The organism is Rhodanobacter sp. sgz306013 (genome assembly GCF_057031145.1).
The window spans coordinates 903948-960440 of the sequence record NZ_JBXCIJ010000001.1 but is presented as its reverse complement, the minus strand read 5'-3'; the positions used below and the strand labels follow the sequence as shown (position 1 = coordinate 960440).

Here is a 56493-nt window from a genome sequence, read left to right as displayed (position 1 = left end):
CTCTACTGGGAGGAGTACAACGCACTGGCCACCGGGCGCCCCGCGATGCTGACGATGGCGGAGGTGACCGCGAACTGGCGACGGGTACTCGCGGCGAGTTTCGCCACAGTGGGTTGCTTCAAGATCAGCGTGCCGTTCAAGGTGGAGCATGCCGTCTACCAGGACAGCGTGAGCGATCTCGTCGTCGCGGACATGACGGCGTAGCCATGAAGATCGTCATCCTGACCAACGCTTATCCCTATCTCCCCGGCGAGCAGTTCATCGAGGACGAGATCGGCTATTGGGCTACGCACGACGGCGTCGACGTGACCTTGTTGCCGGCGCTGGCCGCGGGCGCGCCGCGCCCGGTGCCCGCAGGTATCGCGGTCGACCTCGGCATGGCGCGCCCCGCCAGGGCCTGGCGGCTGTGGTTCACGCTGCGGGCGCTGGGCTCGCCGATCTTCCGGCGCGAACTGGGGTACCTGCGGCGCGCTGGGAAGACGAATCCCCGCACCATCACGCGAGCCCTGCTGCACGTGTCCAAGACGCTCGAACAGGCCGCGCAATTGCAACGATACGCCGGCATCCACGGCCGTATCGATGTGGCCTATTGCTACTGGAACGAGACGCAGGCCTGCGCCGCCCTGCTCGCCAGGAAGTCCGGCGCAGTGCGCAAGGTCGTCTCGCGCGTGCATGGCTACGACCTCTACGAGGCTCGTCGCAGGCATGGTTACATGCCGCTCAAGCGGCAGTTCGTCGACGGCTACGACGCAATCTTCGCGCTCTCGCGGGAGGCGCGGGATTATCTTCGGCAGACCTACAACGCGCCGCCGGAAAACATCCGCATCAGCCCGCTGGGCGTTCCGCTGGCCGGCACGCTCGCGCGCCCCAGCCCCGCCGGATGCCTGCACTTGGTGTCGGTTTCCTCCTGCGTGCCGGTGAAGCGGCTGGACCGGATCGTCGACGCCCTGGAACTGCTCGCCCGCCGCCATCCGGATATCTGCGTGGGCTGGACGCACATCGGAGCCGGGCCGCTGCTGGAGGAGAGCCGCGCGCTGGCGCGGCAGAAGCTGACGGGGCTGGCGAACGTCGCCTGTACCTTCGCCGGCGAACTGCCCAACCACGCCGTCAAGGCGTACTACCGCGGCGTACCGGTGGACGTGCTGGTCAACGCCAGCGAATCCGAAGGCGTGCCGGTCTCCATCATGGAGGCCATGAGCGCGGGCGTACCGGCGGTCGCTCCCGATGTTGGCGGCATCGCCAGCCTGGTGTCCGATCGCTGTGGCGCACTGCTGAGCGCAACCCCGGACGCCCGGGAGATCGCGGACGCCATCGAACGGGTCGCCTTCGCCGACGGGCGGGACAGCCTGCGCGAGCAGGCACGGCAGGCGATCGAGTCCGGCTTCGACGCCGCCCGGAATTACCGCGACTTCGTCGCCAGCGTCATCGCCATCGGTGCAGCGTGCGGCCGGGAACCGGCCCGCACCGTGCCCCGCGCGGCCTATCCGCTCCGGCAGGCGACACGACGGTGAACATGACTAAGGCCCAACCAGACAGGTCGACGGGTGAACATACGAACCGTGCTTGCATTTGCCCTTGGCCCCATCGTCACCGCCGGACTCGGACTGGTGACGGTGCCGGTGATCGCCTGGGTCTTCCCGCCCGCCGACGTGGGACGGTTGAACATCGTGCAGATCGCGGTGTCGTTCGGCGTGCTGCTGTTCAACCTGGGGCTCGACCGCGCCTACGTGCGGGAGTACCACGAATGGAGCGACCGGAGTGCGCTGCTGAAAGCCTGCTTCACGCCGGGCTTCGCGCTGCTGCTGCTTGCGATGCTGGTCACGCTGCCGATCGACCGGCGCCTTGCCGGCTGGCTGTTCGGCCTTGGACACGTCGCGTACTACTGGATGCTCCTGGCCTGCGTGGTTGCGAGTTTCATCTCCCGCTTCCTCTCGCTCATCCTGCGCATGCAGGATCGCGGCATCGCGTTCTCCGCGAGCCAGATCCTGCCCAAGGTGATCCTGCTGCTGGCCGTCACCGTACTGGCGCTGCCGGCCTTCTCGCGGACCTTCGGGGAACTCGGGCTGGCGTACCTCGCTTCCCTGCTTTCCGTCCTGCTCATCTACAGCTGGAGCACCTGGCGCGAATGGGTCCCTGCCCTGCGCGCCCCGGTTTCCCGCCCGCAGATCCGCGGCCTGCTCGACTACGGCATACCGCTGATCTTTGCCGGCGTGGCCTTCTGGGGGCTGGACGCCACCAGCACGCTGGCCCTGCGTTCGCTGTCGACCTTGCCGGAGCTGGCGATCTACTCCGTCTCCATGAGTTTCGCCGGCGTGGGCGTGGTGTTCCAGACGATCTTCTCCGTGCTGTGGGCGCCGATGGTCTACAAATGGGTGGCCCAGGGCGCGGACATGCGGCGGGTCGACCATGTCGCCCAGCAGGCGCTGGCCGTGGTCTGCGCGATCTGGGTCCTGAGCGGAGCCTTGTCGTGGCTGACCGGCTTCGTGCTGCCCGCGCACTACGTCCAGGTGAAATACCTGATGCTGTGCTGCATCGGCGAGCCGCTGCTGTACACCCTCTCCGAGGTGACCTGCGTCGGCATCGGGATCACGCGCCGCTCGATGCTGTCGCTGTGGTCGACCATCGCGGGGCTGGTCGTCAATGTCGGACTCAGCGTGTGGCTGGTACCCGGCCATGGCGCCGCCGGGGCCGTGGTGGCCAACGCCATCGCCTTTCTCGTCTTCTTCGTGGCACGCACCGAAGCTTCGGCCCATGTCTGGCGACCGTTCCCGCGCGCCCGGTTGTACGCGTTCGTCACGGCCGGCGTAGGCCTTTCCATCGCCACGCTGGTGTTCGGCCCACAGGCTCCGTTCCATTTCAGCGTGGTCTGGCTGGCGCTGCTGCCGGTCGTCGCCTGGTGCTTCCGCGACGAATGGAGCGGCATGCACCGCGCCCTGCTCGACGCGCTGAAATCACGGCGCGGCTACCCGGAGCCCGACGGGGGGCCTGGTGCGCTGCCATGAGCGAGACCATGCCACGCGCCACTTCAAAGCACCCGAGGCCGCGGCGATGACGAAGATCAACCTGTTCGTCTTCGCGGCGCACCACCTGTCCGGCAACATCGCCGCGCAGCGCTTCAAGGGCCTGCTCAAGTACCTGGATCCGGAGAAATACCGGATCTTCGTGCTCACCCGCGAACCGGCGACTGGGGCGGTCGCGCCGGTGCCGACGCCAGGGATCACCGTCCTGCCACTACCGGGCCATTGCGTGGGAAGCGAGTCCCACGCCACGGCATCGCTGCTGCCCATCGTCGCGGCGTTCCTGCGCCCGCTGCCATTCCTGCTCGCCGGGGATGCGGAACGCGAGCAGCCGTGGCTGGTCCGGGCGCTGGCCGTGGCCGACCGGCTGTGTGCGGAGAGACTGGCCGCTGGCGAACGCTGCGCGGCCATCGGCACGTATTCGCCGATCGACGCCCTGGTCGCCGCCGCAAGCCTGGCAAGCCGGCGCCGCATCGGCTGCCTGCAGGATTTCCGCGACGGGCTGGTGTTCGAGCCGCTGGGCAAGCCCGGCCGACTGCGGGCCTGGATGCGCCGGCTGATCGAGCGGCGCGTAGTGGCCGCCGCGGGCCTGGTCACCTCGGTGAGCCCCCCACTCGTCGCCGATTTCCGGCGGCGCTATCCGCGCAAGGCCGTCGCAACGCTGCCCAACGGCTACGATCCGGCCGACTTCGCGACAACCGGCAACGCCGCAGCCGACGATCCACGGGCGGCTGCCATCCTCGCCCGGTGGGTTCCGGCCGGCGCGCAACTGATAGGGCATTTCGGGCGCGTCGGCGCCAGCGACAGCTCGGCGTCGCGCAGTCTCGATTTCCTCGTCGATGCGTTGAACGCATCCCCCGCGACGATGGCGAACAAGCATGTGATGTTCGTCGGCGAATTGACACAACAGGAACGGGCCACGCTCGAACGCGCCCGGTTTTCTGTCAGCGTGCTCGGCCCGGTCGAACGCTCGCTGGCGCTGCAACTGATGCAGCGCTGCGACAAGCTGCTGCTGCTGACCGGTTCGCGCGCCAGCTGCGCCACCGGCAAGCTGTTCGAGTACCTGGCCGCGGGGGCAGACATCGTCTGCGTTTCCGGTGTGCCCAACGCGGCCACCGCGATCCTGGCCGAGACAGGCGCTGGACGCAGTCTGCTGACCAGCGACGGCGCCGCGGCCGGCGATGCCCTGAGGGCCGCGCTGGCACCCCGCGCCGTCGACGCGCAGCGTGACATCGGTCCCTACAGCAAGCTGGCGCAGGCCGGCATGCTCGACCGCTGGATCACCGACATGGTGCGGCCATGACGCACGGCCACGATCCGTCGTCGGCCGCTCCTGCGGAACTGCTGCTACCGCCGCCGGCACTGCTGGGCGCGGGCAAGTACCGCATCACCGTGGGCCACTTGTTCCTCGGCACGGCCTTCCTGCTGCTGTTCCTGTCCGTGGTCATCCCGAACTCGCTGCAGGTTCCCACCGCGGCGGTGATGGGCGTGGCGTTCCTGCTGGCGCTGCCCGGGCTGCGCATCGGCGCCGGCTTCAGGAACCTGCTGGGCATGTACATCTGCACCGTGATCGTGACCACCGCCTACATGATCGTGGGCGGCATGCACGACGCGCCGCGGGTCGCCCTCGCCCAGGTGCTGGCGATCTACATCGTGTCGCCGCTGCTGTGGACGATCATCGCGGAGGCCTTGCTGCGATGGCTGGGGACCGACCGGCTGATCGGCTGGTTCGTCCTGCTCAGCCTGCTCTGCGCCGTCAGCGTCGCGCTGTTCTTCTACCTGTACTTCCGGCACGGCGCGGCGGCCGTGGCCTTCTTCTTCCAGGGCGCCAACATCAACCAGAACGAGGGGTTCTCCGGCGCCACGATGCACGTGTACGGTTCGCTCATCTTCCTGTGCGGCGGCTTTTTCAGTTCGCCCGAACTCATCCGCAGCCGCTTGCTGCGTCTGGTTCTGCTGGCGGCGCTGCTGGTCTGCGCGCTCACCTCGGGCCGCTCAGCGCTGATCCTCGCGGTGCCGATGGGCTGGCTGCTGGGCCTGATGCTGACTTCGCGCACGACCGAGCACCCGCACGGCTCGATGTTCACCGGCGTCATCCGCTACGGCCTGCCGGTGCTGGTCGCCACGGCGGCGGCGTTGTTCCTGCTTCAGGCCTATACGCAGATCAGCCTGGGCGCGGTGCTGGACGTCGTCACGAACAAGCTGGCCTCGGGCGGCGGCGAAGCGCGGGTGCAGATGGGGCATTCGCTGCTCGCCGGCGTCCTCGACAACGGCGGCCTGGGCTCGGGCCACGGCGTCGGCGTCAAGTACGTCAGCGACCCCATCCACCCCTGGCGCTACGAGCTGGTGTGGCTGGCCACGCTCTACCGGGTGGGGATACTGGGCACGATCATCTACGCGCTGCCGTTCCTGCTCTACATCCTCGCGGCGCTCCGGCTCGCATACCGGCGCCGGCTGCCGGCGCGGCACAAGTTCATGTTCAGCGGCCTGGTCTGTGCCCTGCTGGCGACCAATACGAATCCCTACATTGAGGCGTTTGCCTTCCAGTGGATGTACGTCATTCCGCTGGTCGCGCTGTTCATCGAGTACCCGGACTGCCTCAGGAAGTCACCGGCATGAAACGTCTCAGGGTGCTGCTGTTTTCCAGGTATACAAGGCTGGGCCCGAGCACCCGCTTGCGCAGCCTGCAGTACCTGCCCCTGTTGCAAGATCGCGGGATCGACGTCGAGGTGCATCCGCTGTTTCCCGACGCCTATCTCGAGAACCTGTACGGCAATCGCTCTGCGGCCGCCCGCTGCATCGCGTGGCAATCCTGCGCCCGGCGCCTCGTGCAGGTCCTGCATCGTGGCGCGCACGATGTCGTCTGGATCGAGGGCGAACTCTTTCCCTACCTGCCGCACTGGATGGAGTCGCTGCTGGCGCGCTCCTCCAGGCCCTACGTCGTGGACTACGACGACGCCTTGTTCCACAAGTACGACCTGTCGTCCAGGCCGCTGGTGAGGCGCCTGCTGGGTCGCAAGATCGACCGCGTCATGCGCGGGTCGGCCTGCGTGGTCGCCGGCAACCGCTACCTTGCCGAACGCGCCGAACGCGCCGGCGCGGCACGGATCGAGATCATTCCGACCGTGGTGGACGAGAAGCGCTACGCCGTGGTGGACCACACGGACAGCAAGGCGCCGGTGATCGGCTGGATCGGATCGCCGGCCACCGAGGAGTACCTGCTGGACAACCGCGGCGTGCTGGAGCAGGTCTGCACCAGGCACGGTGCGCGCCTGCTGCTGGTCGGGCCGCGGACGGAGGTTGCCGGGGAGTTCGGCAGCGTGGTGCCGGAGGTGGTGGGATGGTCTGAGGATAGCGAGGCCGCCGCGATCGCCCGGATGGACATCGGTATCATGCCCTTGCGCGACGGCCCATGGGAGCGCGGCAAGTGCGGTTACAAGATCATCCAGTACATGGCCTGCGGCCTGCCAGTGGTCGCCTCGACGGTGGGCGCGAACCTAGACATCGTGCGGCACGGCGAAAACGGCTTTCTGGCTGAGGGACCGGCCGCGTGGCAGGACGACCTGGAGCAGCTGATCCGGGACCGCGACCTGCGCACGCGCATGGGACTGGCGGGCCGCGCACGCGTCGAGCACGAATTCAATGTGGGCGTGCAGGCCTCCCGGCTCGCGGACGTGCTGTACGGCGCGGGGCGGCGCTGATGTGCGGCCTGGCGGGGCTCTGGCAATGGCGTGGCGGTGCGCGTGAGGCGCTGCTGAAACAGGTGCAGGCCATGTCCGCCCAGCTGATCCATCGCGGCCCCGACGACGGCGGCGCGTGGTGCGACGAATCGGCGGGCATCGCCTTGGCGCAGCGGCGCCTGTCCATCCTCGATCTCTCGCCGGCCGGCCACCAACCCATGCCCTCGGCATGCGGGCGCTACGTCCTCGTGTTCAACGGCGAGATCTACAACCACCTCCACCTGCGCCAGCAGCTCCTCGCTGAAGGCGCGGCGCCGGCGTGGCGCGGGCATTCGGACACCGAGACCCTGCTCGCCTGTTTCGTCGCCTGGGGCGTCGAGCAGACCCTGCGCGCCTGCGCGGGCATGTTCGCGCTTGCGCTGTGGGACCGTCGACAGCGCACGCTCACGCTCGCCCGCGACCGCATGGGCGAGAAACCGCTGTACTACGCATGGCAGGACGGCATCCTGCTGTTCGGCTCGGAACTCAAGGCGTTGAAGGCGCATGCGGCGTTCCGCGCCGAGGTTGATCGCGACGCGCTCGCGCTGCTGCTGCGCCACGACTGTGTTCCCGCGCCCTATTCCATCTATCGCGACGTGCTCAAGCTGCGTCCCGGTCACCTGCTGTGCATCACCGCGGATGCGCCGCGCCACGCGCAAGCCGTGGCGTATTGGCGCTACAACGACGCCGTCAGCGCGGGACTCGGCAACCCGCTGCATGGCTCGGACGCCGAAGCCATCGATGCGCTGGAGGAACAATTGGGTGCCAGCGTCAGTGCACAGATGCTGGCCGACGTGCCACTGGGCGCCTTCCTCAGCGGCGGCATCGACAGCAGCACGATCGTGGCCTTGATGCAGGTGCGCAGCCGTCGCCCGGTCAAGACCTTCACCATGGGGTTCGGCGAGACCGGTTACGACGAGGCAGCACACGCCAAGGCCGTGGCCAGGCATCTCGGAACCGAGCACACCGAACTCTACGTGCGGCCCGAGGATGCCCTCGCCGTCATCCCGAAGCTCCCGTCGATCTTCTGCGAACCGTTCAGCGACAGCTCCCAGATTCCCACCTTCCTGGTCAGCCAGCTGACCCGCCGCGAAGTGACGGTGGCGCTGAGCGGCGACGGCGGCGACGAGCTGTTCGGCGGCTACAACCGCTATCTGGGAGCCCGCACGACCTGGGAACGGATGCGTCGCCTGCCGCCGTTCGCGCGGCTGGCCGGCGCCGGCATCCTACGCTCCGTGCCGCCGGACGCATGGAACCGCTGGTTCGAACGCGTCAAGCCGCTGCTGCCGAAGCGCTGGCACTTGGCCACGCCCGGCGACAAGGCACAGAAGCTGGCCGAGGTGCTGCCGCTGGCCAGCGGCCACGACTTCTTCCTGCACCTCGCCAGCCAATGGAAGCACCCGGGCAGCATCGTCATCGGCGCCCGTGAACCCGCGACCCTGCTGACCGACTCCGATGCGTGGCCGCACACCGGGAACCTGGCGCAATGGATGATGGCGATGGATGCGCAGAGCTACCTGCCCGACGACATCCTGGTGAAGGTCGACCGGGCCGCCATGGCCAATAGCCTGGAAACCCGCGTGCCGATGCTCGACCACCGCGTGGTCGAACTGGCATGGCGCCTGCCGCTGCACCAGAAGATACGCGACGGCGAAGGCAAGTGGCTGCTGCGTCAGGTGTTGTACCGGCACGTGCCCCGCGACCTGGTCGAGCGCCCCAAGATGGGTTTCGCCATCCCACTGGACAACTGGCTGCGGGGGCCGCTGCGCGATTGGGCGGAAAGTCTGCTCGACGAGCGCCGCCTGCGCCAGGAAGGCTTCTTCCACCCCGCGCCGATCCGGCGGAAGTGGCGCGAGCATCTGGACGGCCGGCGCAACTGGCAGCACTCCTTGTGGAGCGTGCTCATGTTCCAGGCCTGGCTGGACGAGAAACGGAGGATATCCGCATGACCCTGCCGCACGCCGGCCCCGCCGCCGCCCGATCCGCCCGCAGGCAGCACTGCACCGCCGCAGCCACGCACGGGGCACGCCCATGAAAGCGGTGCTTTTCGCCAACACGGATTGGTACCTCTACAACTTCCGCCGCGCGCTGGCGACCTCCCTGCAGCGGCAAGGCTACGACGTCCTGCTGATCTCCCCCGCCGGCCCCTACGGCGACAAGCTGCGCACCCTGGGCCTCCGCTGGGAGCCCTTGCCGATGGCGCGCCGCAGCCTGAATCCGCTGCGGGAAGCGGCACTGCTGTGGCATCTCGTCCGCTTGTTGCGGCGGGAACGGCCGGTGCTGGTGCACGGCTTCACCATCAAGTGCGCTGTGTATGGTTCGCTGGCGGCGCGGCTGGCCGGCGTGCCCGCCCGGGTGAATGCCGTGGCCGGCATGGGTTACGTGTTCACCAGCCCGCAACTGAAGGCGCGGATGTTGCGCCCGGTGGTGCGTAGCCTGTTGCGGCTCGCACTCGGCGGCAGCGGTGCGCGCCTGATCCTGCAGAACGCGGACGATGTGGCGCTATTCCGGCAGGCCGGGCTCGTGGATCCGGAGCACATCCGGCTGATTCGCGGCTCCGGGGTGAACTGCGCACAGTTCGCCGCGGGAGCTCACGCGCGCCCCCCGGGCGATGGACGCATGCGCGTGCTGCTGGCCAGCCGGCTGCTGTGGGACAAGGGCCTTGCCGAGTTCGTCGCCGCACTCCGCCAGCTTCGCCAACAGGGCCGTACAGTCCACGCCCTGCTCGCCGGGACACCGGATCCCGGCAACCCCGCTGCCGTTCCGGAAGCGGCGATACGGGAATGGGTTGCGGAAGGACTGGTCACCTGGCTCGGCCACGTCGACGAGATGGCCGGCCTGCTCGGTTCGGTCGACGCAGTGGTGCTGCCAAGCCACCGGGAAGGCTTGCCGCGGACGCTGGTCGAGGCGGCGGCCTGCGGACTGCCCCTGATCACCACCGACGTTCCCGGCTGCCGCGAGGTGGTGTCCGATGGCGTCGACGGCCTGCTGGTTCCGAAGGGCGACAGCACGGCGCTGGCGCTGGCCATCCGGCGACTGCAGGAAAACCCGCAGCTCGCGCGCCGGCTGGGTGCGGCGGCCCGCCTCAAGGCGCGATCCCAGTTCGACGAACACATCGTCATCGAGCGCACCCTGGAGGTCTACGCGGAACTGTGCGAACCGCCGGCAGTGCCCACCGGGTCGCTCCTGTAGACGTCCGTTTCCCGTGTCATGCGCATCCCGGCACGACACGACCCATGCGTCGTTCGGAGAACCGCATCCGCCCGCGAAGGAATCACAGACGGGTTTCGCCGGAACCGCGGCAGCCGTTCCCGGAGCCACGCACGATAGGAGGCCTTGCCATGCGATCCTCACCGCAACTGACGAACGTCCTGGACTTCCTTCCCACTGCGGAACACGCCGCCATCCGTTCGGGCAACAGCTCGTACGATTGCACCGGCGGCATCCAGGCAGCCATCGACCGGTCCGGAAACCGGGTATACGTGCCCGCCGGAGTGTATCCCGTGAAACAGCTCAACCTCAGGTCGGACATCGAGCTGTACGGCGATGGACAGGCCAGCGAGCTGAGGGCGCACGACGACACGCTGGCCTGTGAATTCATGCTCGTCACCCACGTGCGCGACGGAGGCACGCCCGACGTCGCGGACAACATGCGGAACATCCACCTGCACGACCTCAAGCTCAATGGGCGCGTGGCCGAGTTCGGCTACCAGCAGTTCTTCTACCTGCTGGCCGTCAACGCCACCTCGGACCTGACGGTGGAGCGGGTGACGTTCCACGGCTTTCGCGGGGACGGCATGTACGTGGGTTCGGGGACCCTCCGCGGCACCGAGCGCCACAACCAGCGCATCGTCGTACGCGACTGCGTGTTCGATGGCGCGACAAAGGACAACCGCAACGGCCTGTCCATCATCGACTGCGACCATCTCACGGTCGCGCACTGCATCTTCCGGAACATCGGCAACGCGAAACTCTCCCACTCGGTGGGCGGCATCGATTTCGAGCCCGACCACAACTGGAGCGTGTATCGCAATGTCTCCATCACCCACTGCAAGTTCATCGACATCGACACGGTGAACACGGCGGGCATCACGTTCTTCAATGGCCACCAGACGGGAAACAACATTCACGACTGGGTCGTGGCGGACTGCCAGTTCTCGAACTGCTACTGGGGCATCGACTCCGCGACGCGGCCCAAGACTGCAGCGGACGCCGCCGACAACCTCTCCGTGCTGAACTGCCACTTCCTGAACTCGGTCCGCGTCGACATCGCGGTCAACGGATTGAGCGGCACGCAGATCAGCGGCTGCACCTTCCAGCGCTCTCCGCCGGGCTCCGGCCCGGGCGGCGACGCCATCAGGCTGGGTTCCTTCGCCTATGGAACCAGCGAGAATGCCATCGACACGGTGATCACCGGCAACACCTTCATCGGCATACGACCGCAAATGGGCGCGATCGGCGTGCTGGGCGCCAACGGGGTGGTGTGCGCGGGCAATGTGTTCGTCGACATCCACGGCTCCTGCATCAATTTCGCCGAACGCAACACCCCCGACCACACCAGGCTCATGGAGGCGGTGATCATCTCCGGCAACAAGATCAGCCGCAGCATGCACGCGGAAGCGGGTGCCGCCGCCATGTCCTTCCTCAGCACGAGCGAGCAGATGCGCATCACCCGCGGCCACCTCATGCTGGACCGATCCATCGAATACGCCAACGACCTCGACGAAGGCATCAAGCGCGTTGCGGCGGGTGCAACGATCCAGCTCGTGGGACTGAGGTGACCGGCGGCATCCCGGCAAATACCTGCCGCCACCACCTACCGAAGCGCAGCCCCTGATTCAGTCGGGCTCGGGATGCCAGCGGGTGGCAGGCGAGATCAACGGTGATTGGGTTGTTTCGCCGCGCGGTATGTCTCGGTCTGGTGACCGCCCGTGCCGTCACTGTTCTCCCCTCCCCTCACCACAAGATCCGCCGGAATGGCCGGTCGGCCCGAACCCGGTGAAATGAGCTTTGCGCCGATGCCGCTATGCAGGCCCGATCCACTTTGCCGGCGTGCATCCTGTCGCTGCCATGCACGCATGACCGTCGTCATGTATATGCCGAGGATCAGGCAAAACACCGCGAGGTTCGCCCCCGCCGAGTGGGCCACGCCGCTGACGATCGCGCCGATGGATGCGAGGCCGACGGCGAGCACTACCAGCGCGACCAGGGTGGCCCGGGGCCCCAGGCCGGCTCCCTGCAGGATGTGGTGGATATGCCCGCGATCCGGCTTGAACGGCGACTGGCCCGCACGCATGCGTCGAAACATCACCGCGAGCGTGTCGAACACTGGCAGCGCCACGCACCACAACACATCGACGGGCGACAAGTGCGTTTCGGGCAGCTGGCTCAGATAGATGAGTACCCAGGCCAGCAGATAGCCGATCAGCGTGCTTCCTGCATCGCCAAGGAAAACCTTGCCGCCCACGAAGCCGAGGTTGACGAGCAGGTAGGGGAGCGTGGCCGCGGCCAGCAAGGCCAGCAGCATGATCACCCCCCGCAGCGGCATGGGCGACGCAAACAGCACAACGGCAACGATGCTGACCAGCGTGAGGCTGCCGGCCAGGCCGTCGATGCCATCCATCATGTTGAACGCATTCACCAGACCGATGACCGCAAGCACCGTCATCGGCACGCCAAGCCATCCAAGCACCACATCGTGGCCGAAGATGTGTCCAAGCGTGTGGATGTAGACGCCGGTGCTCGCGATCACGGCCAGTATGGCGATGGTCTGGATCAGCAGGCGATCCCGCACGCTGAGGCCGAAGCGATCGTCCAGCGCGCCGAGCAAGGCAAGCACGGCGGCCGTTCCGAGCAGGCTGCGTTCGAACCCGTCAAAGGCGCCATAGCACGCGGCTCCCGCAATCACCCCCGTGAAGATCGCCAGGCCGCCCACCAGCGGTACCTCGCCAAGATGCTGCTTGCGTTGATCTGGGCGATCAACCAGACCCAGCGCCAGAGCGAATCGACGCATGACGACGATACCTGCTGCCGATGTGCATGCGGCAACCAATGCATCGAGGAGCAATCGCAGTTCCTGCATGGGACCTTCGCCTCCTAGCCTGCTCGAGCGGGTCCCCCAAGGTCCGAACGAGTTCAATTGCGGGTGGTTCAGCCGACGGGCGGCGAAAACCTTGCTGACCTGTGCACACGAACCGTGGATGCATCAGACCGGTACTTCCTCCTGTCTGGATCAACCTTGATTCCATCAATGCTGCAGCGATGAGTGACCGACGAGAGCACATCGATCTAACGCCAGGCTTTTGAAGCTATCACCTTTGGATGTCGATTCCGGTACACGGCCGGTGTGTTATTCAGCCAATGCGCGTTTATATGAGTGCCACATGAATCCCATGTCGGGCAGTGTCCGATGAAATCCGTGGCTGCATGATTCAGGCAACCCAAATACAAACGCCGTCACCCGGACAATGCGGCCCCGGAGCATCCTGGAATGACGCGACGGTGTTTTCGCGTTGTACCGGTCCACAATGGAATGATCGGAGTGGCGGGCATTCCCGCGCACAACTACCCCGACGTGACCTTCCGAATAGCGCGTCGACTCGCGTCCCTTGCAACATGACGGACATGCGCCCAGCGAAGCGCAAACGATCGCCGCCGAGAATCAAGCGGCGGCAATCGATCTGCTGCGGCAACCAGGACCATGCCAGCAACGCGGTACGCGTCGATGGCATGGATTCGAACCGGTTCGCGCCGGCGCGATCGGATTCACGGTCGCTCAGTGGGTTGCGCTGTAATTCGCTGCAGTCGCGCTGGTGACCAGGGATGCCGAAGGCAGCAGCTGGCTCAGGAAACGGTTCCAGCGGGTGATTCCGGCCGCGCCGACGAACACCACGTCACCCGGCTTCAACCTGAAATCGTCTCCCAGCGCGAACGCGGACGGGGAACGTGCGTCCAGCTGGAAAACCTTGGCCGGGGTATTTTTCAGATTGTTCGCACCACGTATCACGTACACCGCCCTGCCGTCGGAGGTGACCGGATTCAGGCCGCCGACGCGGCCCAGCGCCTGGGTCAGCGAGATGGAGGGGAGCGTCCTGAAGGTAACCGCCTGGGGACGCATCACCTCGCCCATCACGTACACCTCCTCGGAGTCGTTGTAGGGAAGCATCAGGCGATCACCCGGCTTCAGGTAGATGTCCTTCGCCAGTCCCCGGCTGTCGTACAACGCGGCAAGGTCCAGGTGATAGTTCTGGCCGTCGCGACTCAGCACCAGGTCGGACAGGTTGGCCTGATCGGCATTGACGGTTGCCGTCCCCAGCGCCTGTGCCAAAGTCAACGGAACCGAGGTGATCGGCAGCGGGTCGGTCTTCATGAAAGCGCCCTGGAGCAGCACATGCTGGCTGTTGTAGCCGACGATGCTGACGTCCACCTGCGGCCGCTCGACGTACTTCGCGATCTTGTCGGCAATGGTCTGGCGTACCTGCTCGATCGTCAGTCCCGCCACCTTGATGCTGCCCACATAGGGGTAGAACAGGGTGCCGTCCGAGCGCACCAGACGCCCGTTGGCCGCCGTCTGCTGTTGCGTGCCGGCCGGCGACGTCAGCTCCGGGTGATCCCAGACCGTGATGTAGAGTGAATCCCCCGGGCCGACGTGGTAAGGCCCCGGCTGATAGGACAGCAGTTCCTGCGGCACCGTCGCGGTCAGCATAGGCGTAGGATTCTCTGCCAGCAGTTGCGGGGTAATCGTCACCAGCTGGATCTGGCTGCTGTCGCTTGGCGTACCGCGGACCAGGCCTTTCCCGGACATTTCCTGGCCCGGCGACCACACGCAGCCGCTGGCAAGCAGCGCGAACCCAAGAACGGCAAAGGCGCAGGTCTTTTTCATGATCAAAGGTCCTCGAAGGATTCGTACAGCAATTGCCCGAAACCGCCCGCTGGCGGCATGCCCGACCCCTGATTTCGCGCTTTTTCCGGCCGCACGGAACCGCCCCGAAAAGCGGAAGATCCGCCTTGCGAGAATGACCCATTGAACCGGGTAGTTCGATAATCGCGGCAAAAATCAACCGCAAGAGCTAATGGACCTAATGTGATGCCACATGCAGCGTGAAATAACCATCACGATTCATAACAACGTTTATTGAACGTACACGTGACCGTTTCATCGACCTCGAAAGCCGGCCTTCAAACCCAATGTGTCCAGGCGGAAATCCACGCACGCGGCTCCAGCGCCATGCTTGTCGTTGCTCTGCCGGCATTCGGGTTTCAAGACGGAATCTCTCCGCTGGCCGGCCTTCCAGCGCCACGCCCAGACAGCACCGGACGAGATTTCCACCGCCCGGCGACCAAGTCGTGTCGCTGACAATTTTTGTCCTTCACTGACTCGCCGCGCCGCCACACGCCTGGCATCCCTGACGCGAGGCCGGTGCAGGCCATGTCCCTGGCGGCAGGCATGTCGCATGCATGCGCGGGTGACGCCCGCAACAAGCGATCGGCCATGCTGGAACTTGCGGCATCCATCGCAGATTCGCATCGCGGACCGCGGCGTGTCGTCCCTGGCCATGCGGGCGTCCCCGTTTGGCACGATACTGGCTTGCACAAAGGACCCCGTCCACCAGTCCGGCCGACCGCTACGGATGCAAACAAGCATGGAAAACAACGAGAAAAAGCCATTCTGGGAGAAGAACTCCCGGGGATTCTGGCTCATTGTTTGCTTGGCGGTCAGCGCGTTGGCCGGCTGGGTGATGTTTCACTTGGATATCCTCCATTGACTCCAGGATTCCGGCCGCACAATTAAGTCCGGGCCGGATTTCGTCTGGACGCCAGGCGTCGACGCCGTGGCTTGATATCGTCGAAGCGCGCACCGCCGTCGCAAGCATGCGGAACGAGTATCTGCGTAGTGCGCACTGCAGCTTCAAGACTGCAGGTTCAAACAAGTGGGGTGTCATACAACGACACTGCACATTAACTCGAGATGACTCTGCCTCGTCGCGCAGGAACATGCGCGACCCGTGCGCGATATACCTTTGCAGGGTCGGTGTTGCATCCGCGCAAGCGCAAGCATGACCTTCCGTCCGCGCGCCGACGCACACAGCATGCACTGCATGACGCCCGTCCAAGACATCTCGGGATGACCGTATGCGGAATCCGGAAGACAGCAAGATCGCCATCATCGGCTTGGGTTACGTCGGCCTGCCGCTGGCGGTGGAATTCGGCAAGCACCACGACACGCTCGGCTTCGACATCAACCGGACGCGCATCGAAGAATTGCGCGCCGGCGAGGACCGGACGCTGGAAGTGGATGCCGACGAACTGGCCGCCGCGAAGCGGCTGAGGTTCTCCGCCACGCCGGACGAGCTGCGCACGTGCGACGTCTACATCGTCACCGTGCCCACACCGATCGATGCCGCCAAGCGGCCCGACCTCACTCCGCTGGTGAAGGCCAGCCAGATGCTGGGCAAGGTGCTGAAGCGCGGCGACATCGTGGTGTACGAGTCCACGGTCTACCCCGGCTGCACCGAAGAGGTCTGCGTGCCGTTGCTGGAACAGGGCTCCGGCCTGGTGTTCAACCGCGACTTCTACGCCGGCTACAGCCCCGAGCGGATCAATCCCGGCGACAAGCAGCACCGCGTCACCGGCATCCTCAAGGTCACCTCCGGCTCCACGCCCGAGGTCGCCGATTTCGTCAACCGCCTGTACGGCTCGATCATCACCGCCGGCACGCACCAGGCCAGCTCCATCAAGGTGGCCGAGGCGGCCAAGGTGATCGAGAACACCCAGCGCGACCTCAACATCGCCCTGGTCAACGACCTCGCCATCCTGTTCAACAAGCTCGGCATCGACACCCTGGAGGTGCTGCAGGCCGCCGGCACCAAGTGGAACTTCCTGCCGTTCCGCCCCGGCCTGGTCGGTGGCCACTGCATCAGCGTGGACCCCTACTACCTCACCCACAAGGCGCAGGAAGTGGGCCACCACCCCGACGTGATCCTCGCCGGCCGGCGCACCAACGACGGCATGGGCCCGTACATCGCCGACGAGGTGATCCGGCTGATGGTGCGCAAGGGCATCAACCCGGTGAACGCCCGCGTGCTGCTGCTGGGCCTGGCGTTCAAGGAGAACTGCCCGGACCTGCGCAACACCCGCGTGGTCGACATCGTGCACGCGCTGCGCGGCTACAACGCACAGGTCGACGTGCACGATTCGTGGGTGGATGCCGCCGAGGCCGAGCACGAATACGGCCTCGCCCCGCTGGCCGAGCCGGCCACCGGCGCCTACGACGCGGTGATCGTGGCCGTCGGGCACCACCAGTTCGTCGCGCTGGGCGCCGCGGGCGTGCGCGCCTACGGCAAACCGCAATCCGTCGTCTACGACGTGAAATACGTGCTGCCCCGCGAGGCAGTGGACGGTCGCCTTTGAGCGGGACTTCATGCATGGCGTTGCCGTTATGGAGTGCCGGCTACAAGAGGATCGCGGAGCACAGTCGACGGCGGCACGCTCCCTTGAAGCTGATACGCTTTGACTGGCGTGAAGCGGGCTGGAGATGGAATGAACACCGGCACATTCACCATATCCATCGACTTCGAACTGTATTGGGGCGTGCGTGACACGCGCAGCCTCGATGCTTTTCGCGAGCGCCTGGACGGTGCCAAGCAGGCCATCCCGCGCATGCTGAAGCTGTTCGAACAGCATCGCATCCACGCCACCTGGGCGACAGTAGGCTTCCTGTTCTGCCGCGACCGCGACGCCGCGCTGGCGGCGGCTCCGTCCAAGCGACCCGGCTACGCGAACGACTCACTGTGTCCCTACCGTTACCTGGAGCAATCGTCGGATCTCGACGGGCGCTACCACTTCGCACCTGACCTGGTCGAACTGATCGCCGCGACAGCGGGCCAGGAATTGGCCAGCCACACCTTCTCGCACTACTACTGCCGCGAAGCGGGACAGACAGCTGCGGCGTTCAGGGCCGACCTCTCCGCAGCAGTACGCGTTGCGGCTGCGCAGGGAATCACCCTGCGCAGCCTGGTGTTTCCGCGCAACCAGTGGAACCCCGACTATCTGGAGGTACTCGCCGAGCACGGCATCTCGGCCTACCGCGGCAATGAGCACGGCTGGCTCTATGCCGCCACCGACCGCGTCGGACAGAACGCGCTGCGTCGCATGGGCCGCTTGCTGGACAGTTACGTCAATCTCAGCGGCCACCACACATACACGCTGGAAAGCTGCGCCGGCAGACGGCCGCTCAACTTCCCCGCCAGCCGCTTCCTGCGCCCGCATGACCCGCGGCTGGCCCCGCTGGACGGTCTGCGGCTGCGCCGGATTACAGGTGCCATGCGCCATGCCGCCAGGCGCCACGAGATCTTCCACCTGTGGTGGCACCCCCACAATTTCGGCGTCGACACCGATCAGAACATGGATTTCCTGGAGCGTGTGGTTAAGGAGTTCGAACGCCTGCGACAGCAGGACGGTATGCGTTCGCTGAGCATGGCCGAACTCACCGACGCGCTGGCGGCATGATGAACCGGCGGACTCCACGCATCGTCATGCTGTGCGGCGATGGGCCAACTTCCTGGTTCATGTACAACGCACTGGCGTGCGAGGTGGAAATTCTCGCTGTAGTAGTGGAGCGCAAACCGTCGGCCCGGGGCATGATCCGGCATCGCCTGCGCCGGCTGGGCTGGCCCACCGTCGTCGGCCAGCTGGCTTTCATCGCATTCAACCGGCTCCTGGCGCGGCTCCAGCGCCGCCGCAGCAACGAGCTGATCGTCCGTTACGGCCTGCAGGCCACTTTGCCAGCGGCAGACATCACCCTCCGGGTCGACAGCGTCAACACGGCAACGGTGCGCCGCATGCTGAGGAAGCTGGAGCCCGACGCCGTGGTGGTGAACGGCACGCGGATCGTTTCGCGCGCCGTGATCGAATGCATCCGGCGCCCGTTCATCAATACCCACGCCGGCATCACGCCACGCTACCGCGGCGTGCATGGCGGTTACTGGGCATTGGTCAACGACGATGCCGAGCATTGCGGCGTTACCGTCCACCTCGTCGACCCCGGCGTGGATACCGGCGGCGTGCTGTACCAGCAGCGTATCCACGTCGAGGACGACGACGGCTTCAACACCTATCCGCTGCACCAGCTCGCCGCCGGAATCCCGCTGATGAAGCAAGCCCTGCACGACGTCGTCGCCGGCAACCTGGCCACCCGCGAAGGCGTCGCGCCTTCCAGACTCTGGTATCACCCTACCCTCGGCCAGTACCTGCGGTACCGCTTCTCCAGGTCGGTCAAATAGAGCCTGGCCAGCCACAGAACCTACCCGAAGGCACTTCCGGCTACCTGCTCGGCAGAAGCAGGGGCACAACCGATGCTCCGGAGGAGCTGGGCCACAGGGAGGGGCACACTCTTCGCGATCTGGGGTATCGAAGGGGCGACCTTGGCTCTTGGCTCCAAGCCCCCAAAAATGCCCCCAGCAGAGGCCGGATTGTGGTGGACACCTTTGGATGTAACTGGACAAGAAAAATGGCCGGAAGCCTTGATGTTGCTGGGCTTACCGGCCTTTATTGGACGCCGCTGCACGGCGAATTGGTGGGTGGCGTCTATCCAACAATCGCCGGAAAGCCTTACTGCGCAAAGGTTTCGTGAATTGGCACACCGAAAATACCCGCAAACGTACCCATTCCCGCGCGCGACACCTGTCAGCGCGCCACGTGAGGCATCGACCCGCGCAACGCTTCTTCGCGCGTCCGTCCCTCGGCGCAGTCGACGGCCTCACCCGTCTGGCGGCGCCCCGTGGGGTTCGTTTCGCGAATCCGCCTCGCGCGCGCGATGTGGGCGGTTTGGTCGACATGCTGGGTCTAGCGCCTCACCCAGCAAACCTAAATCCAAAGGCTAACCGCCCTTAAGATCGTCGAAGCCAGGTGCTCCAAACCTACCCAGCAACCGGGCTAAATAGCCGAACTCGCGGGCTGCCAGTTCGGCATCGCGGGCGGCGTATCGGTCAAAGGTGCGCTGGCGCATCCATTTCGGTTTGAACGGCTGGCCGAAAAGGTCGCTGTACTTGTCGCCCAACTTGTGGCGGATCGCCCAGCGTTGATCCATGATGCGTTCCGCGCCACTCACGCGCTGGCTGGCGTAGGTGGGGCGCGGCTTGATCGCGTCGCGGTGGCAGAACTGCGCGACACCGGGCCACTTGTAGAGCTTCACGGCGCGCCGATGCGTGTACGGGCAGCGGGCATACCAGCGATGGCCGCCGTAGTGGCAAGGGATCGCTTCCAGGGCAATGCGGCAGGTCACCGGCTGGCACTTGCCCGTATCGCGGTCGCGGTGCGTGTAGTCCAGCACCAGCAAGCCTTCCGCGTCGGTGAGCGTAGCGTGGTAGTTCACGCTAGCGACTTTCTCGCTATCGCCGTTCGTCCACTGCCAACTGCCGCGTGTCTCGCCGTTCGGCATCAGCGCCCCCAGCTTGAGCATGCGCCGGACGTCCAGACGAATCGCCGATTCGATATGCGGGCGCCAGCCGGAACCGCTCATGGCAATTTGGCCTTGCGCTTGGGTTTGGCAGGCGCCGCCAGCTCGCTGTTCAGTTGCTTGTACAGCCCAAACAGGTACGCCACGCGCGCGGCGTCATCCTTGCCGCTCCGGTAGCCATAGGCGGCGTCTACGGCCTTGTCCAGCTCGCGGTGGGCATCGCGCAGATCGTCGGGCATCGCGTCGGGGTCATACAGGTCGGCCAGCGTGGAACCGGGATGCGCACCGCGTCCCGCCAGCACGGCATCGGCGGCCTGTGCCACGGCGCGGCGTTTTTCCTCGGTCACAACCTGCGGCCACGGAAAGTTGTTGTAGACGATGTGGACGGAATACTGGTAATCGCTTTTTAGTCTACCGGTGACGTAGCGAACCCATGCCATGTGCATGGTGCTAGACAAAATACCCATGTGGAACAGCGTCGCATCCGGCACGATGCGCAGCTTGTTGCTCGCCAACGCATCCGGCTTGAAGTAACCGATTGGGATGAAGCGACGACGTTCGGACGATACTTCAGGGATTACCAAAAAATCCCGATCCGGCATGAACTCGACATGGAAGCGGCGCGGCATCTCCGCCAGCTTCCGAGTTTGCGCACTTTTGCTGTCAGATCGAAACTTACGCACCGCGGCAACGCGCTCCATCGCTAGCGGTAACGCCTTTAGCACAACAGGTTCGACATCTCCCAGCCAGAGGCACCAGCGTTCGTAACCGTTCAAAAACTCGTCCGCGCCCAGCCAACGGCGAAAATACGGTGCCGCGCCCGGCTCATGCGCAATGAACGCATCGTGTTCGTCGGGCGTGAACAAGTAATTGCCGTCGTCAATGGGTTTGTTGCCGATGCCCATACTCGGTGCTTCCGCGCACAACGGCGTGCCGCGTCGCTGCAACACCACGTCCGGCGCATCGGCCAGGTACGGGTTGATGTTCTTTGCGGCCTCCGCCGTCGGCTCGCCCTTGATGCCGTCCGGGTACAAATACAGCGTGCGCTTGTCGGGCTCGCGCAAGCCGAAGCCGATGATGACGCAATGCACGGCGGCCACGCCCTTGCCTTCGTTGCTCCATTGGAAGGTGCGATGCGCAAAGCGGATATGCACGCCGTGCCCCAGCAGCCACGGCCACAGCACGCCCACCTGTTCGCCTTGCGTGATGCTGTTGGTGGAGACGAAAGCCACGTCGATGCGCGGATGCCCCTTGATGTAGTCCGCCGCCTTGACGTACCACGCGGCCACCAGATCCAGCAGCCCGCCATTGGCAAGCGGCGCGAACACGCCCGCCACGTCGGCGCGCTGTGTATCGCTCATGTACTTGGCACCCACGAATGGCGGATTGCCCAGCACGTAACTGCATTGTTCCGGCGCCAGCACGTCGCGCCAGTCGATGCGCAGAGCGTTGTCACAAACGATGGTGGGCGCCGTCACCAGGGGCACCGTGGGGCGTGTGGTGCCGAAGCGTTCGGCAGCCTCCAGGTTCATCTGGTGATCGGTGATCCATAGCGCCACGCGAGCAATATGCGCAGCAGCATCGTCGATCTCGATGCCGTAGAACTGGTGCACGTTGACCCGACACAAGGTGGACACGTCCAGCACGCCGCGTTGTTCACCCCACAGCTCGGCGATCAGCGCCATTTCCAGCCGGCGCAGCTCGCGGTAGGCGATGACCAGGAAGTTGCCGCAGCCGCAGGCGGGATCGAAGAAGGTGAGCGTGGGCAGCCGGTCATACAGCGTGCGCAGGCTGGCCTTGGTGCGCTTGGGCGCATGCAGCTCGGCCCAAAGGTCATCCATGCACAGCGGGTTGAGCAATCTCAGGATGTTGCGCTCGCTGGTGTAGTGGGCGCCCAGCTCGCGCCGTGTGGCCTGCCGTTTGTCGGTGGGGTGTTGCTGTTCCAACACGCCCTGGAACATGGCGCCAAAGATCGCCGGGGATATGCCGCTCCAATCCAGCTCCGAACACAACAGCAGCAGGCGGCGCAGGTCGTGGTTGAAGGCCGGAATGCGCGCCCGCTCGGCGAACAGGCTGCCGTTGATGTACTCGAACGCCGCCAGGTCTTCGTCCAGCGTGGACTGCCGCGCGTCGTGCGGCGTGTCCAGCACCTGGAACAGCTCAGACAGCAGTGCGCCAAGGTCTTTGCCATCCTCGCGGCTACGCTGCACCAGCCGGGTGAACTGGCCGTTGCTGCCAAAGATGCCGGTGTCGTCGGCAAAGAAGCAAAACAGCAGCCGGGTCAAGAACACTTCAAGGTCATGGCCGACAAAGCGCGCGTCCAGCAACGCCTGGTGCAGCTGCGACACCTGATAGGCCGCCTTGCGGTCGGCCTTGGATTCCTCGGCGATCTCCGCCTCATCGTCGATCAGGAAGGCGAACCAGTCGGCGCGTTTTGGCAGCTCATTCAACGTGCATTCGTGGCTGGCACCGCTGCGCAGGTCGGTGAGGCGGAAGCGCGCGAAGTCAGACGTGACGATGTAGCGCGGGCGCTCGGCTTCCTTCAGCGCCAGAAAGTAGTCGCTGGCCTGCGCAAAGGCGGCGTCCAGGTCTTTGCCCCGGCTCTTGTGCTCCACGATCAGCAGGCCAGGGATGAAGCTGTCGATGAAGCCGCGCCCACCGTCCAGCTTGGCGACCGCCTTTTCGTAGATGGTGGCGGACTCGGGACGGATGCCGAAGCATTCGTAGAAGCGCGCCCAGAACAGCTTGGCGTCTGCATTCTCGCGCGTGGCGTGCTGCCACTCCTTGGCGAAGGCGGTAAGCCTGCGGCGAGTCTCGTTCCGTGTCATTGCAGCCATGCGGTCGTGTCCCCCTTGGTGACGGGTCGATTATGCGGGCTGGTGCGATGGCTGGCGACAGGTGCAGTGCGCGCAGCAGGCCCTTGCAACGCGTCCACGGCCAGAGCAAAGCCAACCCCACCTGGTAGATATAAAAAGGAACACGCCTGCCGTGTCAGAACTACGCCGAAAAATGGCCGGACTGACACGCCCACCGTGTCGGCGATGGATTTACTGACACGCATACCGTGTCGGCTTGGCACGCCCGTCGTGTCGGCCTGACACGGCTACCGGGCTGGGCGATGCGTTTTGCTTCGCTGGCTTCGGTATCGGTGGCTGCGGCACCTTCCACAGGCCCGAAGCAACCGCCGTGGCAGACACGTCCAGCTTGCCGTGGCATTCGTCGATGGGGCGCCAAGTGAACGCATACAGGCAGCAACGGTTCATGCCGCCCTGTCGGGTCTTTTCGATCAAGCCATAGTGTTGCAACTCGGCCAGCGCCCGTGTGAGCGTGTCGCGCGAGCGCCAGCCGCGCAGTTGCAGGATGCTCCACGTTGCGCACAGGTCGCCGTTGTTATGCCCGCGCAACTGGCTGCCCAAGTCGTTCAACAGCTTCACGGCATGGGCGGACAAAGCGCAGTAGTTCGGCGAGTCCAGCACCGCGTGCGGCAAGCCGAACCAGCCGCCAGTCTCCTTGCGCCCTGTCGTTTTCTCGCGTGAGCGTGCCATGGCGTGCCCTACTCGGCATCGCCAGCCATGACACGCTGGAACTCGGCCAGGTCGGCGCGGTGATAGCGCACCAGCCGGGCGCCGATCTTGCGATAGCGCGGGCCTTTGCGCAGGGCACGCCAGTTGCGCAGGGTGCGGACGGCGCAGTTTAAGGCGGCTGCGGCTTCCTGCTCGGTCAGCAGATCGCCGGGTTCGATCTTGGTTGTAGGTTGCGGAGCAAGTGCATTGGTGGACATCACGGATTCCTCGCGTTAACTGCGGGATGCAGTGATGTTTGATTATTTGCACAGCGGGCACGTTGAATAGCGGGGAGGGTTTAGAAAACCAGCCCCACCGAATCGCGGAACCTGCCCCACCCCAAGGAACAAACCTACCCCACCCCTACCGGGTCGGCTAGTCACCTGGTGTCTTGGGGGCGCCGCCCACTTGTTGCCAGTTCGCCACAGTGGCAACGCGATCCCGTGCGTTCGCAGATAGCTCGGGCTTGTTTGCTTCCAGCCACGAGGCCAGCGCCTGCTTTGCACTCTTGCCAGCCGTAGCCTTGGGGCTATCGCGCACGGCGTCAAACGCTTCGATTGCGGCGCGTAGTTCATCCGGGAAGCGACTCAGGTCTGACGTTCCCTGTCGCAACTCACTGGAATTGACATGCCAACGGTGCGGGAGTCCGCATCTATGCGCCCACTGCACTAGGTCGGCGATAGGAATTTTCGTCTCGCTGCACAACTCGTCGCTCGCAGGATCGCAAGCCACAAGCCATTGGTCATAACCATTGGCTTGCCAAGCCAGTGGAAAAGCCGAATGCACGCGACCACCCTGTACAGCACGAATCAGTGCGACTTCGTAGGCATCAGCCTTTGCAGCCTTTCCCCTGTCGGAGTCAATGCGATTCGTCGACGGCTTGGGATTCAGCCCCGCTAGTAACCGGGCAGCCTCTTGGATGCTCAAGGGATCGACAATTTGCCAAATCCTCCAGTAATCCAGCGCTGTCGCATCGGCTTTCGGTAATTCAGCATCCGCCCAATCAAACACCGGGTCACCCGTCATCGCGCACACCTCTGCGCCCTTCAAAGGGTGCCGCGCCAGCCGGGGAAGGTGCCCGGTTTTCGGATGGCCGTCCTAGACGCGGCATAACTGTTTGCTCGATTGTGCATGCGCCCGTCGCAGGGCATGCGACTAACTGGCCTTGCGCTTGAACGGCACCACGTCACCGCCCGCGCGCAGGGCGTCCAGGTAATCCGACCAGCCTTGCATCATCTTCCGCCGCTCGGGCAGGTGCGCCGTACGGTTGTAGGCACGTCCGTTCGGATCTTTCACGGCATGGGCCAACTGGTGCTCGATGAAGTCCACGCGGTAGCCCAGCACTTCGTCCAGAATCGTGCGGGCGGTGGCGCGGAAGCCGTGCGCCGTCATGGTGTCGGTGCCGTAGCCCATGCGGCGCAGAGCCGCATTGATCGCGTTGTTCGACATGGGGCGACGCGGTGAGCGGCCACCCGGAAAGACGTATTGCCCGCGCCCGGTCAATGGCTGCAGCTCGCGCAGGATCGCCACGGCCTGATCGCAGAGAGGCACCAGGTGAGGCTGGCGCATCTTCATCTTGCCCGCTGGGATATTCCACTCGCCCGCGTCCAGGTCGAACTCCGACCATTCGGCATGCCGCAGCTCACCAGGACGGACAAACAGCAAGGCCGACAGCTTCAACGCCGCTCGCGTAGTCGGGTCACCGGTGTAGCCCTCGATAGCACGCAGCAGGCCACCAAGCACGGCCGGATCGGTGATCGCGGCGTGGTGGCGCTCTGCCGGCGATGCGATGGCGCCTTTCAGGTCGGCCACGGGGTTCCGGTCAGCTCGTCCCGTAGCGATGGCGTAGCGCATAACCTGGCCACAGGTCTGCAGCACCCGATGCGCCGATTCCAGTGCGCCGCGCTCCTCCATCCGCCGCCCTACCCTCAGGAACTCGGGTGCGGACAGCTCAGCCACAGGTCGGCCACCGATGTACGGATAGACGTCGTTCGCCATCCATGCCTCGACCTTGACCCGGTAGTGCTCCACCCACGTCTGCTTACCCAGCCACTCGCGAGCGACCACCTCGAAGCTATTGGCCGCTCGCTCCTCCCCTGCCGCTTTCTCAGCCTTCCGGTGCTCGCCGGGGTCTATACCCGCCGCCAGCAGGGCGCGGGCCTCCTCTCGTTTCTCACGCGCTAGGCGCAGGGATGTTTCCGGGTACGCACCAAGCGCCAGCATGTTTTCCGTACCCGTAACGGGCCGGCGGTAACGCCAGCGCCACAACTTGCTGCCGTCCGGGTTTACCAGCAGGAACATGCCGCGCCCGTCGGGCAGTTTGTAAGGCTTCGCTTCCGGCTTGGCATTTGCTACGGCGGAAGGGGCTAATGGCTCGGCGCGCTTTGGCATCGGGGCTGCTCCAGTTTTTCGGGTACGCGCTCCGTCGCCCGGCTCACTACCCGTACCCATACCCGCAAACTTGGGGGATATACGGGTACACCACGGGGACATTGCGGGGCAAGCGTACAACAAAAAACCGCGCCAGAGCGCGGTTTCAGGGGGATCAAAGGGCATCCCGTGACGCTATATTGGTGGAGGTGGCGGGAGTCGAACCCGCGTCCGAAGGCGCTTGACGCCCGGTACTACATGCTTAGCTCACCGTTGGATCTCGTCCCGCGACAGCACGATGTGCGAAGCGCATCGAAGGACCAGCCTGCTTGATTTGACCCTGGCCGACAGGCGGCGGCTTCGGGCGATCCCGTGATAATGACCCTACACCGACGAGCACGAGCACAAGTGGGTTCGGGGCTAGGCCTTAAGCGGCCAGAGCGTAGTTGTCGTCGTTGGCAACTATGAGTTTGCGGCTGGATTAACGAGGAAAGCTGCCCCCTCGGCATGCACCAAGCCATCTCACTACCCCCGTCGAAGCCAGTACACCCCCGGGGAAACGGTATGGCCGTACAAGTATATGGGGTCGCGGCGTGCGGCATCAATGTGGGCGCAATGCCGGCGGCGCTGCGAAGCACACCAGGCAGCTGGCTGGTTCCGTACAGGCCCTGCCTCGCAGCCAACTGAACCGCAGCCCGCTTTTCACTTTCCAGTTACGGCATCTTTCAACCGCTGTTCCGGGTGCGATGGTCACATTCGTGCTGCCAGGCTCGACCCGGCGGTCCGCCAGTTCGTGACCGTCGGACCTTGAACCTGCCCCGGCCCCTTCACCAAGGAGTGCATCATGAGCAAGCGCCTGCTTCCCCTGTTGATCGGACTGTCGATTGGCGGTGCTGTCCTTGCGCAGACCCAACCCTCGCCGATGGCCGCGTCATCCACGACCAGGGTCACCACAACCACCACCACGAGCACCTGGTCCACGCAGCCGCCGAACGGCGCAAAGACCGAGGATGCCATCAAGGCCGCCATCGCCGCCGCCGGCTACAAGGAAGTGAAAGGCCTGGCATTCAAGGACGGCGTGTGGCGCGGCAAGGCGCGCGGCGGCAACAAGAAGTGGGTCAAGCTTGCCGTCGGTCCGGTTTCCGGCAAGGTCTACCCGACCGACGCGCCGTCCGGGCTCAACAAGGACGAGGTCAACGCCAAGCTGACCGCTGCCGGCTACCAGAACGTCAAGGATGTGAAATTCGACCACGGCCTGTGGCGTGCGGAGGCGAAGTCCCCGCAAGGCCACAGCGTGGACCTGCTGGCCGACCCTGACGATAGCAGCGTGGTCGCCCAGTCGCGCGACTGACCCGGCTTCCGGATGCCCGGGCTAGCCAGGCGCCGCCATGGCGCCGGCGCGGCGCAGCCTGCATGCCGCACAAGAAGGCCCCGCCATACGGGGCCTTCTTGTGCGTTGAAAACGACGCCGCGGCGATCGGGCGATGGCGCCTCACATCTCCACGCAATCGAAGCGACGGTCCGTTTCCACCTCGGCGTCGTAATCCACGTCGCCGCGGTCGAAGCCGAACAGCTTGAGGAACTCGTGCTTGTAGCCGGCGTAGTCGGTGACCTGCTTGAGCGTCTCGGTCGTGACGGTGGGCCACAGCGCCTTGCAGGCATCCTGCACGTCGGTGCGCAACTCCCAGTCGTCGAGGCGCACTCGCCCTTCGTCGTCGGTCGGCAGGGCGGCACCGTCGGCTCGGTAGAGACGGTCATGGAACAGCCGGTTGATCTGCTCGATGCAGCCTTCGTGGATGCCCTTGTCCTTCATGATCCTGAAGGCGATGGAGACGTACAGCGGGATCACCGGGATCGCCGCACTCGCTTGGGTGACCACCGACTTCATCACGCCCACGCGCGCATCCAGGCCTTCGGCGGCGTGGCGGCCGCGCAGCGCCTTCGCCGTGTTGTCCAGGTGCTGCTTGGCCTGGCCCAGGGTGCCGTGCCAGTACATCGGCCAAGTGATCTCGGTACCGATATAGCTGTAGGCGATGGTCTTGGCGTTCTTCGCCAGCACGCCCGCGGCGGAGAGCGCGTCGATCCACAGCGCCCAGTCCTCGCCACCCATCACGGTGACGGTGTCCTTGATCTCCTGCTCGGTGGCCGGCTCGATGGTGGCCTCGATCACGGCGTCCTTGTTGGTGTCGACCGAGGTGTTGGTGAACGGCTGGCCGATGGTCTTGAGCGCCGAGCGCACCACCTCGCCGGTGTCCGGCAACTTGCGCACGGGGGAGGCCAGCGAGTAGACCACGAGGTCGATCTGGCCACCCATCTCCGCCTTGATGATCTCGATCGCACGCTCGCGCGTCCCGTTCGCGAAGGCGTCGCCGTTGATGGACTTGGCGTAGAGGCCCGCCTGCTTGGCCAGCTTGTCGAACGCGGCGGCGTTGTACCAGCCGGCGGTGCCAGGCTTGTCCTCGCTGCTGGGCTTCTCGAAGAACACGCCCAGGGTGGCCGCGCCGTAGCCGAACGCGGCGGTGATCCGCGAAGCGAGGCCATAGCCGGTGGAGGCGCCGATCACCAACACGCGCCTGGGTCCCTTGCCGTCGTCGTGGATCGCGGCCTTGGTGGTGGCGATCTGCTCGGCCACGTTGAGCTCGCAGCCGACCGGGTGGGCCGTGACACAGATGAAGCCGCGCACTTTGGGTTTGATGATCACTTGGGGACGCTCCACGGGGAATTCGCAAGGCGGCATCTTAGCGAAGCCGGGCGAACATGCGCTGCGGTAGGGTGGTGCATTGCCACATCTTCCCGTCCCCGCAGGGGAGAGTAAGGGGCAATCAGCCCGCCTGCAGCGCCTGCACCAGCGCGCGCACCTGCTCCACGTCGCTGCGCAGCTCGCCGCCCTGCATGTCGACGAGCTGCGGTGGGCGATGACGCATGGCCGAGGCGAGCTGCCGCTTGGCGGAGGCGTGGAACTCGTGGGCGCCGGTAGCGCTGGCGAGCGCGGCGAGATTGTCTACCGTCACACCGGCGCCGGGCATGAGCGCGATACGACCGGATGCCTGCTCGATCAGCCCGCGGATCAATGCGGCGCCTTCCAGCGCACTCGCCTGCCCGCCCGACGTGAGTACGCGCTCGCAACCGAGCGCGATCACGTCCTCCAGCGCCCGCCGCGGATCGCGTACGAGGTCGAAGGCGCGGTGGAAGGTGACGCCGAGATGGCCTGCCGCAGCGATCAGCTCGTAGCAGCGTTGCATGTCCACCCCGCCGTCGGCGTCGAGCACGCCCAATACCACGCCGTCGCAGCCCAGCGCGGCGCAGGTCTCGATGTCGCGGCGCATCGCCTCGCATTCGTCGTCGTTGTAGAGGAAATCGCCGGCGCGCGGGCGGATCAGCACATACAACGGAATCCGCAGGCGCTCGCGCACCATCGCGATGCTGGCGTGCGAGGGTGTGAGCCCACCCAGCTCCAGCGCGCTGCACAGCTCCACCCGCCCCGCCCCGCCCGCCTGCGCAGCCAGCGCCGAGGCCAACGAATTCGCGGCCACTTCGAGCAGACGTGCGCTCATGCGGGGAAGACGCTCTTCGAGTGAACCGGCGCGCGGCGGTCCTTCGCGTCGCACACGGCGTGGGAGAAACCCGGCTGGATCGCCCGGGCGTCCACTTCGCCGTCCTTGTCCCTGGCGAGGAAGCCCCTCAGGATTTCCTTCGCCACCCCGGGCTTCCTGCGCGCGCCGCGCAGCACCGCCTCGCGGCAGGCTGGCGCCGATGCATCCGGCAGCGAGGTCTTGAAGAGTTGCCGACGATCGGCCATGGCTGCTCCTACATTCTCATTCTCTGCGATCGCCATGATCGCAGGAATCGTTCGGGCGGCCATCCATGGCCGCGCTTCATCAAAGCGAAAAGCCCCGCGCCGGGGCGCGGGGCTTGGACTCACTGATGGCCGGCGCAAGCGCCGACCGGCGGAACTCAGGCCGCAACCTCGACGCCCGAAGCCTGGGCGCCCTTAGGGCCGTTGGTGACCTCGAACTTCACGCGCTGACCCTCCTGCAGGCTGCGGAAGCCCTTGGAGTTGATGGCCGAGAAGTGGACGAACACGTCCTCCCCACCGTCCTCAGGCGCGATGAAACCGAAGCCTTTGGCGTCGTTGAACCACTTGACCGTACCGAAACGCATTGCTGGAACCTCTGGAAGCATGGACAGGGCGCACCCGACCGAGCTCGAACCATCCCCCTGGCTCACCGTCCTGGTGCCCGGAAAGTATCAACATGTTTACGGGCAAAGCGCAATATGCAGCCCCCGATTCGCTGCACCAGGCCCCATGTCCGGCTCATGGCAATGCGTCATGAGGTAATGCGATAACGCGCGATCACAGGCGCAGCATCGCTTCCAGCAGGCGCGGTACCTCGGCGGTGGCCGCGGCGAGGTGGGCGAAGATCTCCTCGATGCTGATCTCGGCCTCGTCGCCGCAGCCGGCGGCGTAGTTCGCCACCAGGGCGAGGCAGGCGTAGTCCAGCCCCAGTTCCCGCGCCAGCGCGGCCTCGGGCATGCCGGTCATGCCGACCAGGTCGCAGCCGTCGCGCTTCATGCGCGCGATCTCGGCCCGGGTCTCCAGACGCGGCCCCTGGGTGGCGCCGTAGCAACCGCCATCGATTACCGCGATGCCCGCCCTGCGCGCGGCCTGTAGCAGGCGGTGACGCAGCGATGCGGTATAGGGTTCACTGAAGTCGATGTGGTTGACCTCGGCGCCTTCGATGTCGCAGAAGCTGGTGTAGCGGCCGTGGGTGTAATCGATCAGCTGATCGGGCACCGCCATGGCGCGCGGCCCCAAGTCGCTGCGGATGCCGCCCACTGCGTTGACGCCGATCACCGCGCGTGCGCCAAGATGGTGCAGCGCCCACAGGTTGGCGCGGTAGTTCACCCGATGCGGCGGCAGGCTGTGGCTCTCGCCGTGGCGTGCGAGGAACGCCACGCGCTTCCCCGCGAAATCGCCCAGCACCACCTCGCCCGAGGCGCCCCCGAACGGCGTCTCCACGGCATGCCGCCCGCTGTTCTCCAGCCCAGGAAACTTGTACAGGCCGCTGCCGCCGATCACGGCCAGGTCGATCGGATGCTTGCTCATGCGAGGGTTCCGAGGAAGTTGTGGAGATGGCGCGCCAGCAATTCGCGGGTGCGCTCGTCGACCAGGCGGCCATCGGCGATCTTGGTGTGCGCCTGGAACACCAGCACCTCGCCCTGCGGCTCGACCACCGCGCCCGCGCGGCGCAGCACCAGCCGCAACTGGTCCTGCGCGCGTACCGTGCCGGTGACGCCGGGGCTGGCACCGACGATGCACACGCGCTTGCCGGCCAACGGCGCGGATGGCCGGGCGATGCCGGGCCGCGAGACCCAGTCGATGGCGTTCTTCAGCACGCCGGTAATGCCGCCGTTGTATTCGGGGCAGGCCAGCAGCAGTGCATCGGCCCCCGCCACCGCATCCTTCAGCGCGGCCACCGCTGCGGGGTCGCCCTGCTCCTCCACGTCCTGGTCGAACAACGGCAGGCCGTGCAGGTCGTGGATGGTGAGAACCGCATCCGCCGGCAGCAGTTCCTGCGCGGCATGGAGCAACACGGTGTTGAACGAGGCCCGGCGCAGGCTGCCGGAGATGCCGAGGATGTTCATGCGGGTTCCCGTGGTTGCGTTCAGCGCAAGGCGTAGATGGCCGGCAGGTTGCGCCCCTGCTCGTGGTAGTCCATGCCGTAGCCGAACACGTAGCGGTCGGGCAGCTCGACGCCGTTGAAGTCGGAAGCGATGCCGGCGACCAGGCGGTCGTGGCGCTTGCTGCACAGGCTGGCGATCAGCACGCGCCTGGCGCCGCGGCGCAGGCAGTCTTCGCGCACCGCCTTCAGCGTATGGCCCTCGTCGAGGATGTCGTCCACCAGCAGCACGGTGCGCCCGCGGAGATCCGCCGCGGGCTCGCGCAGCCAGTGGAGTTCGCTGCCGGAGGTGGCACCGCGGTAGCGGGTGGCATGCACGTAGTCGAATTCGAGGTCGGTGCGGATCGAGAGCGCCAGTTGTCCGGCGAACATCAGCGCACCGTTCATCACGGTGAGGAACACCGCCCTTTCACCGTCCAGCGCGGCATCGATCCGCCGGCCGAGATCGGCGATTACGGTTTCGATCTCCTCGCGCCCGAACAGCACGTCGGCGTGCGCGAGTGCATCGCGGAGGGATGGGAGCGTTTCGTTCATGCCGTGCCCTGTGCGGCGTCCAGCGCCGTGATGCGCGCGACGAAACGGTCGCGCTGGGGGTTGTCGGTGAGGCTGTCCCAGTTGGCACCGATCGCGCCGCGCAGGGGGGCCAGCCGTTCGGCGTGCGCCGGCACGCGGCCGGCAACGGCGGCCAAGGCTTCGTCCACCACCTCGGGAAAGCAGGCCAGCACCAGGTCGCAGCCGGCGTCCAGGTGGCCGTGCACGCGCTCGGCCACGCCACCGGCCACGCCCGCTGCGGCCATGCTGATGTCGTCGCTGATCACCGCACCGGCGAAACCCAGTTCGCCACGCAGGATTTCGCCGATCCACGCCCGCGAGTAGCCGGCCGGCCGCGCATCGACGGCGGGATAGACCACGTGCGCCATCATCACCGCCTCGACCCGCGCCGCGATGCACTCGGCGAACGGACGCAGGTCCTCCCGACTGATGACGTCCAGCGGGCGAGGATCGATCGCCTGGGCCTTGTGTGTGTCGGCGGCCACCGAGCCATGGCCGGGGAAATGCTTGAGCACCGCGGCCATGCCAGCCAGGTGCATGCCGCGCACGTAGGCCGCGGCGAGCTCTGCGGCCACTGCGGGGTCGGCGTGGAAGGCGCGCGCGCCGATCGCCGCGCTGCCGCGGGCGAGATCCGCCACCGGCGCGAAACTGAAGTCCACGCCGCAGGCGCGCAGCTCGCTGGCCATCACCCAGGCATGTTCCTCGGCGAGGCGCACCGCCTCCGCCGGATCGCGGTCGTGGACCTCGCCGATCCGCGCCAGCGCCGGCAGGCGGGTGAAGCCCTCGCGGAAGCGCTGCACCGGGCCGCCTTCCTGGTCCACCGCGACCAGCATCTGCTCGCCGCCGATCTCGCGGATGGATTCGCACAGCGCCATCAACTGGGCGCGGTCGGCATAGTTGCGCGCGAACAGGATCACGCCCGCCACGCCGGGCGCGGCGAGCCAGGCGTATTCGCGTTCGGCGACTTCGAGCCCGGTGAGGCCGATCAGAAGCATCAGGCGTCCGCTCCATCGTTGGCACCGCGCTCGGCCGGCGTCCAGCGGGCGTACGGATGCGCGATCAGGTTGACGTTGTAGTAGCGCACCAGCGCACTCACCTCGCGGCCCAGCCACGGCGGCCGCGGGAACGGGGCGTCCGCCCGCGGCAGCTCCACTTCGGCCACCACGAGACCGGCATTGTCGCCCAGAAACTCGTCGATCTCGAACAACGCGCCGCCGACCCGGACATGATGCCGACGCTTGCTGAGCACGCCGTCGCACAGGGTGGCCAGCAACGCATCGGCATCGTCTGGCGGGATCGCGTAGTCGTACTCGGCACGCTCGATGCCCGACCGCGCGGCCTTGATGTTGAGCCAGGCACCGTCACCTGCCCGGCGCACCCGCACCGACGCCCGCGCCAGTCCCGCCGCCAATGCCGCCGCGCCGACCAGGTAGCCCTGCGCGAGATGCTCGCTGTACTCCACCTGCGCACGCCAGCTGTCGTCGCGCAACAGGAATTTCCGTTCGATCTCTATGCCCATCGGCAAATACACCTTGCTGGCGACGATGTTCCCAATGAAGCGGGCTGTTGGTGAAAAGTGCGGCCATGGATGGCCGCCCGCTTGGTCTTCGCGGTCAGGAAGGCCGCTCGAACAAAGCGACGGATTCGACATGCGCGGTGTGCGGGAACATGTCCATCACGCCTGCCGCGCTGAGCCTGAAGCCGTGCTGGTTGACCAGGATGCCGGCATCGCGCGCCAGCGAGGCGGGATGGCAGGAAACGTAGACGATGCGCCGCGTGGCCTGGTGCGGCAGGTAGGCCAATACCCGGTCGGCGCCGGCGCGGGGCGGGTCGAGCAACAGCTTGTCCCAGGGCTGGCGCGCCCAGTCGGCGCTGCGCTGGTCCTCGAACAGGTTGGCGACGTGGAAGCGCGCGTTGGCGATGCCGTTGCGTGCGGCATTCTCGGCGGCACGCGCCACCAGCCCGTGCTCGCCTTCGACGCCTCCCACCTCGGCCACGCGGCGCGCGATCGGCAGAGTGAAGTTGCCCAGCCCGCAGAACAGGTCGAGCACGCGATCGCCGGCCTGCGGATCCAGCAGCTCCATCGCGTGCGCCATCATTTTCCGGTTCATGCCGGCGTTGACCTGCACGAAGTCCAGCGGCTGGAACTCCAGTTCCACATCCGCCGCGCCACCGCCCGGCGACAGCGTGAATGCCAGCCGCGGATTCTCCGGCCACAGCGGGTGCACGCTGCTCACGCCACCCGGCTGCAGGTAGATCGCAAAGCCGTGCTGCTGGCCGAACGCGACGAGTGCCGCGCGGTCGTGCTCGCTGAGCTGCTGCATGTGGCGGAACACCAGTGCCACGGCATCGTCGCCGGCGGCGAACTCGATCTGCGGGATCCCGGACGCCGCGTCCATGGTGCTCACCAGCTCGCCGAGCAGTTCGATCTTCCCGCCCAGCGCGGGATGCACTACGTCGCAATGCCGGATGTCGGCCACGTAGCGCGGATTGGCCTCTTCGCGAAAACCCACCAGCACGCGTCCCTTCTTCGCCACCGAGCGCACCGACAACCGGCCCTTGCGGCGGTAGCCCCAGGGTTCGTCGGTGAGCGGCGGCAGCCACCGCGCGGGCTCCACCCTGCCGATGCGCGCGAAGTTGTCGGCCAGCACGCGCTGCTTGGCTTCGATCTGGGCCGCCGCGTCCAGGTGCTGCAGCGAACAGCCGCCGCATTGGCCGAAGTGCGCGCACCTGGGCGGCACGCGATGCGGCGAGGCGTTGAGCACTTCGACCGTTTCGGCCTCGTCGAAGTGGCGATGGCGCCGGTGGACGCGCAGGCGCACGCGCTCGCCCTCGAGCGCACCGGCGACGAACACCGCCTTGCCGTCGATGCGGGCGACGCCACGGCCATCGTGACTCAGGTCGGTGATGTCGGCTTCGAGCTCGGGTGCGGGCGCGCGGGGGCGGGAGTTGGATCGGGACATGGCCTGCGGGACTTCAACACGGCGGGGGCAGACCGGCCATTATCCCTGATTGCGTCCCATGGCGCTGCGGCAGGCGCTCACTTGCGCTGCCACGCGCCGGCGGCGTCCTGGTAGTACCAGCCGGGGTGCGCATGTTCGATCCAGGTCTGCGCGAAGGTGGCGCGGATCTGCGCCTCCCACTCCGGATGATTGTTGGCGTTGGCGATCTCCCGGTACAAGGCCGCGCGATCGCGGTTCTCGTCGGCCACGGTGGCGTTGGCCTGGGCGCGTTCGGCGAGCGGCACCTTGGCCGCATCGCGCATGGCGACCATGCCGTCGTGGGTGAAGCCCGCCGCGCCGCTGTCCAGCAGCGCCTTCAGCGAAGTCTCGAAACGCGTGCGCATCCTTTCGTGGATCGCCTGCACTGCGGGCGTCTGCACGCGCAGGTTCGGCACCTCGGCGGCCTGCGCCGCCGGCACCAGCAGATCCAGCAGCATCGCCGAAGGCTGGTGCGCAGGCGGCGGGTTGTCCTGCGCGGGGGCGTTCTTGTCCGCCGCCGGCGCCTTGTGCCCGCTGCCATCGAGCACGGTGCCGATGAACTGGTCGGCGGCCTTCTGCGCCGCCGCCTCGGGGAAATAGACGTTGATCGTGACGCAACCCACCAACGCGACGGCCAGCATGGCGAGGATGGTGCAGGTGAGCTTGCGCATGTGCCACTCCTTGAACGGGACGTCCGCAACGGCTTCAACGCACCACCGGCCCGTGGCCGTTGATGGCCTCGCGCAGGCGACGCACCAAGGTGGGCCAGTCGACCTGCGTCTGGTGGCCGATCACCTCGAGGTGCGGCAGGCCGCTGCCTTCGACGATAGTGTAACCGCCATCGTTGCCCTCCAGTCCGCCCATCTGGCAGATCGCGCCGCGCAGTGTGCAGCTGAGGCCGATGCGCTTGTAGCCGAAGGTCTTGAACAATTTCAGCATCGCGCCCTGAATACCGCCCGCCATGCTGCCTCCGCCCACCGCCGTGAGGTTGTTCACCGCGCGCTGGCTGATCCGGCCACCACTGTCGGCAAGCAGCGACGCCTTGAACGCGACCGGATTCCAGTTCGCCAGGCGCAGGTCGTCGATCGAGCCGTTGAGTCGCCCGGTAATGCTGCCGAAGTCGAACACGCTGGTGATCGCGCCGAGGTCGAGCTGGCTGAGGCTGATGTCGCCGGCCAGCATGGGCGCATCGCCGAACGGCTGCTGCAGCGAGAGGTGGGTGACGTCCACGAAGCCGCCGAACACGTTCACCGACAGGCCACCGGCCAGTTCGAAGCGATCGCCGACCCAGCGTAACGAGGGAACCGCGCCCCCCAGCGTACCGGGGAAGGACGGCCAGCCCAGCGCGTGGCTGAAGCTGGCCATGTCGACGCCGGTGACCGCCAGGCTGGTGGCGAGGCGCTGGCCTCTCGCCGCCGCCGGGCGCCAGTCCAGGGAGGCCAGCCGCACCTGCCCCTTCAGCACCGGCACGGTAAGCGGCTGCAGCAGCGCCAGCGTGCCGTCGCGGCTCTGCCAGTGCGACAGCGCCGCGCCGTTGGGAATGCGGTGGAACTGCAGGGCCTGCCAGCCCAGCGTGGTGGCGGGACGCTCGCCCTGTGCGGACCAGTCCAGGCCGCCGTGCAGCTGGCTTACCGCAAAGCGACCGTCGCCGTCGGCCAGGTCCAGCCGGTCCGTATCGAAAGCGAAGGCGTGCAGGCCGTCACTGCGCAGGTCCAGGCTACCGCTCAACTGGCCTGTGGAGCGCAGGTCCCGCAGGCCCAGCGTGGCCAGCCAGGCCTGGCCGTATCGTTCATAGGCCGCCGGCAAGCTGGCGTGGAAGCGGTCCAGCTGCAGCTTCCGCAGGTTGCCCTTGGCGTCGAACGCCAGCGCGCCGTCCAGTTGCAGCGCATCGGCATCATCGACGTGCAGGCGATCCAGTTCGATCATGCCTCGGCTGGCGCGTGCCTCGATGTCCAGCTGCACCGGGTGCGCGGGCAGTTTCGCGTACAGCGGCCCCAGCAGCAGCTCGCCGCCGCCCAGGCTGCCCTGCAGGCTGATCCGGGCCCCGTCGCCACCGCTGTCGAAACCGAAACGCCCCTTGCCGCCGACGCCCTGCCCCGCGAGGGTTCCGCTGGGCGTGTCGAAACCGACCCCGAACAGCGTGAACTCACCGGAGGACTGTATCCCCGTGCTACCCGCATCCAGCGCAAGATCGGCATCCAGCCGGCCGGCGCCGAGCCGGCCGGACCAGACCGTGCCGAGCAGGCCCTGCAGCCAGCCTGCGGGCAACTGGCGCAGACTGATATTGGCGTGGCTGAGCTGGTCCAGCGGCAGCCACGCGCTGGCTTGCGCCTTGTCCTGCTGCAACTGCACCTGCATGGTGTCAGAAGCGGGATTCACCACCCAGGTGAGCTGCCCATCGTCCAACGCACCACCTGGTGCGCCGCGCAATTGCACGTGGCCGTCGAACACCCAGCGCAACTGGGCATCGCGCTGCAGCCGGCCGTCGAGGTGCAGGCCCACTCGCCGCCAGCCCATCGCGGCAATATCCGCCTGACCGGCCTGCAGCTGCAGATGCAGGCCGCCGGCCGGGTCCTCGCTGAGCCGGGCGCTCAGGTTCTGCAGGCGCAGGCCTGGCAGGCTGAGCTGTTTCGCGGCAACTGTAATGTCCGCCCGCGCCGGCCCCGCCAGCCCCAGGCCGAGGCCGAGCAGCAGGAACAGGCAAAGCAGCAGGTGGCTTGATGTCGGGCGCATGTCAGGCCATTCTGCCAAAACCAGCTGAACCAGGGACCCGGTCATGCCTGCCAGCCCCGCTGCACTACCCCCACCGCATGTGCTGGTGGCCGACGACGATGCAGCCAGCCGCCGCTTCCTGTGCGACGGATTGCGCTCGCTGGGTGCCCAGGTAGCGGACTGCGCCGATGGCCTGCGGGCGCTGCAGCTGGGCCGCGACGAAGCCTTCGACCTGTTGCTGCTGGACTGCCGCATGCCTGGTGCCGGCGCCCGCGAGGTGTTGGCGGCGCTGCGTGCCGACCCCGGGGCATGTTCCGCCGACAGTCTCGCGGTCGCCAGTTCCGCCGAGCTGGACGGCGCCGAACAGCGCGGCCTGCTCGCCTGCGGCTTCGGCGATGTGCTGCGCAAACCTTGCGATATCGCGGATCTGCAGCGCCTGCTGGCCCGATTGCCCGGCGCCATGCCGGTCCTGGACGACGCCGCAGCCCTGCGCGCCAGCGGCGACGCCACCACCTTGCAGGCGCTGCGCCAACTGTTGCGCGCCGAGCTGGCCCTGCTGCACCAGGAACTGGGCATGCCGGTTCGCGACCATGCAGCACTGGACGACCGGCTGCATCGGTTGCGTTCGTCCTGCGGTTTCTGCGGCACTGCCGCGCTGGCCGCCGAGGTAGCCAGCCTGCAACGGCGGTTGCACGAAGAGCCACACGATGTCGCCAAGGCCATCACGCGATTCCGCAGCACCGTACTGGTCACGCTGCAGGCTCTGGATTCCTGAGCGACAGCAAGGCAAGCCTGGTGAAGGCAATTGAACAAGGCCACGCCGCCCGCGGCCTCAACGATGCGGCTGCACGCCTGCCAGCATGCGCCACGCGCGCAGTTCACCCCCACCCAGGTGATAACGGATCACCTCGCGCATCAGCCGCCGCAGCGTCGCCGCCCCCTCGGAGTCCGGCATACGGTCTTCGGCCAGCGCCAGCAAGTCACCACCACGCACCGCATGGACCGCACCAGCGGCGCAACGCACGGCGCCCTGCTCCACGTCGTAGCGGTAATACGCCTGCGCCTGCAGCACCTGTCCACTACCGGCCTCGTGGCGCAACTGCAGCCCGTAGCCGATTGCCTCTAGCAGGTCACGCTCGAAACGGCGCAACGTCCATCCTGCCGGCTCGCCCGCGGCCAGCCGCGCCAAGGTATGGCCGTAGGCGTCGAACAGTGTCGGATGCGCGTCCTGCCGCGCAGTGAGCCGCACTACCAGCTCGTTGAGGTAGAGCCCCGCCAGACCATGGTCGCCACGCAGCCGCAGCGGCATGCCCATCGCTTCGGCCGCCGCCAGCATGGCCAACTCGCCGCGGAGCAGCAAATCCAGCGCCAGTGGCTGGAAGGGCTCCAGTTGCGCCCGCCGCAATTTCGCCCGTTCGCCACGCACCCCGCGCGCCACGACGCCGAGCCTCCCATGGTCGCGGGTCAGGCATTCGAGGAGCAGCGAAGTCTCGCGGTAGGGCCGCGCATGCAGCACGTAGGCGGGTTGCTGATGGAGGCGCATGGACACAAGCCGGGGCAAGGAGTTCGGGACGGGGATCGGCAACGCCAGACAGCGCGACGCCCTGGCTCTCCCGGATTCCCGATCCGGAACCCGGGCTCCAGGCCACTCAATCCGTGTAGCCGAACTTCTTCAGCATCGCCTCGTCGTCCACCCAGCCTTCGCGTACCTTCACCCACAACTTGAGAAAAACCTTACGCTCGAACAGGCGCTCCATGTGCCGGCGCGCGGCCGTGCCGATGGCCTTGAGCTGGGCCCCGCCCTGGCCGATCACGATGGCCTTCTGGCCATCGCGCTCCACCCAGACCACCGCGTGGATCTCGGCAACACCGTCGGGGCGGTCATTGAACTGTTCGATTTCCACCGTGGTGGCGTAGGGCAGTTCCTGGTCCAGCCGCAGCATCAGCTGCTCGCGCACCATCTCGGCGGCGAGGAAGCGCTCGCTGCGATCGGTGATCTCGTCCTCGCCGTAGACCGGCGCGCGCACCGGCAGGCGGGCGAGGATGGCCCGTTCAAGCTCGGCCAGGCCCTTCTTCTTCAGGGCGCTGGCGTAGTGGATCTCGTCGTAGTCGTGCTTCTCGGCGAGCGTAGCGACGAACGGCAGCAGCGCCGCCTTGTCCTTGCTCAGGTCCACCTTGTTGATGACCAGCAGGCGCGCCGCCTTCTGTTCGGTGAGTGCGGCGTACAGCGCTTCGTCCTCGTCGGTCCAGCGGCCCGCCTCGATCACCTGCACCACCAGGTCGACGTCGCTGATCGCGGCGCGCGCGGCGCGGTTGAGGCTGCGGTTCATCGCACGCTTGGCGCCACGGTGCAGGCCAGGGGTGTCGACATAGAGGATCTGCCCGGCCTCGCTGCTGGCGATGCCGAGGATGCGATGGCGGGTGGTCTGCGGACGCGGGCTGACGATGGAGAGGCGAAAGCCGATCAGCGCATTGAGCAAGGTCGACTTGCCCACGTTGGGGCGGCCGGCCAGCGCGACCAGGCCGCAGCGATAGTCCGCATGCGGCAGCGCGCCGTCGGCGCCGGATTCGATGGAATGGTCCATGGGAGGGGGTACTCGGACAGGTGTGCGACATTGTAGTGCGCAAGCCCGCGCCCGCAGGCAGTCGGCGCGAGCGCGACCACGCTCAGGCGGCGCGCGACTGCTCGACCAGGTGGACCAGCACCGCGTCGGCGGCGTCCTGTTCGGCCTGTCGCCGGCTGGAGCCGCTGGCCTCGGCACTGAACGGTTGCGGCTCGGTTACCGAGCAGCGCACGTCGAAGATCCTGGCGTGATCCTCGCCGTGGCTGTCGATCAGTTCGTACTGCGGCAGCGCATGACCGTGGCCTTGCAACCACTCCTGCAGACGCGTCTTGGCGTCCTTGGAGGAACGTGGCAGCGCGCCGATGCGTTCCGCAAAGAGCTCGCGCACCACTTGCCGGCAGGCATCAAGGCCGCCATCGAGGAACACCGCCGCCAGCGAGGCCTCGAACGCGTCGGCGAGGATGGAGTCGCGGCGGAAACCGCCGCTCTTCAGCTCGCCGGGACCGAGCTTCAACGCATCGCCCAGTTCCAGCTCGCGCGCGATCGCCGCCAGGGCCTGGCCGTTGACCAGTTGCGCGCGCAAGCGCGACAACTCGCCTTCGCTGGCCTTCGGATGGGCCTGGTACAGCATTTCGGCCACGAAAGCACCCAGCAGGGCGTCGCCGAGAAACTCGAGACGCTCGTTGTTCGGCTTGCCTACGCTGCGGTGGGTCAGCGCCAGCGCGGCGAGATCGGGGTCGCGGAAACGGTAGTTCAGGGTCAAGCGGAGCGGCTCACTCGTTCACGTTGCCCTGCAACTTCACACTCTTCTCGAAGTGCAGCAGGAAATCGATGTTGTACATGAACGGGATGTCCTTGTCGTAGGCCACATGCAGCACGCTGGTACCGCCGCTGTCACGGCTGATCGTGATGTCGGTCGGCTTGACAGTGGCGTCGTCCACGTACTGGAAGTCCATCTGGCGCATCAGCTCACGGCGAATCTCGTCCAGCGACTTGCCGCCGGTACCGGAACTGGCGATGCCATTCATCGCCTTCACCACACCCATGTACTCGGAATAGGACGGCACCAGCTTCATCGCCATGTAACCGAAGAAACCCACCACCAGCAGGATCACCAAGAACCCGATCAGGGTCACGCCCGACTGCCTCGTTTTCATAGTCCCCTCGCCATGCGACCGCTGCGGCCGGCTGTGATTGCGTCATGCGGCCGCGCCCTCCGCGGTCGCCGGCGCCGATTATGCCAGCGACCGCGCGGGATGCGGCAGCGGCTGCATCACATCAGTGGATGATCGTGCCGATGCGGTGGAAGTCCACGCCACCGGTACCCCAGCCCTTCCAGCTCATCCAGATCATGAAGGCCTTGCCTGCCAGGTCCTGTTCCGGCAGGCAACCCCACCAGCGGCTGTCGGTGCTGTTGTTGCGGTTGTCGCCCATCACCAGGTAGCAACCCGGCGGCACTTTCGACGGCACCAGCGGATTCGGGATGGAATTGGGTATGGTGTAGGCCGGCATGCGCGCCACCAGGTGATTGACCACTTTGCCGTCCTCGCGCTGCAAATGCTCGGTCCATACGGTGGCGCCCATGTCCAGCATCAGGCGCTCCTCGTCGCGCTGCGGATTGCCCACGTAGGGGCCGATCTCGTCGGCCTGCACCGGCCTGCCGTTGATCAGCAGGTCGGCGCCATGGATCTCGATGCTGTCGCCGGGCAGGCCGATCACGCGCTTGATCCAGTTCTGGCTGGGCACCGGCGCGTGCGGGTCGGCACAGCTCATGTCGCCGCTGCGCACCAGCTTGCCGCTGGCGTCGTGGCACAGGAAACCCGGGAAGCGGAACACCACCACGTCGCCGCGCTTCGGCTCGCCGAGGTCAAGGAACTTGGTGTTGAACGCCGGCAAGCGCAGACCGTAGGCGAACTTGTTGACCAGGATGAAATCGCCCACGTCGAGGGTGGGCATCATCGAACCGGAGGGGATGCGGAACGGCTCGGCCACGAAGGATCGCAGCACCAGCACTACCAGCACCACCGGAAACAGCGAGCGCGCCCAATCCACCGGCGCCGGATCGCGGTACTCGCTGCCGGTCGCATCGATGCGTGCCTTGCGCTTCTTGTAGAAGAACGCCCGATCCAGTCCCCACACCACGCCGAAGAGCACGGTGAGACCCAGCAGGATGGCGGAAAAATCGAATTCCATGCTTGCTCCTGAGAGTGTCGCTTCTTATTTGTCTGTCCGCAGCACGGCGAGGAAGGCTTCCTGCGGAATCTCCACCCGACCGACCTGCTTCATGCGCTTCTTGCCTTCCTTCTGCTTCTCCAAGAGCTTCTTCTTGCGGCTGACGTCGCCGCCGTAGCACTTGGCCAGAACGTTCTTGCGCAGCGCCTTCACCGTGGAACGCGCGATGATCTGCGCGCCCACCGCGGCCTGGATCGCCACGTCGAACTGCTGGCGCGGGATCAGGTCCTTCATGCGCTCGACCAGGTCGCGGCCGCGGCGATCCGCGTGCGAACGATGCACGATGAGGGAGAGCGCATCCACGCGGTCGCCGTTGATGAGCACGTCCACGCGCACGAACGGGCCCGCGTCGAAGCGCTCGAAGTGGTAGTCCATCGAGGCGTAGCCCCGCGAAACCGACTTCAGGCGATCGAAGAAGTCCAGCACCACCTCGGCCAGCGGCAACTCGTAGGTGATCTGCACCTGGCTGGCCAGGTACTGGATCGAGCGTTGCACGCCGCGCTTCTCCTCGCACAGCGTGATGATGTTGCCGATATAGTCCGGCGGGGTGAGGATGCTGGCCACGATGATCGGCTCGCGGATCTCTTCGATCTGCGGTACCGGCGGCAGCTTGGCCGGGTTGTCCAGCGGCAGCACCGTGCCATCCGACTTCAGCACCTCGTACACCACGGTCGGTGCGGTGGTGATGAGGTTGAGGTCGTACTCGCGCTCCAGCCGTTCCTGCACGATCTCCATGTGCAGCATGCCGAGGAAGCCGCAGCGGAAGCCGAAGCCCATCGCCTCGGAGCTCTCCGGCTCGAAGAACAGCGCGGCGTCGTTGAGGCGCAGCTTGTCCAGCGCCTCGCGCATCGCCGGAAAGTCGTCCGCGGAAACCGGAAACAGGCCGGCGAACACGCGCGGCTGCATGGTCTGGAAACCGGGCAACGGTTCGGCAGCTGGCTTGCTGGCGAGGGTGAGCGTGTCGCCCACCGGTGCTCCATGCACGTCCTTGATCGAAGCGTTGACCCAGCCCACCTCTCCTGCCGAGAGCTTGTCCAGCTTCTTGCGCTTGGGCGTGAACACGCCCACCTCGTCCACCTCGTGGGTGCGGCCGGTGGACATCACCAGCAGCTTGTCGCCGGGCTTGATCTCCCCCTGCATCACGCGCACCAGCGAGATCACGCCCAGGTAATTGTCGAACCAGGAGTCGATGATCAGCGCCTGCAACTTGTCAGTGTCGCGCGGCCTCGGCGGCGGGATGCGCGCCACGATGGCTTCGAGCACCTCGACCACGTTGAGTCCGGTCTTGGCGCTGATCGCCACCGCGTCGGTCGCGTCGATGCCGATCACCGCCTCGATCTCGCCTTTCACCTTCTCGATGTCGGCGGTGGGCAGGTCGATCTTGTTCAGCACCGGCACCACTTCCAGACCCATCTCGACGGCCGTGTAGCAGTTGGCCACCGACTGCGCTTCCACGCCCTGGGCGGCATCCACCACCAGCAGTGCGCCCTCGCAGGCGGCCAGCGAGCGGCTTACCTCGTAGGAAAAGTCCACGTGGCCGGGGGTGTCGATGAAATTGAGCTGGTAGGTCTTGCCGTCGCGCGCCTGGTACGGCAGTGACACCGACTGCGCCTTGATGGTGATGCCGCGCTCGCGCTCGATCGGATTGTTGTCCAGCACCTGCGCTTCCATCTCGCGCTCGGCCAGGCCGCCGCAGATCTGGATGATGCGATCCGCCAGCGTGGACTTGCCGTGGTCGATGTGGGCGATGATGGAGAAATTGCGGATCAGTTCCATGGAGCGCGCGAAGCCGGCCTTGCCTGGGGAGCGCCACCGGAATGGCGGCACGAACCCGGTATTGTCGCATGGAACAGCAGGGCGCCGCCGCAGCCACGCCATGCCCAGCGGCACGGGGCGCGATATCGGCGAAAGCCGTCGCGCCCCGTGCCGGCTGCCGTCACTTGCCGTCCGGTACGGTCAGGCCGAAGAAACGGTTCTGTCCATCACGGCGCACCAGCAGCAGGACGGTGGAACCGGCCTTCACGCCCTTCGTCGCGGCGCGGAACGCCTCCACGCTGCCCACCGGCTGCTGGTTGACCATCAGGATCACGTCGCCCGGCTGCAGGCCCGCCTGGGCCGCCACGTCACCCGTGACATCGCCGATCAGCACGCCCTGCCCCGGCTTCAAGTCCATCTGCTTGCGGGTGGCGTTGTCCAGCGGCTGCACGGTAATCCCCAGCGCGACGGCGCCGCTGCTGTTCGCGCCGGGTGCCATTCCGCCGTTGTCCACCGCGTTCCGATCGCGCGGCATCGCGCCGATGGTGACCGACACGGTTTCCTTCTTGCCGTTGCGGAGGACCTCCAGTGGCACCCGTGTCCCCGGCTTTGTCATGCCCACCAGCGGCGGCAGGTCGGAGGGACTGCGGATCACATGGCCGTCGTAGCCGAGGATGATGTCCCCGAGCTGGATGCCGGCCTTCTCCGCGCCGCTGCCAGCGGTCACCTCGGCGACTGCTGCGCCGGAAGCATCAGGCAGCTTGTAGGCCTTCTCCATGTCGTCGTCGACGGCCTGGACCAGTACGCCGAGTTGGCCACGCGTCACGTAGCCCTTCGTCTTGAGCTGTTCCACCGCGTTCATCGCCACGTCGATCGGGATCGAGAACGACACGCCCTGGTAGCCGCCCGTTCCGGAATAGATCTGCGAGTTGATGCCCACCACCTGACCCTGCAGGTTGAACAGCGGGCCGCCGGAATTGCCGCGGTTGATCGGCACGTCGGTCTGGATGAAGGAGGTGTAGGGCTGGTCCTGGCTGCCCAGATTGCGGCCGATCGCGCTGACGATGCCCTGGGTCACGGTGTAATCGAAGCCGAACGGCGAGCCGATCGCCAGGACCCACTGGCCGGGCTTGAGGTTGCGCGAATCGCCGATGCTCACCGTGGGCAGGCTGCTGCCCGCGCTCACTTTGAGCAGGGCGATGTCGTAGGTGGGATCGGTGCCCACCACCTTGGCATCGAGGATGCGCCGATCCTGCAGCCGCACGATAACCTTGTCCGCATCGGCCACGACATGGTTGTTGGTGAGGATGTAGCCGTCGGCGGAGATGATGAAGCCCGAGCCCAGCGAGGTGTGCGCCTGTTCCGCCGGCGACGGCATCATCGGCATGCCGAAGAAGCGGCGGAACAGCTCGGCCTGCGGATCGTTCGGCGTGCCGCCCTGCGCCGACAGGCCGCGTACGCCCGGCTTGCCGCGACCGCTGTACTTCGCCTCCACCTGCACCACTGCGGGTGCGTTCTTCTGGACGATGCCGGTGAAATCCGGCAGGGACGCCACGGCGGAAGCCGGCTGGGCCTGCACCACCGGCACGGCCAGGACGGTGCCGGCCAAGGCACAGCACACCAGCAGGCTCAGGCGGGATCTGCGCAGGATGGATGATTTCATGACGCCTCCTAAGGTCGGTTCGGACTTCGTGACAAACACGCACCACCGGCGCCCCTGGGGCGGGTCGCGGGTGGGCGGAACGGGATGGGGGGGGAGGACCGCGGTGCGTGCACGCGGTCCCGCCTTATTGGGCGCCGGCGCCTTGGCGCGGGGCGTCCGGCAGCTGCTGCTGGGCCGGGTCGAGCAGGATCAGGTAGCTGCCGTCATGGTTGTCCAGTGTGCGGTAGCGCTGCGCCCGGAACGGCGACATGCCGCGACCGCCGTACGAAGGCGAGAAGCCGGCATCGACCGGTGCGGCAAGCGTGGCCGAAGCGCGCTGGCTGAGCAGGCCCGGCGCCTTGCCGCTCAGCCACGGTGGCACCACCGCCACTTCCGGCTGCGGCGCGACGGCCCGCACGCTCTTCACCGCCATGCCCGGCGACGCAGCCTCGGCGGTCAGCGGAGCCGTGTGCCGTTCGGCATCGCCGGTGGGCTGGGCGATCATCAACGCCGCCGCGGCAACGCCTGCCGCGATCGCGCCACCGGCCGACCAGCGCAGCCAGCGATGGTGACGCGGCACCGCGACTGCGGCCGATTCCTGCTCGATCGCCAGCATCACCCGCGACACGAAGCCGGCTTCGGCCAGTGGCGGCAGTTGCCGACGCAGGCCGTCGCGTGCCACGTGGTAGCTAACCCAAGTGCGCCGCAACTCGCCGTCGTGGTCGAGCCGGCGCAGCAGGAAACGCAACTCTTCGTGCGACAGTTCGCCGTCGATGCCGGCCGAAAGATGCTCGCGCGCATGCTGGTCTGGCTGGTTCATGTCTGCTCCTCGCGGTCCGACAACAGCGGCCGCAGCTTCTCGTCGATCGCCTCGCGGGCCCGGAAGATGCGCGAACGGACCGTACCGATCGGGCAACCCATCGCTTCGGCGATTTCCTCGTAGCTCAGGCCGTCCACCTCACGCAGCGTAATGGCCACCCTGAGCTCCTCGGGCAGGGCTTGGACAGTGGAAAACACCGAATGTTCAATTTCCTGCCGCATGAGTTCACGCTCGGGGGTGGCACTGTCGTGCATGCGCTCGGCACCGGACAGGAACACCGCCTCTTCGGCGTCGATGTCGTCGGTGGGTGGCCGCCGCCCCATCGCCACCAGGTGGTTCTTGGCAGTGTTTACCGCGATCTTGTAGAGCCAGGTATAGAACGCACTGTCGCCGCGGAACGAGCCGATCGCTCGCCAGGCGCGGATGAACGACTCTTGGGCGATGTCCTCGCACTCGGCGTGGCTCTTCACGTAGCGCGAGACCAGCCCCACCACCTTGTGCTGGTATTTGCGCACCAGCAGGTCGAAGGCACGCTTGTCGCCGCCTTGCACGCGCTCGACCAGTGCCCGATCCAGTTCGTTTTCGCCCGTCCGGGCCGTTTCCGTCGTCAATGCCGTCTTCCGCTGCGGGGCTTGTGCCAGAACGAGCGCTGCTCAGACCGGGGCCGGGCGCGCAAGTTCAGCGTCGCCAAGAGTGTAGCGATTCCATCCTGACGTACGGCTGTGCCATCGGTTGACCCGCCCGGGTCAACCGAGCATGGGGGCGACGGGTGCCCGGCTCAAGCCGGTACGGCGGCGGGCTGGCCCAGCAATTGCTGGCGCTCGGCCAGCAAGCGCTCGAAGGAGACCACCGGCAGGGGCCGGCAGAACAGGTAGCCCTGCAGCTCGTCGCAATCGTGGGCGCGTAGGAAGGCCAGGTGCTGTTCGGTCTCCACGCCCTCGGCCACCACGCTGCGGCCAAGCCGGTGCGCCATCTCGATAGTGGCGCGCACGATCGCCTCGTCGTCCGGGTCGACGCCGATGTTGCGCACGAAGCTCTGGTCGACCTTGATGCGGTCGGCCGGCAGCTTGCGCAGGTAGTCCAGCGAGGCGGCACCGGTGCCGAAGTCGTCGATCGCGATGCGGCAGCCCAGCCGGTGCAGCGCCTGCAGGTTCTCCACCAGGTTCGGGGCGGCCTTGATGCTGATGCTCTCGGTGATCTCCAGCTCCAGCAATGTGGGGTCGAGCCCGGTTTCCTGCAGTGCGCGGAACACCGTGGCCGGCAGTTTCGGCTCCATCAGCTGCAGTGCCGACAGGTTCACGCCCAGGCGCAGGCGCAGGCCGTAGCGTTGCTCCCATTCGTGGGCCTGACGGCAGGCCATGCGCAGCACCCATTCGCCGATCGGCACGATCAGGCCGGTCTCCTCTGCTAGCGGGATGAACACTGCCGGGCTGATCGGTCCCAGCTCGGGGTGTTCCCAGCGCAGCAGCGCCTCCATCCCGACGATGTCCTCACTGTCGGTGCCGACCTGTGGCTGGTAGACCAGGCGCAGCTCGCCGTTGCCAAGCGCATGACGCAGGCGCGAGCGCAGCGCCAGGCCATGCTCGCGCGCATACTCCGGACTCACCTCGTAGATGCGGCAGGTGTTGCGGCCCTGGCGCTTGGCCGCGTACATCGCCTCGTCGGCATGCTTGAGCAGGGTTTCCGCGTCGGCCGCGTCGTCAGGGAAGAAGCTCACGCCGATCGACACGCCAACTTGCAGGCGGGTGCCGTTCTCCAGCTGCAGTGGCTCGGCAACCACCTGCAGGATCTTCTCGGCGACCCGCTGCACGTCATCGTTTTTGATGATGTGGCGCAGCACCACGGTGAACTCGTCGCCGGCATAGCGCGCCACCGTGTCGGACGCACGCACGCTGCCACGCAGGCGGCGGGTGACTTCCTGCAGCACCTGGTCGCCCGCGGCGTGGCCGTGGGTGTCGTTGATCGCCTTGAAGTGGTCGAGGTCGACGAACAGTACGGCGAAGCATTCGCCGTTGCGCACCGCCTCGCGCAGGATCGACTCCAGCCGGTCGCCGAACAGCAGGCGGTTCGGCAGGCCGGTGAGCGCGTCGAGCAGGCCCTCGGCCCGCCCTTGCTCGCGGGTGAGCCCCAGCTCCAGCCCCTGCGCAAAACGCGCCGCTGCACAGCGCAGCAAGGGCTCGACGATCGCCATGTCGCCGAATCCGCGCCGGGTACCGGCCAGCATCGCACCCAGCACCACGCGACGCTCATCGAGCAGCGGCAGGCCCACGAAACCGGACAGCTCGAGCAAAGGCAGCAACGGGTCGGCCGGCACGCGCTGCACCGCGTCGCTGCGGTAGAGCACCGGCTCCCCGCCGAGGACGCGCTGCAGAAGCTGTTGCGCCTCGACCGGCGGCCAGGCCGGTTCCGCACCGTTCCACAGCTGCAGCAGCGGCGCCAGGAACTCGCTGCCCTCGTTGCGCACCGACCACACCGCCAGGTAATCCAGCGCCATCTCGTCGAACAGCAGCCGTGCGGTGGCGTCGCGGGTGGAGCCGCCGCCGCTGGTGGCAAAGATGCGCGCCAGCAGGGCCAGCGCGTTTTCCGCCGCACTGCGGCCTTGCGCGGGCAGCGCTGGCACGGCGGCGGGGGGCAGTTGCTGCCAGCGCGTGAGCAGCTCGGCCTCGATCCGGGTAGCGTGCAGCCAGCCGGTGACGTCGTCGGGCAGCTGTGCGGCCTGCAATGGCGCGTCCTCGTCGAGGATTGCCAGCAACGGTACGCCGGCCCCGGCGTCCAGCGCGCGCAGCTGCTCGCAGCACTGGCGCGCCTGGGCGGCATCGTCGCCCAGCACCGCCACCATCAGCTCCAGCGACGGGCGCCCTTCCAGCAGGATCGCCGCATGCTGCGCGTCGCGGGCACTGTGGATGTGCCGGCAACCCGCCTGGTCGAACACGTCGAACAGGCGGCGGCGCAGGTCGCGCCGGGCAGCGAGTACGAGGATGCCTTCGCTCATGCCTGCCCGCTCAGCCAGCGGCCATCGCGCAGACGCAGGCGTTGCGGCAACTCCGGTTCGCTGTCGATGCAGGTGATCAGCTCACCCAACTGCTCGACCAGGGCCAGCGGTGCATTGAGCAGCACCACGCGGCGCAGATGTCCGGTGGTGGCCCGCGCCAGCTGCCGCAGCAGGGCGAGCTCGGGCGCCGCCAGGGGCAACTCCAGTTCCTGCAGCACGTAGACGCCGAAATGCATGCTTTGCTGCATGTAGCGCAAAGCCTGGCCGAGGCGCTGCGCGTCAGGCACGCGCGCATGCGCGTCGCGGAGGCTGGACAGGCCCTGTCCCGGCTGCCACAGGTACACCGCCTGCCCGCTGTGGCGGGCGATGCTGCGGAAGTGTTCCAGCAGGGCAGCCCCATCCTCGCTGCGCACCGCCACGACGCCGGCAGGCGCGGCCAGGATCCGTTCGAAGACGTCGTGACCAGAGGATGGCAGTGGCATGTCCATCATCGATGTCATCGTGGCTCCCTGGATCGTTCGGCGTCGGCTGGCGAGGGGATGCATCGTCGGCCGGTTCGCATGGCGCATTTTCCACGGTTTCCGTCCATTCTGGGGCCAGTCCGCCATCGCGGGGGGCGAACGGCTTCACATTCGACCGATCGGAAGATTCCGAAACCCGACGCAAGTCCGTACGGGCCGGCCCGGCGGCATCTCGCATTCGTCCGGACGGGACGGTATGGTTCGGGCTTCGTCCACCACCCTCCCTTGGCCCATGTTCGAAGGATTGCGCTTCAACCACTGGAAGACGAGCCTGGACGAGCGGGGCATCGTCACGCTCAGTCTCGACCGGGCCGGCAGCAGCGTCAATGCGATCAACCGCGCCGTGCTCGAGGAACTGGGCCAGATCGTCGAACGGCTGGCGATCGAGCAGCCGACCGGCGTGATCGTGCACTCCGCCAAGCCCGCCGGTTTCGCGGTAGGCGCGGACATCAAGGAGTTCGTGGAGTACGCGGAACAGGGCAGCGTGCTGGAGAACATCGAGCACGGCCAGCGGGTGTACGAGGCGCTGGCCCGGCTGCCCTGCCCCACCGTGGCCGCGGTGCACGGCGCCTGCATGGGCGGCGGCACCGAGCTGATCCTGGCCTGCCGGCAGCGCATCGCCGCAGACGACGACAAGACCCGGATCGCCCTGCCCGAGGTGATGCTGGGCATCCATCCCGGCTGGGGCGGCAGCGCGCGCCTGCCGCGGCTGATCGGCGCCACCGAGGCGCTGCCGCTGATGCTCACCGGCAAGTCGCTGTCGGCGAAGCGTGCTCTGGCGTTGGGCGTGGTCGACCGCGTGGCGCCGCCCGACGAACTGCTGGCCGAGGCGCGCGTCCTGCTGCGCCGCCCGCAGGCACGGCCATTCGCTCGGCGCGCCAAGGCCTGGCTCACCAACTGCTGGCCCGCGCGCCAATTCCTTGCGCCGATGATGGCGAAGCAGACCGCCGCCAGGGTCCGCAGGGAACACTACCCGGCCCCCTTCGCGCTGATCGACGTGTGGCAGCGCGGCGGCGGCGACATCTGGCAACGGCTGAAGCTGGAAGCGCGGTCGGTGGCCAGGCTGGCGGCCACCCCCACCGCGCACAACCTGATCCGCCTGTTCTTCCTGCAGGAGCGGCTGAAGAACCAGGGCGCCGGCACCGAGCACGGCATCCGGCACGTGCACGTGGTCGGCGCCGGCGTGATGGGCGGCGACATCGCCGCCTGGGCCGCGTTCAAGGGCTTCGAGGTCAGCCTGCAGGACCGCGAGATGAAATTCGTCCAGCCTGCGCTGGATCGGGCCCGCAAGTTTTACGAGAAAAAGCTCAGGACGCCGGAAAAGATCGAGGCCGCCAGCCGGCGCCTGCGTGCCGATGTGGAAGGCGCCGGCGTGAGGGACGCCGACCTTGCCATCGAAGCGATCTACGAGAACGCCGAGGCCAAGGAGGCGCTCTACGCCACCATCGAGCCACAGTTCCAGACCGACGAGATCCTCGCCAGCAACACTTCCAGCATTCCGCTGGACGAGCTGCGGAAGCACCTCAAGTCGCCGCAGCGCTTCCTCGGCCTGCATTTCTTCAACCCAGTAGCGCAGATGCCACTGGTCGAGGTGGTGCGCCACGACAAGCTCGACCCGGCGATCGAAAAGCGCGCGCTGACGTTCTGCAAGGCCATCGGCAAGCTGCCGGTGGCGGTGAAAGGCACGCCAGGCTTCCTGGTCAACCGCATCCTGATGCCCTATTTGCTCGAGGCGCTGCGCCTCTACAACGAGGGCGTGCCCGGCCCCGTGCTGGACAAGGCGGCAAAGCAGTTCGGCATGCCGATGGGGCCGATCGAACTGGCCGACACCGTGGGCCTGGACGTGTGCGCCTCCGTGGGCAAGGAACTGGCGCCCTTCCTCGGCCTGGAACTGCCGCCGGGACTTGAGGACAAGCTCGACGCCGGCAAGCGTGGCAAGAAGGACGGCCAGGGCCTGTACGTGTGGCAAGAAGGCAAGCCCATCAAGCCTGAGGTCGATCCCGACTACCAGCCCGCGCCGGACCTCACCGATCGCATGATCCTGGCCATGGTGAACGAAGCTGTGGCCTGCCTCGCCGACGGCGTGGTGGACGATGCCGACCTGCTCGATGCCGGCGTGATCTTCGGCACCGGCTTCGCGCCGTTCCGCGGTGGTCCGATCCAGTACCTGCGCAGCGAGGGCGTGGCCAAGATCAAGGCGAGGCTGGAGCAACTGGCGCAGCGACACGGCGCGCGGTTCACGCCCAAGGAGGGGTGGGATAACCCGGCCTTGCTGACGGGCAACGACATCACCTGAGGCCGGGCCTGCACCGGCTGGAAAATGCCCGGCTCCTGGCCGGGCATTTTCGTGAGCGCCGAGGATTCACCAGACCAGGTCGTCAGGCACGCCATCGTCGCCATCGTCGCCTGCCGCCCCCGGATCGACCAGCAAGGCGAGCAGGTGCGCGTCGATGGCGCGCACTTGTTCGGCGACTTGGCTCGTGACTAGCAGGTAACGCCCCGCCTGTTGCACCACGCCCAGCTCGCCCGCGTTGAGCGCAGCCAGCTGGGCCGCGTCGACGTGGATGCGGCGGATCTTGCCGCCGTACTCGAAATTGCGCACCAGCTCGGTCTCGGCCTTGTTCAGGGCCTTGCCATCCAGCAGTTGCTGGATCTTCTGCTTGCGCTCGCGGCGCAGGCGCGCCTGCTCCTCGGCTTCCTGCTGGGCACGCTTGCGCTCCCCTGCTTCGGTCTGCGCGCGGATAGCGTAGGCCTTGGCGAGATCGATGTCTTCCTGGCTGCGGCTTGCCGCGGGCGGTTTGCCGCCATGGCCGCGCGGCTTGCCAGACGGCCTGCCCTTGCCTTCGTTGCCGCGCTTCTCCTCGCGGATTTGCTTGACGAGACCGCTCTTCAGCAGCTGGTCGCGCAGGGACTCGCTCATGCTCGTGGTTCCGGTGGGACTTGATGTTTGCTTTCAGCTCCCGGCCACACTCCAGCCACAACCGGGCTTTCTACAGACGCACGTATGGTCATCAGGTACCTGTGCACTCAGGTAGCCAAGTCGCGGGATTCCGGCTCTTGCCTTCGTGACGGCAAACCCGGAATCCCGTCAATAATGCGGTGGCGTCTCGTTTTGCGGATCGGATGCCGAACCCAGCCGTACGCTCTGCAATTCCTGCCGCAGCAGGTGCAGCAGGCGCTCCAGCTCGACGATGCGCATCGCCTGCTCGGCATCGGCCGCGGCCAGCGCCTGCACGGTATCGTCGATGAAGGTCAGCCGCACTTCGAGATCGGCCAGGCGCTGCTCGATCGCGTCCATCAGCGTGCCACGCGCAAGCTGCGGCCGCGGCCGATGCCGTAGTAGGCCAGGCCGGCCTCCTCCACCGCCGCGGGATCGTAGAGGTTGCGGCCGTCGAAGATCACCGGCGTCTTGAGCAAGGCGCGGATGCGCGCGAAGTCGGGGCTGCGGAAGGCCTTCCACTCGGTGACGATGGCCAGCGCGTCGGCCCCCTGCAAGGCGTCGCGGGCGTGCTCGCACAGCACGAGGTCGTCGCGCTCGCCGTAGATGCGCCGGGTCTCCTCGCGCGCCTCCGGGTCGAAGGCCTGCACGCGGGCGCCTGCATCCCACAGCGCTTCCATCAGACGGCGGCTGGAGGCTTCGCGCATGTCGTCGGTGTTCGGCTTGAAGGCCAGCCCCCACAGCGCAATGGTCTTGCCTTTCAGGTCACCGTCGAAGTGGCGTGCGATCAGCTCGAACAGCTTGGCCTTCTGGGCGCGGTTCACCGCTTCGACCGCGCCGAGCAGGCGTGCCTCGTAACCCGCGCCACGCGCCGTGCGTTCAAGCGCCTGCACGTCCTTGGGAAAGCATGAGCCGCCGTAACCCGCACCGGGGTAGATGAAGTGGTAGCCGATACGCGGATCGGCACCGATGCCCTGGCGCACCAGTTCCACGTCGGCGCCCACGCGCTCGGCGATGTTGGCGATCTCGTTCATGAAGCTGATCTTGGTTGCCAGCATCGCGTTGGCGGCGTACTTGGTCAGCTCCGCCGAACGCTCGTCCATCACCACCGTGCGCTCATGGTTGCGGTTGAACGGTGCATACAGCTTGCGCAGCACGGTCACCGCGCGCTCGCTGGAACTGCCGATCACGATGCGGTCGGGGCGCAGGCAGTCCTCCACCGCGTCGCCCTCCTTGAGGAACTCGGGATTGGAGACCACATCGAACTCGATTGCGGCACCGCGCGCCGCCAGTTCGGCCGCGACCGCCGCGCGCACGCGGTCGGCGGTACCGACCGGCACGGTGGACTTGTTCACCACCACCGCGTAGCGGCCCAGATGCTGGCCGATGGTGCGCGCCACGCCCAACACGTACTTCAGGTCGGCACTGCCGTCCTCGTCGGGCGGCGTGCCTACCGCGATGAAGATGACCTCGGCATGCGCGACGCCGGCCGCGGCATCGGTGGTGAAATCGAGCTGGCCATCGGCATGGTTGCGCCGGACGATGGGTTCCAGGCCCGGCTCATAGATCGGGATCTCGCCGTGCTGCAGGCGACCGACCTTGCCTGCGTCGATGTCCACGCACACCACGTGGTTGCCCATCTCGGCGAGGCAGGCGCCGGTGACCAGGCCGACATAGCCGGTGCCGAAGATCGTGACTTTCATCGTGCTGCCGATTCCCGTGGACGCGAGCATGCATTCTAACCGCGCAAGCATTGCCGCAGTCTCATAAAGCAGGAGGGCGCGAATCGCTTCGCGCCCTCCTGTGTCTGAAGCCGAAGCAGCGCTTACTTGGCGGCGGGAGCCGCCGGCGTCGGCTTGGTGCTGACCAGCGTCACGTCGAAGATCAGCGTGGCGTTCGGCGGCATCGGCGGCTGCGGCTCGGCGCCGTAGGCCAGGTTCGATGGGATGAACAGCTTGTAGTGGCCGCCCACCTGCATCAGCTGCAGGCCCTCGCGGAAGCCAGGGATCACGCCGGCCAGCGGGATGTCGGCCGGGCCCGGCGGATTGTGCTTGGACGAGGCGTCGAACACCTGGCCGTTGACGAAGCTGCCGGTGTAGTCGATCTTCACCGTGTCGTTCGGACCCGGACGGGCACCGGTACCCTGGCTGATCACCTGGTACTGCAGGCCCGAGGCGGTGGTCTTCACGCCCGGCGCGGTCTTGTTCTTGGCGAGGAAGGCGTCACCCTCGGCCTTGTTCTTGGCCGCCAGCTTGGTCATCTCGGCCTCGTACTTGGCCTTGATCTTGGCCATGAAGGCGTCATGCACCTGCTTGGCCTCTTCCTCGCTCATGGTCGGCTTCTGGCCGGAGAGCGCGGCCTTCACCGCGTTCGCCACGGCGGTCGGGTCCAGCTCTTCACGCATGATCGGCGGCACCTGGGAAGCAATCTCCCAGCCCACCACATAGCTGGCCTTGGCCTTGTCGACCGTGCCGGTGGCACTGCTGGCGGCCTTGGTGGCCGTCTGGGCGGCAAACGCACCCGCCGACATGCCCAGCGTCGCAGCCACCGCAAGGGCCGTCAGCGTGGGGCGCAGAAAATGCTTCATTCGGTATTCCCTCGTGTTTTGGATATGCCGGTGCCGCCGGCCGGGCCTCCACAACGGAGGCATGGTCGCCCATTGTGAGGCGCCCGCGCCGGGCTTGCAATCCGGTCTGCCTGCGACAGTCAAGCCGCAGAAAGGTTCCGCCGACACCGCCGCAGAACGCCGGCCGGCGTGTTCCGGGCCGGTTCTCAGGCGGAGTCGCCGTGCCCGGACTGCTCCGGCTTCTCCAGCGTTTCCCTCAGGGCTGCCTGCAGCCGCGCATGCAGCTTCACCAGGGTGCGCCACAGCACCACCGCCAACACCACGCCGGCTACCAGCAGCGACCACGCCACGCCGCGCGGCGGCAGGATCGCCGAACCCAGCGCGCTGACCAGAAGCGCCAGCGCGAACAAGG

General features: G+C 66.8%; 52 protein-coding genes and 1 other RNA gene (2 of these 53 running past the window's edge). 16 read left to right on the top strand and 37 right to left on the bottom strand.

What is annotated here, in order from left to right; genetic code table 11:
* From AC2EWF_RS04365 to AC2EWF_RS04325, 9 genes are all read left to right on the top strand, one after another.
* Positions 1 to 204, top strand: partial view of a hypothetical protein gene (locus AC2EWF_RS04365; RefSeq protein ID WP_483638114.1) — the 3' end only. Its footprint begins 894 nt before the window's first position; the window shows 204 of its 1098 coding nt (coding positions 895–1098); its start codon lies beyond the left edge, outside the window; its stop codon occupies positions 202 to 204.
* 2 nt (positions 205 to 206) lie between these two features.
* Positions 207 to 1511 (top strand): glycosyltransferase, encoded by a 1305-nt coding sequence (locus AC2EWF_RS04360; protein ID WP_483638113.1) that lies wholly within the window; start codon positions 207 to 209, stop codon positions 1509 to 1511.
* A 48-nt stretch (positions 1512 to 1559) separates the two neighbouring features.
* Positions 1560 to 3002, top strand: a complete 1443-nt coding sequence (locus AC2EWF_RS04355) for a lipopolysaccharide biosynthesis protein (protein WP_483638112.1) — start codon at positions 1560 to 1562, stop codon at positions 3000 to 3002.
* A 46-nt stretch (positions 3003 to 3048) separates the two neighbouring features.
* Positions 3049 to 4320 carry a glycosyltransferase gene (locus AC2EWF_RS04350; RefSeq protein WP_483638111.1) on the top strand — a complete coding sequence of 424 codons (1272 nt, stop codon included), beginning with the start codon at positions 3049 to 3051 and terminating at the stop codon, positions 4318 to 4320.
* Positions 4317 to 5636 carry a hypothetical protein gene (locus tag AC2EWF_RS04345; protein WP_483638110.1) on the top strand — a complete coding sequence of 440 codons (1320 nt, stop codon included), beginning with the start codon at positions 4317 to 4319 and terminating at the stop codon, positions 5634 to 5636. Before AC2EWF_RS04350 ends, AC2EWF_RS04345 begins: the two co-directional genes overlap by 4 nt.
* Positions 5633 to 6718 (top strand): glycosyltransferase family 4 protein, encoded by a 1086-nt coding sequence (locus tag AC2EWF_RS04340; RefSeq protein ID WP_483638109.1) that lies wholly within the window; start codon positions 5633 to 5635, stop codon positions 6716 to 6718. The genes AC2EWF_RS04345 and AC2EWF_RS04340 overlap by 4 nt, the downstream gene beginning before the upstream one ends.
* Positions 6718 to 8685, top strand: a complete 1968-nt coding sequence (gene asnB / locus AC2EWF_RS04335; RefSeq protein WP_483638108.1) for an asparagine synthase (glutamine-hydrolyzing) — start codon at positions 6718 to 6720, stop codon at positions 8683 to 8685. Before AC2EWF_RS04340 ends, asnB begins: the two co-directional genes overlap by 1 nt.
* 82 nt (positions 8686 to 8767) lie before the next feature.
* A complete protein-coding gene (locus AC2EWF_RS04330) occupies positions 8768 to 9928 on the top strand; it encodes a glycosyltransferase family 4 protein (protein WP_483638107.1) in 1161 nt (386 codons plus the stop codon).
* A gap of 44 nt (positions 9929 to 9972) precedes the next feature.
* Positions 9973 to 11517 (top strand): glycosyl hydrolase family 28-related protein, encoded by a 1545-nt coding sequence (locus AC2EWF_RS04325; protein WP_483638106.1) that lies wholly within the window; start codon positions 9973 to 9975, stop codon positions 11515 to 11517.
* A gap of 95 nt (positions 11518 to 11612) precedes the next feature.
* Here AC2EWF_RS04325 and AC2EWF_RS04320 read toward each other — a convergent pair whose 3' ends face one another.
* Both AC2EWF_RS04320 and AC2EWF_RS04315 read right to left on the bottom strand, forming a co-directional pair.
* Entirely contained in the window at positions 11613 to 12818 is a 1206-nt protein-coding gene (locus AC2EWF_RS04320; protein WP_483638105.1) for an undecaprenyl/decaprenyl-phosphate alpha-N-acetylglucosaminyl 1-phosphate transferase, read from the bottom strand.
* A 693-nt stretch (positions 12819 to 13511) separates the two neighbouring features.
* On the bottom strand, positions 13512 to 14618 hold the full coding sequence (locus AC2EWF_RS04315; protein ID WP_483638104.1) for a polysaccharide biosynthesis/export family protein: 1107 nt from the start codon (positions 14616 to 14618) through the stop codon (positions 13512 to 13514).
* Positions 14619 to 15378: 760 nt separating this feature from the next.
* Between AC2EWF_RS04315 and AC2EWF_RS04310 the strand changes: the two genes are divergently transcribed.
* The 4 genes from AC2EWF_RS04310 to AC2EWF_RS04295 all read left to right on the top strand — a co-directional run bounded on the left by AC2EWF_RS04310 (position 15379) and on the right by AC2EWF_RS04295 (position 19017).
* Positions 15379 to 15501 carry a hypothetical protein gene (locus AC2EWF_RS04310; RefSeq protein WP_483638103.1) on the top strand — a complete coding sequence of 41 codons (123 nt, stop codon included), beginning with the start codon at positions 15379 to 15381 and terminating at the stop codon, positions 15499 to 15501.
* A gap of 367 nt (positions 15502 to 15868) precedes the next feature.
* Complete coding sequence (gene tviB, locus AC2EWF_RS04305; RefSeq protein WP_483638102.1) at positions 15869 to 17146, top strand: Vi polysaccharide biosynthesis UDP-N-acetylglucosamine C-6 dehydrogenase TviB; 1278 nt, start codon at positions 15869 to 15871, stop codon at positions 17144 to 17146.
* A gap of 129 nt (positions 17147 to 17275) precedes the next feature.
* Positions 17276 to 18244, top strand: a complete 969-nt coding sequence (locus AC2EWF_RS04300; RefSeq protein ID WP_483638101.1) for a polysaccharide deacetylase family protein — start codon at positions 17276 to 17278, stop codon at positions 18242 to 18244.
* Positions 18241 to 19017, top strand: coding sequence for a formyl transferase (locus AC2EWF_RS04295; RefSeq protein ID WP_483638100.1), 777 nt, complete (start codon positions 18241 to 18243; stop codon positions 19015 to 19017). Before AC2EWF_RS04300 ends, AC2EWF_RS04295 begins: the two co-directional genes overlap by 4 nt.
* Before the next feature lie 596 nt (positions 19018 to 19613).
* Here the strand turns inward: AC2EWF_RS04295 and AC2EWF_RS04290 are convergent.
* The 7 genes from AC2EWF_RS04290 to ssrA form a co-directional block, all read right to left on the bottom strand.
* Positions 19614 to 20255 carry a hypothetical protein gene (locus AC2EWF_RS04290; RefSeq protein WP_483638099.1) on the bottom strand — a complete coding sequence of 214 codons (642 nt, stop codon included), beginning with the start codon at positions 20253 to 20255 and terminating at the stop codon, positions 19614 to 19616.
* Positions 20252 to 23029 carry a DNA methyltransferase gene (locus AC2EWF_RS04285; protein ID WP_483638098.1) on the bottom strand — a complete coding sequence of 926 codons (2778 nt, stop codon included), beginning with the start codon at positions 23027 to 23029 and terminating at the stop codon, positions 20252 to 20254. Before AC2EWF_RS04285 ends, AC2EWF_RS04290 begins: the two co-directional genes overlap by 4 nt.
* 210 nt (positions 23030 to 23239) lie before the next feature.
* Positions 23240 to 23737 carry a hypothetical protein gene (locus tag AC2EWF_RS04280; protein WP_483638097.1) on the bottom strand — a complete coding sequence of 166 codons (498 nt, stop codon included), beginning with the start codon at positions 23735 to 23737 and terminating at the stop codon, positions 23240 to 23242.
* An 8-nt stretch (positions 23738 to 23745) separates the two neighbouring features.
* Positions 23746 to 23973 (bottom strand): helix-turn-helix transcriptional regulator, encoded by a 228-nt coding sequence (locus AC2EWF_RS04275; protein WP_483638096.1) that lies wholly within the window; start codon positions 23971 to 23973, stop codon positions 23746 to 23748.
* 157 nt (positions 23974 to 24130) lie between these two features.
* Positions 24131 to 24781, bottom strand: coding sequence for a hypothetical protein (locus AC2EWF_RS04270; RefSeq protein ID WP_483638095.1), 651 nt, complete (start codon positions 24779 to 24781; stop codon positions 24131 to 24133).
* Between the two features lie 129 nt (positions 24782 to 24910).
* A complete protein-coding gene (locus tag AC2EWF_RS04265) occupies positions 24911 to 26146 on the bottom strand; it encodes a tyrosine-type recombinase/integrase (protein WP_483638094.1) in 1236 nt (411 codons plus the stop codon).
* A 180-nt stretch (positions 26147 to 26326) separates the two neighbouring features.
* Positions 26327 to 26678: a transfer-messenger RNA gene (gene ssrA, locus AC2EWF_RS04260) on the bottom strand.
* A gap of 291 nt (positions 26679 to 26969) precedes the next feature.
* Here ssrA and AC2EWF_RS04255 point away from each other — a divergent pair.
* Entirely contained in the window at positions 26970 to 27476 is a 507-nt protein-coding gene (locus tag AC2EWF_RS04255; protein ID WP_483638093.1) for a PepSY domain-containing protein, read from the top strand.
* A gap of 141 nt (positions 27477 to 27617) precedes the next feature.
* On the opposite strand, the gene fabV is transcribed toward AC2EWF_RS04255, so the two are convergent.
* From fabV to AC2EWF_RS04195, 12 genes are all read right to left on the bottom strand, one after another.
* Complete coding sequence (fabV, locus tag AC2EWF_RS04250) at positions 27618 to 28826, bottom strand: enoyl-ACP reductase FabV (protein ID WP_483638092.1); 1209 nt, start codon at positions 28824 to 28826, stop codon at positions 27618 to 27620.
* A 121-nt stretch (positions 28827 to 28947) separates the two neighbouring features.
* A complete protein-coding gene (locus tag AC2EWF_RS04245; protein WP_483638091.1) occupies positions 28948 to 29679 on the bottom strand; it encodes a copper homeostasis protein CutC in 732 nt (243 codons plus the stop codon).
* Complete coding sequence (locus tag AC2EWF_RS04240) at positions 29676 to 29924, bottom strand: hypothetical protein (protein WP_483638090.1); 249 nt, start codon at positions 29922 to 29924, stop codon at positions 29676 to 29678. Before AC2EWF_RS04240 ends, AC2EWF_RS04245 begins: the two co-directional genes overlap by 4 nt.
* 155 nt (positions 29925 to 30079) lie before the next feature.
* Positions 30080 to 30286, bottom strand: a complete 207-nt coding sequence (locus AC2EWF_RS04235) for a cold-shock protein (protein ID WP_483638089.1) — start codon at positions 30284 to 30286, stop codon at positions 30080 to 30082.
* 193 nt (positions 30287 to 30479) lie between these two features.
* Positions 30480 to 31232, bottom strand: coding sequence for an S-methyl-5'-thioinosine phosphorylase (locus AC2EWF_RS04230; RefSeq protein ID WP_483638088.1), 753 nt, complete (start codon positions 31230 to 31232; stop codon positions 30480 to 30482).
* Positions 31229 to 31771 (bottom strand): NADPH-dependent FMN reductase, encoded by a 543-nt coding sequence (locus AC2EWF_RS04225; RefSeq protein WP_483638087.1) that lies wholly within the window; start codon positions 31769 to 31771, stop codon positions 31229 to 31231. The genes AC2EWF_RS04230 and AC2EWF_RS04225 overlap by 4 nt, the downstream gene beginning before the upstream one ends.
* Positions 31772 to 31791: 20 nt before the next feature.
* Positions 31792 to 32340 carry a hypoxanthine-guanine phosphoribosyltransferase gene (locus AC2EWF_RS04220; RefSeq protein ID WP_483638086.1) on the bottom strand — a complete coding sequence of 183 codons (549 nt, stop codon included), beginning with the start codon at positions 32338 to 32340 and terminating at the stop codon, positions 31792 to 31794.
* Positions 32337 to 33353, bottom strand: coding sequence for a beta-N-acetylhexosaminidase (nagZ, locus tag AC2EWF_RS04215; RefSeq protein ID WP_483638085.1), 1017 nt, complete (start codon positions 33351 to 33353; stop codon positions 32337 to 32339). Before nagZ ends, AC2EWF_RS04220 begins: the two co-directional genes overlap by 4 nt.
* On the bottom strand, positions 33353 to 33877 hold the full coding sequence (locus tag AC2EWF_RS04210) for a CYTH domain-containing protein (RefSeq protein ID WP_483638084.1): 525 nt from the start codon (positions 33875 to 33877) through the stop codon (positions 33353 to 33355). The genes nagZ and AC2EWF_RS04210 overlap by 1 nt, the downstream gene beginning before the upstream one ends.
* A 94-nt stretch (positions 33878 to 33971) precedes the next feature.
* The gene (gene rlmD, locus AC2EWF_RS04205) at positions 33972 to 35321 is read right to left on the bottom strand and encodes a 23S rRNA (uracil(1939)-C(5))-methyltransferase RlmD (RefSeq protein WP_483638083.1); all 1350 of its coding nucleotides are present in this window, start codon (positions 35319 to 35321) and stop codon (positions 33972 to 33974) included.
* 77 nt (positions 35322 to 35398) lie between these two features.
* Complete coding sequence (locus AC2EWF_RS04200) at positions 35399 to 36010, bottom strand: YdbL family probable chaperone protein (RefSeq protein WP_483638082.1); 612 nt, start codon at positions 36008 to 36010, stop codon at positions 35399 to 35401.
* Positions 36011 to 36044: 34 nt separating this feature from the next.
* The gene (locus tag AC2EWF_RS04195) at positions 36045 to 38072 is read right to left on the bottom strand and encodes a hypothetical protein (protein WP_483638081.1); all 2028 of its coding nucleotides are present in this window, start codon (positions 38070 to 38072) and stop codon (positions 36045 to 36047) included.
* 43 nt (positions 38073 to 38115) lie between these two features.
* On the opposite strand from AC2EWF_RS04195, the gene AC2EWF_RS04190 reads away from it, so the two are divergent.
* Positions 38116 to 38826 carry a response regulator gene (locus tag AC2EWF_RS04190; protein ID WP_483638080.1) on the top strand — a complete coding sequence of 237 codons (711 nt, stop codon included), beginning with the start codon at positions 38116 to 38118 and terminating at the stop codon, positions 38824 to 38826.
* A gap of 57 nt (positions 38827 to 38883) precedes the next feature.
* Here AC2EWF_RS04190 and recO read toward each other — a convergent pair whose 3' ends face one another.
* The 11 genes from recO to AC2EWF_RS04135 form a co-directional block, all read right to left on the bottom strand.
* Positions 38884 to 39594 carry a DNA repair protein RecO gene (gene recO, locus AC2EWF_RS04185; protein ID WP_483638079.1) on the bottom strand — a complete coding sequence of 237 codons (711 nt, stop codon included), beginning with the start codon at positions 39592 to 39594 and terminating at the stop codon, positions 38884 to 38886.
* Positions 39595 to 39700: 106 nt separating this feature from the next.
* Positions 39701 to 40636 carry a GTPase Era gene (gene era / locus AC2EWF_RS04180; RefSeq protein ID WP_483638078.1) on the bottom strand — a complete coding sequence of 312 codons (936 nt, stop codon included), beginning with the start codon at positions 40634 to 40636 and terminating at the stop codon, positions 39701 to 39703.
* 82 nt (positions 40637 to 40718) lie between these two features.
* The gene (gene rnc / locus AC2EWF_RS04175) at positions 40719 to 41378 is read right to left on the bottom strand and encodes a ribonuclease III (protein ID WP_483638077.1); all 660 of its coding nucleotides are present in this window, start codon (positions 41376 to 41378) and stop codon (positions 40719 to 40721) included.
* Positions 41379 to 41388: 10 nt separating this feature from the next.
* Entirely contained in the window at positions 41389 to 41772 is a 384-nt protein-coding gene (locus AC2EWF_RS04170; RefSeq protein ID WP_483638076.1) for a DUF4845 domain-containing protein, read from the bottom strand.
* Between the two features lie 121 nt (positions 41773 to 41893).
* A complete protein-coding gene (lepB, locus tag AC2EWF_RS04165; protein ID WP_483638075.1) occupies positions 41894 to 42808 on the bottom strand; it encodes a signal peptidase I in 915 nt (304 codons plus the stop codon).
* A 24-nt stretch (positions 42809 to 42832) separates the two neighbouring features.
* On the bottom strand, positions 42833 to 44623 hold the full coding sequence (lepA, locus tag AC2EWF_RS04160) for a translation elongation factor 4 (RefSeq protein ID WP_483638074.1): 1791 nt from the start codon (positions 44621 to 44623) through the stop codon (positions 42833 to 42835).
* Positions 44624 to 44783: 160 nt separating this feature from the next.
* On the bottom strand, positions 44784 to 46265 hold the full coding sequence (locus AC2EWF_RS04155) for a DegQ family serine endoprotease (protein WP_483638073.1): 1482 nt from the start codon (positions 46263 to 46265) through the stop codon (positions 44784 to 44786).
* Positions 46266 to 46389: 124 nt separating this feature from the next.
* Positions 46390 to 47064 (bottom strand): sigma-E factor negative regulatory protein, encoded by a 675-nt coding sequence (locus AC2EWF_RS04150; RefSeq protein WP_483638072.1) that lies wholly within the window; start codon positions 47062 to 47064, stop codon positions 46390 to 46392.
* Positions 47061 to 47675: an RNA polymerase sigma factor RpoE gene (gene rpoE / locus AC2EWF_RS04145; RefSeq protein ID WP_483638071.1), complete on the bottom strand. Its 615-nt coding sequence runs from the start codon at positions 47673 to 47675 to the stop codon at positions 47061 to 47063. Before rpoE ends, AC2EWF_RS04150 begins: the two co-directional genes overlap by 4 nt.
* Before the next feature lie 167 nt (positions 47676 to 47842).
* Positions 47843 to 50056: a putative bifunctional diguanylate cyclase/phosphodiesterase gene (locus AC2EWF_RS04140; protein WP_483638070.1), complete on the bottom strand. Its 2214-nt coding sequence runs from the start codon at positions 50054 to 50056 to the stop codon at positions 47843 to 47845.
* Positions 50053 to 50538, bottom strand: coding sequence for a hypothetical protein (locus AC2EWF_RS04135; protein ID WP_483638069.1), 486 nt, complete (start codon positions 50536 to 50538; stop codon positions 50053 to 50055). The genes AC2EWF_RS04140 and AC2EWF_RS04135 overlap by 4 nt, the downstream gene beginning before the upstream one ends.
* A 271-nt stretch (positions 50539 to 50809) precedes the next feature.
* Here AC2EWF_RS04135 and AC2EWF_RS04130 point away from each other — a divergent pair, with 271 nt between their 5' ends.
* Entirely contained in the window at positions 50810 to 52873 is a 2064-nt protein-coding gene (locus tag AC2EWF_RS04130) for a 3-hydroxyacyl-CoA dehydrogenase NAD-binding domain-containing protein (RefSeq protein WP_483638068.1), read from the top strand.
* Positions 52874 to 52939: 66 nt separating this feature from the next.
* On the opposite strand, the gene AC2EWF_RS04125 is transcribed toward AC2EWF_RS04130, so the two are convergent.
* From AC2EWF_RS04125 to AC2EWF_RS04105, 5 genes are all read right to left on the bottom strand, one after another.
* The gene (locus AC2EWF_RS04125) at positions 52940 to 53497 is read right to left on the bottom strand and encodes a DUF2058 family protein (RefSeq protein WP_483638067.1); all 558 of its coding nucleotides are present in this window, start codon (positions 53495 to 53497) and stop codon (positions 52940 to 52942) included.
* A 168-nt stretch (positions 53498 to 53665) separates the two neighbouring features.
* Positions 53666 to 53875, bottom strand: coding sequence for a SlyX family protein (locus tag AC2EWF_RS04120; protein ID WP_483638066.1), 210 nt, complete (start codon positions 53873 to 53875; stop codon positions 53666 to 53668).
* Positions 53875 to 55218: a UDP-glucose dehydrogenase family protein gene (locus AC2EWF_RS04115; RefSeq protein ID WP_483638065.1), complete on the bottom strand. Its 1344-nt coding sequence runs from the start codon at positions 55216 to 55218 to the stop codon at positions 53875 to 53877. The genes AC2EWF_RS04120 and AC2EWF_RS04115 overlap by 1 nt, the downstream gene beginning before the upstream one ends.
* A 122-nt stretch (positions 55219 to 55340) precedes the next feature.
* Entirely contained in the window at positions 55341 to 56102 is a 762-nt protein-coding gene (locus AC2EWF_RS04110) for an FKBP-type peptidyl-prolyl cis-trans isomerase N-terminal domain-containing protein (RefSeq protein WP_483638064.1), read from the bottom strand.
* 185 nt (positions 56103 to 56287) lie between these two features.
* Positions 56288 to 56493, bottom strand: the 3' end of a protein-coding gene (locus AC2EWF_RS04105; protein WP_483638063.1) for a cation:proton antiporter. It continues 1564 nt past the right edge of the window; only the last 206 of its 1770 coding nucleotides appear in the window; the start codon falls outside the window, past its right edge; it ends in the stop codon at positions 56288 to 56290.

Coding starts and splice junctions, on each gene's coding strand:
- AC2EWF_RS04360 (WP_483638113.1), top strand. CDS start 207: ATGAAGATCGTCATCCTGACCAACGCTTATCCCTATCTCCCCGGCGAG.
- AC2EWF_RS04350 (WP_483638111.1), top strand. CDS start 3,049: ATGACGAAGATCAACCTGTTCGTCTTCGCGGCGCACCACCTGTCCGGC.
- AC2EWF_RS04345 (WP_483638110.1), top strand. CDS start 4,317: ATGACGCACGGCCACGATCCGTCGTCGGCCGCTCCTGCGGAACTGCTG.
- AC2EWF_RS04340 (WP_483638109.1), top strand. CDS start 5,633: ATGAAACGTCTCAGGGTGCTGCTGTTTTCCAGGTATACAAGGCTGGGC.
- asnB (WP_483638108.1), top strand. CDS start 6,718: ATGTGCGGCCTGGCGGGGCTCTGGCAATGGCGTGGCGGTGCGCGTGAG.
- AC2EWF_RS04330 (WP_483638107.1), top strand. CDS start 8,768: ATGAAAGCGGTGCTTTTCGCCAACACGGATTGGTACCTCTACAACTTC.
- AC2EWF_RS04325 (WP_483638106.1), top strand. CDS start 9,973: ATGCGTCGTTCGGAGAACCGCATCCGCCCGCGAAGGAATCACAGACGG.
- AC2EWF_RS04320 (WP_483638105.1), bottom strand. CDS start 12,818: ATGCAGGAACTGCGATTGCTCCTCGATGCATTGGTTGCCGCATGCACA.
- AC2EWF_RS04315 (WP_483638104.1), bottom strand. CDS start 14,618: ATGAAAAAGACCTGCGCCTTTGCCGTTCTTGGGTTCGCGCTGCTTGCC.
- AC2EWF_RS04310 (WP_483638103.1), top strand. CDS start 15,379: ATGGAAAACAACGAGAAAAAGCCATTCTGGGAGAAGAACTCCCGGGGA.
- tviB (WP_483638102.1), top strand. CDS start 15,869: ATGCGGAATCCGGAAGACAGCAAGATCGCCATCATCGGCTTGGGTTAC.
- AC2EWF_RS04300 (WP_483638101.1), top strand. CDS start 17,276: ATGAACACCGGCACATTCACCATATCCATCGACTTCGAACTGTATTGG.
- AC2EWF_RS04295 (WP_483638100.1), top strand. CDS start 18,241: ATGATGAACCGGCGGACTCCACGCATCGTCATGCTGTGCGGCGATGGG.
- AC2EWF_RS04290 (WP_483638099.1), bottom strand. CDS start 20,255: ATGAGCGGTTCCGGCTGGCGCCCGCATATCGAATCGGCGATTCGTCTG.
- AC2EWF_RS04285 (WP_483638098.1), bottom strand. CDS start 23,029: ATGGCTGCAATGACACGGAACGAGACTCGCCGCAGGCTTACCGCCTTC.
- AC2EWF_RS04280 (WP_483638097.1), bottom strand. CDS start 23,737: ATGGCACGCTCACGCGAGAAAACGACAGGGCGCAAGGAGACTGGCGGC.
- AC2EWF_RS04275 (WP_483638096.1), bottom strand. CDS start 23,973: ATGTCCACCAATGCACTTGCTCCGCAACCTACAACCAAGATCGAACCC.
- AC2EWF_RS04270 (WP_483638095.1), bottom strand. CDS start 24,781: ATGACGGGTGACCCGGTGTTTGATTGGGCGGATGCTGAATTACCGAAA.
- AC2EWF_RS04265 (WP_483638094.1), bottom strand. CDS start 26,146: ATGCCAAAGCGCGCCGAGCCATTAGCCCCTTCCGCCGTAGCAAATGCC.
- AC2EWF_RS04255 (WP_483638093.1), top strand. CDS start 26,970: ATGAGCAAGCGCCTGCTTCCCCTGTTGATCGGACTGTCGATTGGCGGT.
- AC2EWF_RS04245 (WP_483638091.1), bottom strand. CDS start 29,679: ATGAGCGCACGTCTGCTCGAAGTGGCCGCGAATTCGTTGGCCTCGGCG.
- AC2EWF_RS04240 (WP_483638090.1), bottom strand. CDS start 29,924: ATGGCCGATCGTCGGCAACTCTTCAAGACCTCGCTGCCGGATGCATCG.
- AC2EWF_RS04235 (WP_483638089.1), bottom strand. CDS start 30,286: ATGCGTTTCGGTACGGTCAAGTGGTTCAACGACGCCAAAGGCTTCGGT.
- AC2EWF_RS04230 (WP_483638088.1), bottom strand. CDS start 31,232: ATGAGCAAGCATCCGATCGACCTGGCCGTGATCGGCGGCAGCGGCCTG.
- AC2EWF_RS04225 (WP_483638087.1), bottom strand. CDS start 31,771: ATGAACATCCTCGGCATCTCCGGCAGCCTGCGCCGGGCCTCGTTCAAC.
- AC2EWF_RS04220 (WP_483638086.1), bottom strand. CDS start 32,340: ATGAACGAAACGCTCCCATCCCTCCGCGATGCACTCGCGCACGCCGAC.
- nagZ (WP_483638085.1), bottom strand. CDS start 33,353: ATGCTTCTGATCGGCCTCACCGGGCTCGAAGTCGCCGAACGCGAATAC.
- AC2EWF_RS04210 (WP_483638084.1), bottom strand. CDS start 33,877: ATGGGCATAGAGATCGAACGGAAATTCCTGTTGCGCGACGACAGCTGG.
- rlmD (WP_483638083.1), bottom strand. CDS start 35,321: ATGTCCCGATCCAACTCCCGCCCCCGCGCGCCCGCACCCGAGCTCGAA.
- AC2EWF_RS04200 (WP_483638082.1), bottom strand. CDS start 36,010: ATGCGCAAGCTCACCTGCACCATCCTCGCCATGCTGGCCGTCGCGTTG.
- AC2EWF_RS04195 (WP_483638081.1), bottom strand. CDS start 38,072: ATGCGCCCGACATCAAGCCACCTGCTGCTTTGCCTGTTCCTGCTGCTC.
- AC2EWF_RS04190 (WP_483638080.1), top strand. CDS start 38,116: ATGCCTGCCAGCCCCGCTGCACTACCCCCACCGCATGTGCTGGTGGCC.
- recO (WP_483638079.1), bottom strand. CDS start 39,594: ATGCGCCTCCATCAGCAACCCGCCTACGTGCTGCATGCGCGGCCCTAC.
- era (WP_483638078.1), bottom strand. CDS start 40,636: ATGGACCATTCCATCGAATCCGGCGCCGACGGCGCGCTGCCGCATGCG.
- AC2EWF_RS04170 (WP_483638076.1), bottom strand. CDS start 41,772: ATGAAAACGAGGCAGTCGGGCGTGACCCTGATCGGGTTCTTGGTGATC.
- lepB (WP_483638075.1), bottom strand. CDS start 42,808: ATGGAATTCGATTTTTCCGCCATCCTGCTGGGTCTCACCGTGCTCTTC.
- lepA (WP_483638074.1), bottom strand. CDS start 44,623: ATGGAACTGATCCGCAATTTCTCCATCATCGCCCACATCGACCACGGC.
- AC2EWF_RS04155 (WP_483638073.1), bottom strand. CDS start 46,265: ATGAAATCATCCATCCTGCGCAGATCCCGCCTGAGCCTGCTGGTGTGC.
- AC2EWF_RS04150 (WP_483638072.1), bottom strand. CDS start 47,064: ATGAACCAGCCAGACCAGCATGCGCGCGAGCATCTTTCGGCCGGCATC.
- AC2EWF_RS04140 (WP_483638070.1), bottom strand. CDS start 50,056: ATGAGCGAAGGCATCCTCGTACTCGCTGCCCGGCGCGACCTGCGCCGC.
- AC2EWF_RS04135 (WP_483638069.1), bottom strand. CDS start 50,538: ATGCCACTGCCATCCTCTGGTCACGACGTCTTCGAACGGATCCTGGCC.
- AC2EWF_RS04130 (WP_483638068.1), top strand. CDS start 50,810: ATGTTCGAAGGATTGCGCTTCAACCACTGGAAGACGAGCCTGGACGAG.
- AC2EWF_RS04125 (WP_483638067.1), bottom strand. CDS start 53,497: ATGAGCGAGTCCCTGCGCGACCAGCTGCTGAAGAGCGGTCTCGTCAAG.
- AC2EWF_RS04120 (WP_483638066.1), bottom strand. CDS start 53,875: ATGGACGCGATCGAGCAGCGCCTGGCCGATCTCGAAGTGCGGCTGACC.
- AC2EWF_RS04115 (WP_483638065.1), bottom strand. CDS start 55,218: ATGAAAGTCACGATCTTCGGCACCGGCTATGTCGGCCTGGTCACCGGC.
- AC2EWF_RS04110 (WP_483638064.1), bottom strand. CDS start 56,102: ATGAAGCATTTTCTGCGCCCCACGCTGACGGCCCTTGCGGTGGCTGCG.